This window comes from Gordonia hankookensis (assembly GCF_014673215.1).
Taxonomy (GTDB): Bacteria; Actinomycetota; Actinomycetes; order Mycobacteriales; family Mycobacteriaceae; genus Gordonia; species Gordonia hankookensis.
On the sequence record NZ_JACWMS010000004.1, the window covers coordinates 343,868 to 399,048 of the forward strand.

General features: G+C 67.4%; 62 protein-coding genes, 4 tRNA genes and 1 pseudogene (2 of these 67 running past the window's edge). 41 read left to right on the forward strand and 26 right to left on the reverse strand.

Annotated elements, in window-relative coordinates; translation table 11 throughout:
* A protein-coding gene (locus IDF66_RS19740) for an RNA polymerase sigma factor (protein ID WP_317628781.1) crosses the window boundary here: on the reverse strand, window positions 1-23 show its start. Its footprint begins 1,423 nt before the window's first position; only the first 23 of its 1,446 coding nucleotides appear in the window; the start codon lies at window positions 21-23; the stop codon falls past the left edge of the window.
* 182 nt (window positions 24-205) lie between these two features.
* Window positions 206-994: a polyphosphate--glucose phosphotransferase gene (ppgK, locus tag IDF66_RS19745; protein ID WP_164308358.1), complete on the reverse strand. Its 789-nt coding sequence runs from the start codon at window positions 992-994 to the stop codon at window positions 206-208.
* 191 nt (window positions 995-1,185) lie between these two features.
* Between ppgK and IDF66_RS19750 the strand changes: the two genes are divergently transcribed.
* Window positions 1,186-2,088, forward strand: coding sequence for an inositol monophosphatase family protein (locus tag IDF66_RS19750; RefSeq protein ID WP_190268277.1), 903 nt, complete (start codon window positions 1,186-1,188; stop codon window positions 2,086-2,088).
* Window positions 2,089-2,154: 66 nt separating this feature from the next.
* Here the strand turns inward: IDF66_RS19750 and cei are convergent, their stop codons facing one another.
* Window positions 2,155-2,889 carry an envelope integrity protein Cei gene (gene cei, locus IDF66_RS19755; protein WP_190268278.1) on the reverse strand — a complete coding sequence of 245 codons (735 nt, stop codon included), beginning with the start codon at window positions 2,887-2,889 and terminating at the stop codon, window positions 2,155-2,157.
* Window positions 2,890-3,331: 442 nt separating this feature from the next.
* Between cei and IDF66_RS19760 the strand changes: the two genes are divergently transcribed.
* Window positions 3,332-3,631: a DUF4193 domain-containing protein gene (locus IDF66_RS19760; protein WP_161059266.1), complete on the forward strand. Its 300-nt coding sequence runs from the start codon at window positions 3,332-3,334 to the stop codon at window positions 3,629-3,631.
* A 48-nt stretch (window positions 3,632-3,679) separates the two neighbouring features.
* On the opposite strand, the gene IDF66_RS19765 is transcribed toward IDF66_RS19760, so the two are convergent.
* Window positions 3,680-4,264, reverse strand: coding sequence for a DUF3093 domain-containing protein (locus IDF66_RS19765; protein WP_317628782.1), 585 nt, complete (start codon window positions 4,262-4,264; stop codon window positions 3,680-3,682).
* Window positions 4,265-4,286: 22 nt separating this feature from the next.
* Between IDF66_RS19765 and dut the strand changes: the two genes are divergently transcribed.
* Window positions 4,287-4,817: a dUTP diphosphatase gene (gene dut, locus IDF66_RS19770; protein ID WP_190268280.1), complete on the forward strand. Its 531-nt coding sequence runs from the start codon at window positions 4,287-4,289 to the stop codon at window positions 4,815-4,817.
* A 52-nt stretch (window positions 4,818-4,869) separates the two neighbouring features.
* Entirely contained in the window at window positions 4,870-5,694 is an 825-nt protein-coding gene (locus tag IDF66_RS19775; RefSeq protein ID WP_190268281.1) for a DUF3710 domain-containing protein, read from the forward strand.
* Between the two features lie 18 nt (window positions 5,695-5,712).
* Here the strand turns inward: IDF66_RS19775 and IDF66_RS19780 are convergent, their stop codons facing one another.
* Window positions 5,713-6,423: an alpha/beta hydrolase gene (locus tag IDF66_RS19780; protein WP_190268282.1), complete on the reverse strand. Its 711-nt coding sequence runs from the start codon at window positions 6,421-6,423 to the stop codon at window positions 5,713-5,715.
* Between the two features lie 116 nt (window positions 6,424-6,539).
* On the opposite strand from IDF66_RS19780, the gene IDF66_RS19785 reads away from it, so the two are divergent.
* On the forward strand, window positions 6,540-6,917 hold the full coding sequence (locus IDF66_RS19785; RefSeq protein ID WP_164308364.1) for an OB-fold nucleic acid binding domain-containing protein: 378 nt from the start codon (window positions 6,540-6,542) through the stop codon (window positions 6,915-6,917).
* A complete protein-coding gene (locus tag IDF66_RS19790; RefSeq protein WP_190268283.1) occupies window positions 6,898-7,668 on the forward strand; it encodes a DUF3159 domain-containing protein in 771 nt (256 codons plus the stop codon). Before IDF66_RS19785 ends, IDF66_RS19790 begins: the two co-directional genes overlap by 20 nt.
* A gap of 77 nt (window positions 7,669-7,745) precedes the next feature.
* Here the strand turns inward: IDF66_RS19790 and IDF66_RS19795 are convergent, their stop codons facing one another.
* Window positions 7,746-8,405: a potassium channel family protein gene (locus IDF66_RS19795; RefSeq protein ID WP_164308366.1), complete on the reverse strand. Its 660-nt coding sequence runs from the start codon at window positions 8,403-8,405 to the stop codon at window positions 7,746-7,748.
* Window positions 8,406-8,424: 19 nt separating this feature from the next.
* Window positions 8,425-9,090, reverse strand: coding sequence for a potassium channel family protein (locus IDF66_RS19800; protein WP_190268395.1), 666 nt, complete (start codon window positions 9,088-9,090; stop codon window positions 8,425-8,427).
* Between the two features lie 148 nt (window positions 9,091-9,238).
* On the opposite strand from IDF66_RS19800, the gene IDF66_RS19805 reads away from it, so the two are divergent.
* The 3 genes from IDF66_RS19805 to dxs all read left to right on the forward strand — a co-directional run bounded on the left by IDF66_RS19805 (window position 9,239) and on the right by dxs (window position 14,762).
* Window positions 9,239-11,251 (forward strand): APC family permease, encoded by a 2,013-nt coding sequence (locus IDF66_RS19805; protein WP_190268284.1) that lies wholly within the window; start codon window positions 9,239-9,241, stop codon window positions 11,249-11,251.
* Window positions 11,248-12,585 (forward strand): class I SAM-dependent RNA methyltransferase, encoded by a 1,338-nt coding sequence (locus IDF66_RS19810; protein WP_317628783.1) that lies wholly within the window; start codon window positions 11,248-11,250, stop codon window positions 12,583-12,585. The genes IDF66_RS19805 and IDF66_RS19810 overlap by 4 nt, the downstream gene beginning before the upstream one ends.
* Window positions 12,586-12,776: 191 nt before the next feature.
* Entirely contained in the window at window positions 12,777-14,762 is a 1,986-nt protein-coding gene (gene dxs / locus IDF66_RS19815; protein WP_190268285.1) for a 1-deoxy-D-xylulose-5-phosphate synthase, read from the forward strand.
* 15 nt (window positions 14,763-14,777) lie between these two features.
* On the opposite strand, the gene IDF66_RS19820 is transcribed toward dxs, so the two are convergent.
* Both IDF66_RS19820 and IDF66_RS19825 read right to left on the reverse strand, forming a co-directional pair.
* Complete coding sequence (locus IDF66_RS19820; protein ID WP_190268286.1) at window positions 14,778-16,076, reverse strand: HRDC domain-containing protein; 1,299 nt, start codon at window positions 16,074-16,076, stop codon at window positions 14,778-14,780.
* An 18-nt stretch (window positions 16,077-16,094) separates the two neighbouring features.
* Window positions 16,095-16,727 (reverse strand): DUF3000 domain-containing protein, encoded by a 633-nt coding sequence (locus IDF66_RS19825; RefSeq protein ID WP_164308369.1) that lies wholly within the window; start codon window positions 16,725-16,727, stop codon window positions 16,095-16,097.
* Between the two features lie 69 nt (window positions 16,728-16,796).
* Here IDF66_RS19825 and hemE point away from each other — a divergent pair, with 69 nt between their 5' ends.
* From hemE to hemQ, 3 genes are all read left to right on the forward strand, one after another.
* A complete protein-coding gene (hemE, locus tag IDF66_RS19830) occupies window positions 16,797-17,864 on the forward strand; it encodes a uroporphyrinogen decarboxylase (RefSeq protein WP_190268287.1) in 1,068 nt (355 codons plus the stop codon).
* The gene (locus IDF66_RS19835; RefSeq protein ID WP_190268288.1) at window positions 17,864-19,252 is read left to right on the forward strand and encodes an FAD-dependent oxidoreductase; all 1,389 of its coding nucleotides are present in this window, start codon (window positions 17,864-17,866) and stop codon (window positions 19,250-19,252) included. The genes hemE and IDF66_RS19835 overlap by 1 nt, the downstream gene beginning before the upstream one ends.
* A gap of 66 nt (window positions 19,253-19,318) precedes the next feature.
* Entirely contained in the window at window positions 19,319-20,014 is a 696-nt protein-coding gene (gene hemQ / locus IDF66_RS19840; protein WP_164308372.1) for a hydrogen peroxide-dependent heme synthase, read from the forward strand.
* A gap of 108 nt (window positions 20,015-20,122) precedes the next feature.
* On the opposite strand, the gene msrB is transcribed toward hemQ, so the two are convergent.
* From msrB to IDF66_RS19860, 4 genes are all read right to left on the reverse strand, one after another.
* Window positions 20,123-20,551: a peptide-methionine (R)-S-oxide reductase MsrB gene (gene msrB / locus IDF66_RS19845; protein WP_190268289.1), complete on the reverse strand. Its 429-nt coding sequence runs from the start codon at window positions 20,549-20,551 to the stop codon at window positions 20,123-20,125.
* The gene (locus IDF66_RS19850) at window positions 20,548-21,828 is read right to left on the reverse strand and encodes a glycosyltransferase family 87 protein (RefSeq protein ID WP_190268290.1); all 1,281 of its coding nucleotides are present in this window, start codon (window positions 21,826-21,828) and stop codon (window positions 20,548-20,550) included. The genes msrB and IDF66_RS19850 overlap by 4 nt, the downstream gene beginning before the upstream one ends.
* A gap of 74 nt (window positions 21,829-21,902) precedes the next feature.
* Window positions 21,903-23,441, reverse strand: coding sequence for an alpha/beta hydrolase (locus IDF66_RS19855; protein ID WP_190268397.1), 1,539 nt, complete (start codon window positions 23,439-23,441; stop codon window positions 21,903-21,905).
* Between the two features lie 108 nt (window positions 23,442-23,549).
* Entirely contained in the window at window positions 23,550-24,341 is a 792-nt protein-coding gene (locus IDF66_RS19860) for a dihydrofolate reductase family protein (RefSeq protein WP_164308002.1), read from the reverse strand.
* Window positions 24,342-24,376: 35 nt separating this feature from the next.
* Between IDF66_RS19860 and zapE the strand changes: the two genes are divergently transcribed.
* Complete coding sequence (gene zapE, locus IDF66_RS19865; RefSeq protein WP_190268291.1) at window positions 24,377-25,390, forward strand: cell division protein ZapE; 1,014 nt, start codon at window positions 24,377-24,379, stop codon at window positions 25,388-25,390.
* Between the two features lie 13 nt (window positions 25,391-25,403).
* Here zapE and IDF66_RS19870 read toward each other — a convergent pair whose 3' ends face one another.
* The 4 genes from IDF66_RS19870 to IDF66_RS19885 are packed head-to-tail and all read right to left on the reverse strand — an operon-like array spanning window position 25,404 to window position 27,713.
* Window positions 25,404-25,964: a GNAT family N-acetyltransferase gene (locus IDF66_RS19870; RefSeq protein ID WP_164308000.1), complete on the reverse strand. Its 561-nt coding sequence runs from the start codon at window positions 25,962-25,964 to the stop codon at window positions 25,404-25,406.
* Between the two features lie 31 nt (window positions 25,965-25,995).
* On the reverse strand, window positions 25,996-26,445 hold the full coding sequence (locus IDF66_RS19875; protein WP_164307999.1) for a DUF1622 domain-containing protein: 450 nt from the start codon (window positions 26,443-26,445) through the stop codon (window positions 25,996-25,998).
* 37 nt (window positions 26,446-26,482) lie between these two features.
* A complete protein-coding gene (locus IDF66_RS19880) occupies window positions 26,483-27,121 on the reverse strand; it encodes a carboxymuconolactone decarboxylase family protein (RefSeq protein ID WP_164307998.1) in 639 nt (212 codons plus the stop codon).
* Window positions 27,122-27,146: 25 nt separating this feature from the next.
* A complete protein-coding gene (locus IDF66_RS19885) occupies window positions 27,147-27,713 on the reverse strand; it encodes a VOC family protein (RefSeq protein WP_190268292.1) in 567 nt (188 codons plus the stop codon).
* 59 nt (window positions 27,714-27,772) lie between these two features.
* Between IDF66_RS19885 and IDF66_RS19890 the strand changes: the two genes are divergently transcribed.
* Genes IDF66_RS19890 through IDF66_RS19905 form a run of 4 tightly spaced genes read left to right on the forward strand, consistent with a single transcriptional unit; the run spans window position 27,773 to window position 31,446 of the window.
* Entirely contained in the window at window positions 27,773-28,405 is a 633-nt protein-coding gene (locus IDF66_RS19890) for a TetR/AcrR family transcriptional regulator (RefSeq protein ID WP_164307996.1), read from the forward strand.
* Window positions 28,406-28,446: 41 nt separating this feature from the next.
* Entirely contained in the window at window positions 28,447-28,848 is a 402-nt protein-coding gene (locus tag IDF66_RS19895; RefSeq protein WP_190268293.1) for a nuclear transport factor 2 family protein, read from the forward strand.
* Window positions 28,849-28,873: 25 nt separating this feature from the next.
* Window positions 28,874-30,067, forward strand: a complete 1,194-nt coding sequence (locus tag IDF66_RS19900) for an acyl-CoA dehydrogenase family protein (RefSeq protein WP_190268294.1) — start codon at window positions 28,874-28,876, stop codon at window positions 30,065-30,067.
* A gap of 5 nt (window positions 30,068-30,072) precedes the next feature.
* Entirely contained in the window at window positions 30,073-31,446 is a 1,374-nt protein-coding gene (locus tag IDF66_RS19905; protein ID WP_190268295.1) for a phosphotransferase family protein, read from the forward strand.
* 13 nt (window positions 31,447-31,459) lie between these two features.
* On the opposite strand, the gene IDF66_RS19910 is transcribed toward IDF66_RS19905, so the two are convergent.
* The 4 genes from IDF66_RS19910 to IDF66_RS19925 form a co-directional block, all read right to left on the reverse strand.
* Window positions 31,460-31,726: a hypothetical protein gene (locus tag IDF66_RS19910; protein ID WP_190268296.1), complete on the reverse strand. Its 267-nt coding sequence runs from the start codon at window positions 31,724-31,726 to the stop codon at window positions 31,460-31,462.
* Between the two features lie 144 nt (window positions 31,727-31,870).
* Window positions 31,871-31,945 (reverse strand) — tRNA-Val (locus IDF66_RS19915).
* A 22-nt stretch (window positions 31,946-31,967) separates the two neighbouring features.
* A tRNA-Cys gene (locus IDF66_RS19920) sits at window positions 31,968-32,041 on the reverse strand.
* A 24-nt stretch (window positions 32,042-32,065) separates the two neighbouring features.
* A tRNA-Gly gene (locus IDF66_RS19925) sits at window positions 32,066-32,138 on the reverse strand.
* 212 nt (window positions 32,139-32,350) lie between these two features.
* Here IDF66_RS19925 and IDF66_RS19930 point away from each other — a divergent pair.
* The 3 genes from IDF66_RS19930 (at window position 32,351) to IDF66_RS19940 (ending at window position 33,549) form a co-directional block, all read left to right on the forward strand.
* Window positions 32,351-32,422, forward strand: a tRNA-Val gene (locus IDF66_RS19930).
* 125 nt (window positions 32,423-32,547) lie between these two features.
* On the forward strand, window positions 32,548-33,099 hold the full coding sequence (locus IDF66_RS19935; protein ID WP_190268297.1) for a hypothetical protein: 552 nt from the start codon (window positions 32,548-32,550) through the stop codon (window positions 33,097-33,099).
* A 126-nt stretch (window positions 33,100-33,225) separates the two neighbouring features.
* The gene (locus tag IDF66_RS19940; protein ID WP_190268298.1) at window positions 33,226-33,549 is read left to right on the forward strand and encodes a hypothetical protein; all 324 of its coding nucleotides are present in this window, start codon (window positions 33,226-33,228) and stop codon (window positions 33,547-33,549) included.
* Here the strand turns inward: IDF66_RS19940 and IDF66_RS19945 are convergent.
* Window positions 33,492-34,421, reverse strand: a complete 930-nt coding sequence (locus IDF66_RS19945) for a hypothetical protein (protein ID WP_190268299.1) — start codon at window positions 34,419-34,421, stop codon at window positions 33,492-33,494. The genes IDF66_RS19940 and IDF66_RS19945 overlap by 58 nt on opposite strands.
* 59 nt (window positions 34,422-34,480) lie before the next feature.
* On the opposite strand from IDF66_RS19945, the gene IDF66_RS19950 reads away from it, so the two are divergent.
* Window positions 34,481-35,461 (forward strand): DUF1129 domain-containing protein, encoded by a 981-nt coding sequence (locus tag IDF66_RS19950; protein WP_190268300.1) that lies wholly within the window; start codon window positions 34,481-34,483, stop codon window positions 35,459-35,461.
* Window positions 35,462-35,474: 13 nt separating this feature from the next.
* Here the strand turns inward: IDF66_RS19950 and IDF66_RS23885 are convergent, their stop codons facing one another.
* The 3 genes and pseudogenes from IDF66_RS23885 to IDF66_RS23995 form a co-directional block, all read right to left on the reverse strand.
* Window positions 35,475-35,711 carry a hypothetical protein gene (locus IDF66_RS23885; protein ID WP_223309867.1) on the reverse strand — a complete coding sequence of 79 codons (237 nt, stop codon included), beginning with the start codon at window positions 35,709-35,711 and terminating at the stop codon, window positions 35,475-35,477.
* 139 nt (window positions 35,712-35,850) lie between these two features.
* Window positions 35,851-36,118 (reverse strand): annotated as a pseudogene (locus IDF66_RS24200) (alpha/beta fold hydrolase); the annotation flags it as partial.
* Between the two features lie 6 nt (window positions 36,119-36,124).
* A complete protein-coding gene (locus IDF66_RS23995; protein ID WP_263282345.1) occupies window positions 36,125-36,247 on the reverse strand; it encodes a hypothetical protein in 123 nt (40 codons plus the stop codon).
* 133 nt (window positions 36,248-36,380) lie between these two features.
* Here IDF66_RS23995 and IDF66_RS19965 point away from each other — a divergent pair, with 133 nt between their 5' ends.
* The 15 genes from IDF66_RS19965 (at window position 36,381) to IDF66_RS20035 (ending at window position 50,211) form a co-directional block, all read left to right on the forward strand.
* A complete protein-coding gene (locus IDF66_RS19965) occupies window positions 36,381-36,947 on the forward strand; it encodes a dihydrofolate reductase family protein (RefSeq protein ID WP_190268301.1) in 567 nt (188 codons plus the stop codon).
* A gap of 178 nt (window positions 36,948-37,125) precedes the next feature.
* Window positions 37,126-38,454 (forward strand): glycosyltransferase 87 family protein, encoded by a 1,329-nt coding sequence (locus IDF66_RS19970; protein WP_190268398.1) that lies wholly within the window; start codon window positions 37,126-37,128, stop codon window positions 38,452-38,454.
* Between the two features lie 43 nt (window positions 38,455-38,497).
* A complete protein-coding gene (locus IDF66_RS19975; RefSeq protein WP_190268302.1) occupies window positions 38,498-38,914 on the forward strand; it encodes a TIGR02611 family protein in 417 nt (138 codons plus the stop codon).
* A 144-nt stretch (window positions 38,915-39,058) separates the two neighbouring features.
* Window positions 39,059-41,134 (forward strand): threonine--tRNA ligase, encoded by a 2,076-nt coding sequence (gene thrS, locus IDF66_RS19980; RefSeq protein WP_190268303.1) that lies wholly within the window; start codon window positions 39,059-39,061, stop codon window positions 41,132-41,134.
* Entirely contained in the window at window positions 41,127-41,693 is a 567-nt protein-coding gene (locus IDF66_RS19985; protein ID WP_164307988.1) for an HIT family protein, read from the forward strand. The genes thrS and IDF66_RS19985 overlap by 8 nt, the downstream gene beginning before the upstream one ends.
* A gap of 49 nt (window positions 41,694-41,742) precedes the next feature.
* Window positions 41,743-42,429, forward strand: coding sequence for a phosphatidylinositol phosphate synthase (pgsA, locus tag IDF66_RS19990; protein WP_190268304.1), 687 nt, complete (start codon window positions 41,743-41,745; stop codon window positions 42,427-42,429).
* A gap of 28 nt (window positions 42,430-42,457) precedes the next feature.
* Window positions 42,458-43,393: a phosphatidylinositol mannoside acyltransferase gene (locus IDF66_RS19995; RefSeq protein ID WP_190268305.1), complete on the forward strand. Its 936-nt coding sequence runs from the start codon at window positions 42,458-42,460 to the stop codon at window positions 43,391-43,393.
* Window positions 43,390-44,514: a glycosyltransferase family 4 protein gene (locus tag IDF66_RS20000; RefSeq protein ID WP_190268306.1), complete on the forward strand. Its 1,125-nt coding sequence runs from the start codon at window positions 43,390-43,392 to the stop codon at window positions 44,512-44,514. Before IDF66_RS19995 ends, IDF66_RS20000 begins: the two co-directional genes overlap by 4 nt.
* A gap of 13 nt (window positions 44,515-44,527) precedes the next feature.
* Window positions 44,528-45,064, forward strand: a complete 537-nt coding sequence (locus IDF66_RS20005; RefSeq protein WP_164307984.1) for a LemA family protein — start codon at window positions 44,528-44,530, stop codon at window positions 45,062-45,064.
* Between the two features lie 146 nt (window positions 45,065-45,210).
* Complete coding sequence (gene pdxS, locus IDF66_RS20010) at window positions 45,211-46,188, forward strand: pyridoxal 5'-phosphate synthase lyase subunit PdxS (protein ID WP_164307983.1); 978 nt, start codon at window positions 45,211-45,213, stop codon at window positions 46,186-46,188.
* Between the two features lie 28 nt (window positions 46,189-46,216).
* Entirely contained in the window at window positions 46,217-47,089 is an 873-nt protein-coding gene (locus tag IDF66_RS20015; protein WP_190268307.1) for a PP2C family protein-serine/threonine phosphatase, read from the forward strand.
* A gap of 136 nt (window positions 47,090-47,225) precedes the next feature.
* On the forward strand, window positions 47,226-47,741 hold the full coding sequence (locus tag IDF66_RS20020; RefSeq protein WP_190268308.1) for a helix-turn-helix transcriptional regulator: 516 nt from the start codon (window positions 47,226-47,228) through the stop codon (window positions 47,739-47,741).
* 96 nt (window positions 47,742-47,837) lie between these two features.
* On the forward strand, window positions 47,838-48,692 hold the full coding sequence (locus IDF66_RS20025) for an acyl-CoA thioesterase (RefSeq protein ID WP_190268309.1): 855 nt from the start codon (window positions 47,838-47,840) through the stop codon (window positions 48,690-48,692).
* On the forward strand, window positions 48,689-49,318 hold the full coding sequence (gene pdxT, locus IDF66_RS20030) for a pyridoxal 5'-phosphate synthase glutaminase subunit PdxT (RefSeq protein ID WP_164307979.1): 630 nt from the start codon (window positions 48,689-48,691) through the stop codon (window positions 49,316-49,318). Before IDF66_RS20025 ends, pdxT begins: the two co-directional genes overlap by 4 nt.
* A gap of 140 nt (window positions 49,319-49,458) precedes the next feature.
* Window positions 49,459-50,211, forward strand: a complete 753-nt coding sequence (locus IDF66_RS20035; protein WP_164307978.1) for a YebC/PmpR family DNA-binding transcriptional regulator — start codon at window positions 49,459-49,461, stop codon at window positions 50,209-50,211.
* Between the two features lie 28 nt (window positions 50,212-50,239).
* On the opposite strand, the gene IDF66_RS20040 is transcribed toward IDF66_RS20035, so the two are convergent.
* The gene (locus IDF66_RS20040; protein WP_190268310.1) at window positions 50,240-50,881 is read right to left on the reverse strand and encodes a nucleoside/nucleotide kinase family protein; all 642 of its coding nucleotides are present in this window, start codon (window positions 50,879-50,881) and stop codon (window positions 50,240-50,242) included.
* A 99-nt stretch (window positions 50,882-50,980) separates the two neighbouring features.
* Between IDF66_RS20040 and ruvC the strand changes: the two genes are divergently transcribed.
* The 5 genes from ruvC to secD all read left to right on the forward strand — a co-directional run.
* Window positions 50,981-51,583 carry a crossover junction endodeoxyribonuclease RuvC gene (gene ruvC, locus IDF66_RS20045; RefSeq protein ID WP_164307977.1) on the forward strand — a complete coding sequence of 201 codons (603 nt, stop codon included), beginning with the start codon at window positions 50,981-50,983 and terminating at the stop codon, window positions 51,581-51,583.
* Window positions 51,580-52,179: a Holliday junction branch migration protein RuvA gene (gene ruvA / locus IDF66_RS20050; protein WP_190268311.1), complete on the forward strand. Its 600-nt coding sequence runs from the start codon at window positions 51,580-51,582 to the stop codon at window positions 52,177-52,179. The genes ruvC and ruvA overlap by 4 nt, the downstream gene beginning before the upstream one ends.
* A complete protein-coding gene (gene ruvB, locus IDF66_RS20055; RefSeq protein ID WP_190268312.1) occupies window positions 52,176-53,267 on the forward strand; it encodes a Holliday junction branch migration DNA helicase RuvB in 1,092 nt (363 codons plus the stop codon). Before ruvA ends, ruvB begins: the two co-directional genes overlap by 4 nt.
* 173 nt (window positions 53,268-53,440) lie before the next feature.
* A complete protein-coding gene (gene yajC / locus IDF66_RS20060; protein WP_164307974.1) occupies window positions 53,441-53,848 on the forward strand; it encodes a preprotein translocase subunit YajC in 408 nt (135 codons plus the stop codon).
* 162 nt (window positions 53,849-54,010) lie between these two features.
* Window positions 54,011-55,181, forward strand: partial view of a protein translocase subunit SecD gene (secD, locus tag IDF66_RS20065; RefSeq protein WP_164307973.1) — the 5' portion only. It continues 437 nt past the right edge of the window; the window shows 1,171 of its 1,608 coding nt (coding positions 1-1,171); the start codon lies at window positions 54,011-54,013; its stop codon lies beyond the right edge, outside the window.

Consider the following 55,181-nt stretch of genomic DNA (forward strand, 5'->3'; position numbering starts at 1 on the left):
TGGCGGGTCTGGGTGGCTGCCACGTACAACCTTTCGGAACTGGCTATCGTGAATCTCTCACGGCGGCATGCGCCGACGCGGATCAGGGCTTGATTTCTCGGTGCGTGATCACCGGTGAGGACCATTGTAACGACATCGCCCCGCCGGATGTGACAAAGACCAGGTCAGTGAGTTGTCGATACGGCGCCGACGGTGCACAACCGGACTAGGTGCGAAGGCCGGCATCGACAGCCATCGCCGCACCGACGATACCCGCGGTGTTGAGCAGAGTGGCCGGCACCACGGGCGTCTTGTTGGTCAGGTGCGGGATCCATTTGTCGGACTTGCGGCTGATCCCGCCGCCGACGATGAAGAGCTTCGGCCAGAGCAGCGCCTCGTATGCCTCGAGGACATGTGAGAGCTTGTGTGCCCACTTCTCGTAGCTCCAGCCCTTGTCCTCCTTGACCTTCGACGACGCCCGGTGCTCGGCCTCCTTGCCGTCGATGATCATGTGGCCGAGCTCGGTGTTCGGGACCAGGGTGCCGTCGATGAGGATGGCGGTGCCGATGCCGGTACCCAGGGTGAGCAGCATGACCACCCCGTCGACGCCTGCGCCGCCGCCGTGGCGGTCCTCGGCCATCCCGGCAGCGTCGGCGTCGTTCAGCACGGAGACGGTCCGGCCCGACAACGCGGAACTGAAGAGCTCGTACACGTCTGTGCCGATCCAGCCCTTGTCGATGTTGGCGGCGGTGCGCATGGTGCTGTCGGTGATCACGCCGGGCAGCGTGATCCCGACCGGTCCGGTCCACTCGAAGTGGTCGACCACCTCGGCGACACCGCCGGCGACGGCGTCGGGGGTGGACGGTTGCGGGGTCAGCACCTTGAACCGGTCGCCGACGAGCAGTCCGGTGTCGAGGTCGACGACCCCGCCCTTGATCCCGGAACCGCCGACGTCGACTCCGAATCCGAGATTGGCTCCCGGGTGGGCGGTGCTCGCTACCTCGGCGTCGGTCATGTCGGAGTCCTCTCTGATCCACCCAATGGGAACTGGCGCGGCCTCAAGGCTATCCAGCCGGTGCGCACCGTGCGCGAGGTCGATGCAAAGTCGTCACCCACTGGACGGCTGCAGTTGCGACACGCAGATCGCGATGGCTCGGGACCGAGCCCCTGTCGGCAGATCTCGCGGCGGTGTGCTCACATAGGGGCGTGACCGATCATTCCGGGCCAGAGGTCCTCGAGCGCGTCGCGATCGACGTGGCGCAGCGTGCGGCCGACCATGTGCGACGACGCCGCCCGGAGCTGTTCGGTCCGGGACCGGGCCACGATCCCCATAGGGTGCGCGCGGACGCGGACAACCCGGACGAGGATGCGGCGCCGGTCAGCACCAAGTCGACCCCGACCGATCCGGTGACCCTCGCCGACACCGAGACCGAGCAGTTGATCCGCTCGGAGCTCCGGTCCCGGCGCCCGGGGGACGAGATCCTCGGTGAGGAGGCCGGTGGCACCGTCGACGTCCCCTCCGGGGTGCGGTGGGTGGTCGATCCGATCGACGGCACGGTGAACTTCATGTACGGCATCCCGGCGTATGCCGTCTCCGTCGCGGCGCAGATCGACGGCCGGTCGGTGGCCGGTGCGGTTGTCGACGTGGCCCGCGCCGTCACGTACTCGGCCGCGCTCGGCGCGGGCGCCTGGGTGGATGCCGGCGACGGGCGGATCAGGCTGTCCTGCAACCCGATCGGTCGCCTCGATCTGGCGCTGGTGGCCACCGGGTTCTCCTACGACGCGGGGCGACGCGCCACGCAGGGGGCGATCATCGCGGAACTGCTCCCGCAGGTGCGTGACATCCGCCGGGTCGGTGCCGCCGCACTCGATCTGTGCATGGTGGCCAGCGGTGCGGTGGATGCGCATTTCGAACACGGGCTCAGCCCGTGGGACTGGGCCGCCGGTGGTCTGATCGCGGCGGAGGCAGGCGCGCAGGTGTACACGCCGCCGCCGGACTCGCGCTCGGGCGACGGCCATCCGACGATCGCGGTGGCGCCGGGAATCGCGGACGAGTTCCTGCGGCTGCTCGATGGCCTCGGGGCACGCACGATGATGCCGTCGGCCTGAGAGTCTCGGCCCGAGTGGTCGGCGTCGCCCCGGCGGTAGATCGGCCTGGTCAGCGCGACGGTGGTCTCAGCAGGACGCCGAATGGACGGCCTTGACCAATGTCGGGTCGGCGCCGGTGCGCGGGTCCTTCGGATCGGCCGATCGCAGCGCCTCGAGGGCGGCCTGTGCATCCTGTGACTGCTCGCGGCCCTCGTAGTACTTGCCCAGCGCGACGTCGACCCCGGTGCCCTGGCGCCCGTCGTCGACGAGTTGGGCGCAGGGGATGGCCAGCCAGACCGCGGCGGCGCTCGCCTTGCCTGCTGGACCGAAGCGGATCTGTGCGTAGCAGGACAGGTCCTGGTTGGTGTAGACGGTGTCGTCGCCATACGGATTGTCGGGGACCGGATTGAAACCCTGGGCAGTCAGGTCATCGGAGACCGATCGCGCCGCGCCGCGCTGCGACGACGCATTGAGCACGCGGACCTGGAACGTCGACAGGGCGGCCGGGGTCACGGCCAGCATCTCGTCGCGGTCGGCCGGGGCAACCGTCGCGGGCGCCGCCGACGGTGCGGGCAGCCCGGGATTCGGGGCGGCCGCGGCGGTGGACGGCTCGGCGGCGGAGGGTTCGGCGGATGCCGGCGTCGGCTGGTTGCAGTTGGTCGGCACCGCCACCGGACCGGAATCGGCGAGCGCGACCGCCCAGGTGATCAGACCTGCCACCGCCAGCACGACCGCGACGATGATCGCCGGGCGCATTCGGCGACGACGGAACGGCCGACCCTTCGCGTCGACCGAAGACCCCGATGTTAGCTGCGACACCACCGTGAACTGGCTCCTTCTCCGACGCCCGACCTTGGCGCCCACTGTAAACGGTGGTCGTCGGCGCGCGGCGCAGACAGGCCGCAACGACGGATAACGCCTGTACAGAGCGCTTGCCCGTGCCATCGGGAGTGCTGGTCCGGCTCGGTCTCGCCGTGGGCGACGGCGCGCAGGGAATGATCCGGCCGAGGAGATCGTTGACCGAGCCACGTCGGTGGACTAAGCTTCGGGCGCCCGCCCCTCCAAACAGTGAGGGGCACGTGGATTGAATGTGATGAAGATCACGCCGATCTGCAGGGTTCTGGGTAACGAATTGCACCGGTCACGACGTTGTAGAGACGCCGCCGGCAAGACAATCCCGGCGGGCTCGCGCACCTAGGTTTGTTCGGTCACAAGCCGACATCCGAGAGCGCCCCTCACACTCTCTCAATAGGTAAGGCACACAATGGCTACTGATTACGATGCGCCACGACGCACAGAGACCGAGGACATCAGCGAGGACTCCCTCGAGGAGTTGAAAGCGCGACGCAGCGAAGCCCAGTCCTCGGCCGTCGACGTCGATGAGAGCGACACCGCCGAATCGTTCGAGCTGCCCGGTGCGGATCTCTCGGGCGAGGAACTGTCGGTCCGGGTGATCCCCAAGCAGGCCGACGAGTTCACTTGCACAAGTTGCTTTCTCGTCTACCACCGCAGCCGGCTCGCCCGTGAGAACGGCAATTCGATGATCTGCGTGGACTGCGCCTGACGAACTGATGAGGGAGGCGGGTCGTCGATACCGACCCCGCCTCCACGCTCAGTCGGCGATACCCGCCTCGGCTGCCGCGTCGGGTAGGTCGAGAGCGGCCAGCAGCGCCGACGGATCCCGGGTGGACACGAGCCAATACGGTGTCGGGTCATCGGGATCGTCGAGCACCAGCAGCACCATCGTCTTGACCCATGCCTTGTGCATGAGGAATGCGGCCGGATCGAGCTGGCGACCCAGTGCTGCACTCTTGGCCGTCGCGGGCACGGTCGCCCCGCGTGCGATGACCGCCCGCGGCAGGCGGGCGCGACCGGCGTGGAGTTCACGATCCGAGCTCACCCGGACCGACGCGCGGCCGAGCGACCACAGCATCCATGCGCACAGCAAACCGACCGCCACGTAGCCCACCACGCTCCACGTCGCGCGGTGTGCCGACAGCTGGATCTCGTAGCCCAACACCCCCGTCACCACAGCTGCGGCCACCCACCACCACCACGGCACATGGAGGCGTTCATGGAAGCGGTCGGAACCCGAGTTGCCTTCTCCTGCCGATCGGTCTGCGCCGCCGGGGACGCCGGGATGATCGTCGCCGGACGAGGAATCGGCCGGATTCTCAGGTGATGCTGGAGGAGTCACGCGACCAGCGTAGTCTGCCCTCGTGACGCCCAAATCCTCCACTGCGGCATCTGGCCGACCCGACCCGATCGGGCCGCTGCGGGTCCGCCGACTCGACCCGGACATCCCGTTGCCCACCCGCGCACATCCCGGCGACGCGGGAGTCGACCTGTGTTCGACCATCGACCTCGAACTGCCGCCCGGTCGTCGTCAGATGGTGGGCACGGGCCTCGCCGTGGCCCTGCCCGTCGGCACCGTCGGGCTCGTCCATCCCCGCTCCGGGCTCGCCGCGCGGGCCGGACTCTCGATCGTCAATTCGCCCGGCACGATCGACGCCGGGTATCGCGGAGAGATCAAGGTGTGTGTCATCAATCTCGACCCCGACGAATCGATCTCGATCGCACGCGGGGACCGGATCGCCCAACTGCTCGTCCAGCGCGTCGAACTGCCGGAGCTGGTCGAGGTCGACGAGCTCGACGACACGAGTCGCGGTTCCGGGGGGTATGGCTCCAGTGGTGGCCATGCGGTGCTGGCAGAGGCCGTTCCGGAGATCGACGGGGATTCGGGTCCGTGACCCGACCGACGGTCCATCCCGACGAGCGAACACTTCCCTAGGAGTAGACGACATGGCACGAGATGAGCAGGGCGAGTTGAGGATCGGCTCGGCAGAGGGTCCGTACGACATCGAGGCCCTCGACACCCCCGCCGAGGAGCTCGAGAACTCGCATCTCGACCTGGGTTCGGTGCTGGTCCCGGTGGTCGAAGGTGGTCAGGTCACGGTGGAGATGTCCGCCGAGCACGAGCCCGAGGCCGTCTACCTGGTGACCCCGCACGGGCGGATCAGCGTCAGCGCTTTCGCTGCACCGAAGTCCCCGGGCCTCTGGCGAGAGGTCGTGACCGAGCTTGCCGCCTCGCTGCGTGACGAAGGCGCGCAGGTGGCGATCGAAGACGGCCACTGGGGACGCGAGATCATCGCAACCGTTCCCGGTGCCGCACATCGTTTCGTCGGCGTGGACGGCCCGCGATGGATGGTGCGCTGCATCGCCAGCGGGCCCGACGAGACCGCAGACGAGCTCGGCAGACTCGCCCGCGCCGTCCTGGCCGAGTCCGTGGTGCGTCGCGGTGACGACCCGCATCCGCCGAGGGACGCGCTGCCCATCGTGTTGCCCCCGGTCCTCGCCGAACAGGTCGCCGCTGCGCAGCAACAGATGCTCGACGACCAGACGCCGGTCGATGACGCGGGTGCACCGGCGGGGACCGCCGACGCGTCGGTGCCCGGTGGCGCGTTGGAGCAGGTCGCCTCGGCGACGGTGATCAGAGACGATGCCGTCCCGGCGCCCACGACAGACGAACCCGCGCCGATCGAAGAGCCCGAGGTGGCGGACGACGAGCCGATGCCGCGCTCGTCGGGGTCGGCGATGCAACGCTTCCGGCGTAACAGGCGCAGCTGAACCTGTCGACAGTCCAGGTCAGCGGATACCGAGCCACCCTCGCGCGCAACCGAATCCGAGAACGGCAGGGTTGTTTCCCCAGTCCTCGAGGGTTACCTCTGTCAACGCGGACCTCGGCGCCGCCGCCGCCCATTCCCGGCCGACCTCACCGGGGTGGACCGGGTCGTCGACGGCAGCCGTGATCGCCAACGGGGCGGTCAGAGTGGCGATCTGCGCGAGGTCGGGGGAGTGGTACCCGGCGGCCTCGGTGAGCTGATCGGTGAGGCCGGGATGCAGCGCCCGCCAGGAGCGACTCAATTCGGCCGCCAGCCACTCGGGACTCGATGCGGCCATCGCGACGATGGTCGGTTCGAGGCCGTCGGCGACGAGCGCGCCCGCCGTCGCGCGGGCGCTCCATGCCGCAGGTGCGGCGTCCGGGTCGCCGGTCCAGGCGGGCAGAGCCGCCCACACCCCGGCGCACGGGCTGCGCAGCGCCCAGGAGAGCGCGATGGCGGCACCGATGGACACACCGCCGACGATGAGCGGACCGGCGCTCCCCGCGATCTCGTCGAGACGCCTGAGATGCCCCTCGACCAGGTTCTCCGACGGTTCGAGCGCGATCAGTGTGAGACCGATCTCATCGGCGGCGGGCCCGAAGGCGCGGTGCACGTAGTCGGCATCGGAGCCCGTACCGGGCATGGCCACGATCGTTGTCGGCACCCTCCGATCCGACCCTGCTGTACCGGGCATGTCATGATCATGCCCGACGTTGAACAGGGAGCAAGAAGAGGATTACGCTGGCGGGTGCGAGCAGGGCTTTCAGCCCGGCCCACTTCGCCTCGCAACAAGTCACCCAGGAGGGTGTGATGGCTACCACCGGTTATCTCAAACGGTTGACGCGCCGGTTGACCGAAGATCTCGGAGATGCCGACGCCGTACAGATCGCGGAGGAGTCGCGTGCCACGGGTGCGCAACGCGCCGCGGAGTGTTGTCGTGGCGATGAGGTCACGATGCACGGTGAGCTGCGCGCGGTGGAGACCTGTTCGCGGTCCGCGAAGGTAGGGGTGAAGGCGGAGTTCTTCGATGGTTCCGACACCGTCGTACTCAAATGGCTCGGTCGGAACCGGATCCCCGGGATCGAACCCGGCCGGAAGCTGACCGTACGGGGTCGGCTGGCCGAGCACGACGGCACCAAGGTGATCTACAACCCGTACTACGAACTCTATGGCTCAGACGACGAATGATCCGTCGGCCGGTGGCCCTGCCGATGACGCAGTCGGCGCCCACCGCCGACCGGACGGTGTCGACGAATCCACCGACGATGACCCAACACCCGCGCCGACGATTCTCGAGCAGATGGGCGGGGTCTCCGGCCTGATCTACTCGACGGTGCCGATCGTGGTGTTCGTCCCCGTCAATGCGGTGTGGGGTCTCACGGCCGCGATGATCGCAGCCCTGGCCGTCGCCGTCGCGATCTTCTGCGTGCGTCTCGTGCGCCGCGAGCCCCTCAACCCGGCCATCTCGGGTCTGATCGGTGTCGCGATCTGCGTCTTCATCGCGCATCGGGTCGGAGATGCCAAGGGCTACTTCCTTTTCGGCATCTGGACGACCCTCGCGTACGCCGTGGTCTTCGTGGCGTCGATCGTGGTCCGATGGCCGTTGGTCGGCGTCGCATGGAACCTCATCAGCGGCGAGGGCATGGCGTGGCGCAAGCATCGAAAGACCCTGCTCGCCTACGACATCGCCACCGCGTTCTGGGCGCTGGTGTTCCTCGCCCGATACCTGACCCAGTCCGAACTCTATGACCACGGCAGCACCGGATGGCTCGCCGTCGCGCGCATCTCCATGGGCTGGCCGTTGACCGCGCTCGCAGTGCTGGCAACCGTTCTGCTGGTCCGGCGCGCGACGAGGGAAGAGGATCGGATGGAGATCCCCGACGATGCCGCCGGAGGCGATCGGGATGGTGCAGGGATCAGCGACAACCCACTGCGCTGACCCGCGGCGCTCCTGACGTCCTGCCCACGACGATCGCGGTTCGGCGGTTCAGTGGGTCTGCCTCAGGGGCATCTGCCTCAATGGATCTGCATCGCCTCGTGCAGTGCGGGCTCGGCTTCGGCGGGTGCGATGAACACCAGCTCGTCGCCGCCCTCGATGGCGTCGTCGCTCTGCGGCACGATCACCCGGCCGCCCCGCAGGATGGTGACGAGTGCCACATCCCGGGGGAGCTCGAGCTTCCGTACCGGCTTGCCGGCCAACGGTGTGTTCGGCGGCAGGGTGAGCTCGACGAGGTTGGCCTGCCCCTGACGGAACGTCATCAGGCGGACCAGATCGCCGACCGAGACCGCCTCTTCGACCAGGGATGCGAGGATGCGTGGCGTCGAGACCGCGACGTCGACGCCCCAGTCGTCGTCGAAGAGCCATTCGTTGCGCGGATCGTTGACCCGCGCCACCACCCGGTTGACCGCGAATTCGGTTTTCGCGAGCAGGCTCACGACGAGATTGGCCTTGTCGTCACCGGTCGCCGCGACCATCACGTCGAACGTCTGCAGTGACGCCTGCTCGAGATTGCTCAGCTCGCAGGCGTCGGCCTGCACCCACGTCGCCTCCCGCACCGACTCACGATCGATGTGGGACGGGTTGCGCTCGAAGAGGGTGACCTCGTGGGAATTGAGCAGGAGCTCACGGGCGATCGAGCGCCCGACTGCGCCGGCACCGGCGATGGCGACCTTCATCGTGTGTTCTCTCTCACCCTCAGTCAGACGTGGTGTACGGAGCGCGTGCGGTTGCACGGGCATTGACGAGATTGTCGATCAGTGTGGCGGCGTAGATGACATCTTCTTGTTGGAGAACGGTTTTCATGTCCGGGAGTATCGGGCGGCCGAGCCGGGTGAGGAACGCGATCCGGGCGCCGGTCTCCTCCTGGAACTTCCCGACGGTCACGCCGATCCATGTCTCGTCGATGTCGAGTTGGGCGATGGCCAGGGTTCCCGACGGATCTCGCCACGCAGTGGTCGTCGAGGTCTCCCCGAGAGCCGAGACGAAGCGTTCGGTCGTCCACGGCACGGTCGCCACGGTCGGGATGCCCAGTCGTTCGTAGACCTCGGCGCGCTTGGCGTCGTAGATGCGCGCCACGACCCGTTCCACGCCGAATGTCTCGCGGGCGACACGTGCCGCGATGATGTTGGAGTTGTCGCCCGAGGAGACCGCGGCAAACGCGTCGGCGGTCTCGATCCCGGCCCGTGTCAGGACATCCCGGTCGAATCCGACGCCGATCACGGTGGTGCCGCGAAAATCGGGGCCCAGCCGGACGAAGGCCGAATGGTCGCGATCGATGACCGCCACGGTGTGGCCGCGCTTCTGCATCGCCATCGCCAGCGACGACCCGACGCGCCCGCACCCCATGATGACTACCTGCACGTTCATCCTCTCCACGGCGCTTGTGCCCGAGTCGGTGCCCCGCGCGGTACGCGCTGGACGCATCGAACCTACCCGCACGGGGTGCCCTCGCGCGCCGGACCTCCGGCCCCTTGTGGCCTTTGTCTACTACACGCTCTAGTGTTGCCTGGTGTCCACCGTGTCCAAGGTGTCCGTGGCGACAAAACGTCTGCTGCTCGGCCGCCCGTTCCGTAGCGACAAACTGGGTCACACCCTGTTGCCCAAGCGCATCGCGCTTCCCGTGTTCGCCTCCGACGCGATGTCGTCGGTGGCCTACGCGCCGCAGGAGATCTTCCTCGTCCTGTCCGTCGCGGGTCTGAGCGCGCTGGCCTTCACCCCGTGGGTGGCCCTGGCCGTCGCCGTGGTGATGGTGGTCGTCGTGGCCAGCTACCGGCAGAACGTCCACGCGTATCCATCCGGCGGCGGCGACTACGAGGTGGCCACCGTCAACCTCGGCCCCAATGCGGGTCTGACGGTGGGCAGTGCGCTGCTGGTCGACTACGTCCTCACGGTTGCGGTGTCGATCTCGTCGGCAGCGGAGAACATCGGCTCGGCGATCCCGTTCGTGTCCCAGCACCGGGTGTGGTTCTGCGTCGCGGCGATCGTCCTGATGGCCGCCGTGAACCTGCGCGGTATCAAGGAGTCGGGCTCGGTGCTCGCCATCCCGACGTATGCGTTCATCGTCGGTGTTCTCGCCATGCTCATCTGGGGATTCGTCGAGCTGTACATCCTCGACGAGCCGGTCCGGTCGGAGGCCGCGGATTTCGGCATCAGGGCCGAGCAAGATCACCTTGCCGGGATCGCCTTCGTCTTCCTGATCGCGCGGGCGTTCTCGTCGGGCTGTGCCGCGCTCACCGGTGTGGAGGCCATCAGCAACGGAGTGCCTGCCTTCCGTAAGCCGAAGTCCCGCAACGCGGCGACGACGCTGTTCCTGCTCGGTGCGTTCTCCATCACCTTGCTGCTCGGTATCGTCCTGCTCGCCCAGCGCATCGGCGCGAAGTATGTGATGAACCCGGCCACCGACCTGGTCGGCGCACCCCCGGGATACCAGCAGAAGGCGATGATCGCCCAGCTCGCCCACGCGGTCTTCCATTCGTTCACGCCCGGTTTCTACTTCGTCGCGACGGCGACCGCCCTCATCCTGTTGCTGGCCGCGAACACCGCGTTCAACGGGTTCCCGGTGCTCGGCTCGGTGCTCGCCCAGGATCGCTTCCTGCCGCGGCAGCTGCACACCCGCGGAGATCGCCTCGCGTTCAGCAACGGAATCCTGTTCCTGGCCCTGGCGGCCATCATCTTCGTGGTGGCCTTCGGGGCTCAGGTCACCTCGCTGATCCAGCTCTACATCGTCGGCGTGTTCGTGTCGTTCACCCTCAGCCAGACCGGCATGGTGCGGCATTGGACGCGGCATCTACGCACCGAGACCGACCCGCGGGCCCGGCGGCGGATGATGCAGTCGCGGGTGATCAACTCGATCGGCCTGGTGATGACGGCCACCGTCCTGGTGGTGGTGCTGATCACGAAATTCCGTGCCGGCGCGTGGATCGCGATCCTGGCGATGGTGGCCCTCTTCGTGATCATGAAGCTCATCCACCGGCACTATGCGACCGTGCAACACGAACTCGAACTCGAGGAAGACGAACCGGTGCTGCCCAGCCGGACACACTCGATCGTCTTGGTGTCGACGCTGCACCTGGCCACGAAACGCGCGGTTCTCTACGCCCGCGCCACCCGGCCCGACGCCCTCGAGGCGATCACGGTGAACGTCGACGACCGCGACACCCGCAAGCTGGTGTCGCAGTGGGAGGCGAGCAACATCACCGTGCCGCTCAAGGTGATCGCCTCGCCATATCGTGAGATCACTCGTCCGGTCATCGAATACGTCCGTCGGGTCCGGCGCGAGTCACCCCGGGACGTCATCACCGTGTTCATCCCCGAGTACGTGGTGGGGCACTGGTGGGAGCAGATCCTCCACAATCAATCGGCCCTGCGTCTCAAGGGACGTCTGCTCTTCGAGCCCGGGGTGATGGTGACCTCCGTCCCGTGGCAGCTGACGTCGTCGGATCGCCTGAAGAATCGCGATCTCGCATATTCGGCTCCCGGTGATACCCGCCGTGCCCTCGGTGGCGACTCGGATCAACCGTGAACGAATCCATCGGCGGCGCAGACGGTGCGGGTGCCGAACTGATCGTGCGGCCCGACCGCCCGGCCAACGGCGGTGAGTCCGTCGGCCGCGTGGACGGGCGCGTCGTGTTCGTTCGTGGCGCCATCCCCGGCGAGGAGGTCCGCGTGCGGATCACCGACGATCGGCGGGAGAGTTTCCTGCGCGGCGAGGTGGTCGAGGTCCTGGAACCGTCGATGCACCGGATCGATCAGCTGTGCGATGCCGCCCACCACGGAGCCGGTTGTTGCGACCTCGGTTTCGTCGACCTCGCGCACGCCCGGGATCTGAAAGGACAGGTCATCCTCGACGCGCTCGACCGGATCGGCGGGTTCTCGGTGGCCGATCTCGACGGCGTCGGCGCGGGTGAGGTCGTCTCACTCGGGGACGACGGCACCCACTGGCGAGTCCGCACCCGACTCGGTGTCGACGCCGACGGGCGCGCCGGTATGCATGCGTTCCACGGTTCGTCGATCGTCACCGACCATCCTTGTGTCGCACCGGAATCCGGGATGGTCGACGGACTCGACGGGTACACCTTCACTCCGGGCGCCGATGTCGCCGTGGTCGCCGACATGGCAGGCAGGCGCCACATCACCGAGATCGCTCCACCGCGAGTGCGCGCCCGCGGGAGTCGTCGGGGTGCACGAGGGCGCACGCAATCGGCACGTCGGGGCCGCGAGGCTCCCCGTGCCCACCGGGTGGTCGACGGTGAACCGGTCGCCGCCCACCGCGTCGGAGACCGGATCTGGCAGATCCCGGTCGCTGCATTCTGGCAGGCCCACCGGGCGGCGCCGTCGGCGTATGCGCAGACCGTGATCGACCTGCTCGCCGACGCGGAACTCCCCGCCCGGCCCGAACCGCTCGTCGCGTGGGATCTCTACGGCGGTGCCGGTGTCTTCGCGGCGGCGATGCTCGACGCGCGGATCGATGTGCTCGACGCCCTCGGTGCCGTGCATGTGGTCGAGTCCGATCCGGCCGCCCTGGCGGCCGCCGAGCAGACATTCGCCGACGACGACCGCGTGGTCCTGCACCGCGGCGAGGTGGCCGGCGTCGCGGCCGGTCTGCCTGCGCCGGACGTGGTGGTCCTGGATCCGCCGCGCACCGGTGCCGGGGCAGCGGTCATCGACGTCGTCGCCGATGCCGATCCGGCCGTGATCGTTCACGTGGGCTGCGATGTGGGGCGCTTCGCCCGCGATCTGGCGCTCTTCGCCGAACACGGATATCGGCCCCGGGCGATTCGCTCGTTCGATGCTTTTCCGCTGACACATCACGTGGAGGCCATCGCCTGTCTGGTGCCTGCGCATCGCGGGGTGTGACAGCGGGGTGTGACAGCGGGGTGTGACGGAGTCGTCGTCGGGGCGCCGCCTTGCGGGGCGAGGAGCCGATGGTCGGGTCCGTAGACTGTGGAGAACATGACCGTGTGTGCCATATGGGCCCGGTATGCCGATCGCGCCGACATCCCCGGTGCGCTCACGAGCCGGACCGTGGAATTGTGATGGAGGATTCGATGGGCGTGCTGGACACGATCGGTTCGCCGGCCGACCTGCGGGCGCTGTCGTCGGAGGAGATGATCGCCCTCGCCGGGGAGGTCAGGGAGTTCCTCATCGAGAAGGTCTCGGCCACCGGCGGCCACCTCGGTCCGAATCTCGGAGTCGTGGAGCTGACGCTCGCATTGCACCGCGTCTTCGACTCGCCCACCGATCCGATCGTCTTCGACACCGGTCATCAGAGTTATGTCCACAAGATCGTCACCGGCCGCACGGAGGGTTTCGACACGCTGCGGCAGAAGGACGGCCTGACCGGCTACCAGGACCGGGGCGAGAGCGAACACGACTGGGTGGAGTCCTCGCATGCATCGGCCGCTCTGTCCTACGCAGACGGGCTCTCGAAGGCCTTCGAACTCACCGGGCAGGACACGCGCACGGTGGTCGCGGTGGTCGGCGACGGGGCGCTCACCGGCGGTATGTGCTGGGAGGCCCTGAACAACATCGCCGGTGGTGACCGGCCGCTCGTCATCGTGGTCAACGACAACGGACGCTCCTACGCGCCGACGATCGGCGGGCTGGCGCGGCACCTCTCGGGGCTTCGCCTGCAGCCGGGTTACGAGCGTTTTCTGGACGAGAGTCGCAAGGTGGTCAAGCAGCTGCCCGTCGTCGGGCCGCCTGCCTATGCCGTCCTGCACGGCATGAAGAGCGGGCTGAAGGATCTGATCGCGCCGCAGGCGATGTTCACCGACCTGGGACTGAAGTACGTCGGCCCGGTCGACGGGCACGACATCGGGGCACTCGAGTCGGCATTGGGTCACGCGAAGGCCTTCGGCGGTCCGGTGATCGTGCACACCGTCACCCGTAAGGGGATGGGCTATGCGCCCGCAGAGAACCACGAGGCCGACCAGATGCACTCGACCGGCATCATCGATCCGCGGACCGGTCGCGCCACCAGCGTCTCGCCGCACGACTGGACATCGGTGTTCTCTGCCGCCCTGGTGGAGGCTGGGGCACGCCGCGACGACGTCGTCGCCATCACGGCAGCCATGCCCGGGCCAACCGGATTGACGCCGTTCGGTGAGAAGTTCCCGGACCGCATGTTCGACGTCGGGATCGCCGAGCAACACGCGATGACCTCGGCTGCCGGGTTGGCACTCGGCGGGTTGCACCCGGTGGTCGCGATCTACTCCACGTTCCTCAACAGGGCGTTCGATCAGTTGCTGATGGATGTGGCGCTGCTGCGGCTGCCGGTCACAGTGGTGCTCGACAGGTCGGGGGTCACCGGCCCCGACGGTCCCAGCCACCACGGCATGTGGGATCTGTCGCTGATGTCGCTGGTCCCCGGGCTGCGTGTGGCTGCTCCGCGTGACGCCGTGCGTCTGCGCGAGGAGTTCGACGAGGCGCTGGCTGTCACGGACGGGCCCACCGCGGTGCGGTTCTCGAAGGGTGCTGTGCCGGAAGACATCCGGGCTGTCGAGCGTCTCGACGACGGTGTCGACGTGCTGTACCGGGCCGCCCCCGGTGTGGGTGACGCGTCCGGCGATGTGCTCATCGTCGCGGTCGGTGCGTTCTGCGGGCTCGCGGTCGACGCGGCGCAGCGTTTGGGTCGGCAGGGCATCGAGACGACAGTTGTCGACCCGCGATGGGTGCTGCCGGTGGCCGGGTCGATCCCGGCTCTCGCAGCGCGGCATCGCCTGGTCGTGACGCTGGAGGACAGCGGTGTCCGCGGTGGTGTCGGGTCGGCGGTCAGTGACGCTCTCTCGGTGGCCGACGTCGCGGTTCCGGTGCAACACCGGGGGATACCGCAGGAATTCGTCACGCACGCGTCGCGCGGGGAGTTGCTCGCCGAATTCGGTCTCACCGCACAGGACCTCGCGCGCACCATCACGGCGACGGTGGCCGGTATGCAGGCCGTGCCGGGCATCGACGACACGTCCGACCTCGGTGACCGGACGCAGAGCACGAACGTCGAACCGTCGAGCCGGGGCGTCGACCCCGACGCCTGAGCCCTCCGGCCCGAGTCAGTCCGGCGGGTCGGCTGTGACGTCGTCGAGCGCTTCGGCGATGGCCGCCGCGCACAGGTCGCGCTGCCACTGGCGGGCGCCGAGCTCGGCGAGCCGATGGTCGACGGACTCTGCGCTTGCGGGTAGATCGACACCATCCCAACACAATTGGCGAACCGTGTCGGGTGCGAGCAGGTTCTCGACCGGGAGATCGTGCGCCTCGGCGATGTCGCGGACCAGAGGTCGGACCTTCGCCGCACGGGCGGCCGCCTCCGGATTGCGCTGATCCCATCGGTTCACCGGTGGGAGACCGATCGATGGTGACTTGCGCGACGGCAGCTCGTTGTCCGGCAGTTCGCGGGCCCGCTGTAGCGCCGTAAGCCAGATGCGCGCATACCGGCGCTGCCGGGGTCCACCGAACACCGGCAGCCGGACGAGCTCGGCCTGCGTGGTCGGGTCGGCGTTGGCCGCGGTGACGATCGCCGAGTCCGGCAGGATTCGCCCGGGGGCGACATCTCGGCGCTGCGCGAGTTCTTCGCGGGCGGTCCACAATTCCCGGACCGCGGCCAGGGTCCTGGTGTTCTTGATGGTGTGGATGTTGGAGGTCTTGCGCCACCGGTCGGTCCGCGGTGGCGGCGCCGGACGCTCGAGAACGGCACGGAACTCCTCGCGGGCCCAGTCCGACTTCCCCGCCTCGACGAGCGCGGCGTCCATCGCGTGGCGCAATTCCACCAGCACCTCGACGTCGAGGGCGGCGTAGTTGAGCCAGTCGTCGGGGAGTGGGCGTCGTGACCAGTCGGCGGCGCCGTGACCCTTGACCAGGCCGAGACCGAGGAACTCGGCGACCATGGCCGCGAGATTCACCTTGGCCAGGCCGAGCAGACGCCCGGCCAGCTCGGTGTCGTAGAGATCCCGGCAGACGAAGCCGAGTTCGCGCAGACACGGCAGATCCTGATCGGCGGCGTGCAGAACCCACTCCGGCCCGTCGAGGGCGGCGATCACGGGTGCGAGCGCGTCCGGGTGTTCGATCGGGTCGAGCAGAAACGATCCGGCGCCGAGCCGTCTGATCTGCACCAGATACGCCCGCTGGGAGTAGCGGTAGCCCGATGCCCGTTCGGTGTCGACTGCGATCGGCCCGTCGGCCGCCGTGATCAGCGCGGCGGCCTCGGCGAACTCCGACGGCGTGGTGAGCACCGCGGGAACTCCGTCGGCGGGATGGAGGAGCGGAGTGGTGGGAGGTCCGGCCGGTTCGCCTGGTTGCGCGTCGTCGGGCTCACCCGGTGGTGGGCCCGCGGGCTGATCGTCACCGGTGGTCATGGCCGAATCCGTGGCGGCTCAGACCGAACCCAGCTCGGTGACGCCTGCCGGTGGCAGCCCGGCCGCCGCTGACAGGACATCGCAGAACGACTCGAGGTGAGCACCGAGGTCGAGGCCGGTCGCGGTCCACGAGGCGCGCAGTTCGAGCTGGTGAGCCCGGGGTGGCCCGGCGATGTCGCCGTAGCGTACCGACGTCGTCGAGGTGACGGTGCCGCCGAGTGCGGTCACCTCGACGTCGCGCTCCGGCGACGACGCCTCGGTGGTGGCGGTCTCGCCGGGTGGCACGCCCAGGGCATCGGACAGCCAGCTCCAGGCCACCTCCGGCAGGAGCGGGTCCATCGCGAGCGCGGCCTCCACCTCGGCCTGGATGTAGGCGACCAGGCGCATCGTCCCGTTCCAGGCGTCTTGGCCTGCCGGGTCGTAGAGGAGGATCAGGCGGCCGAAGGAACTGCCGGTCGAGTCGACCGGGATCTCGTCGGCATCGTCGGTACCGGGCCGGACCTCGGCGCCCACCGCGTAGCTGTAGGGGGCCAACCGTTGCGGTGGGCGGATCGGACCGACCTCGATTTCCGGCCGGATCCGCGCGGCGTGCAATGACTCGACCGCGGTGCGGAAGTCAGCAGGCTCCGTCGGAGCTCCAGAAGAGGTCACCGTTCGACGGTAGGGCGGGCCACCCCACCGCCGTCGGAGGCGCGCCGACACATGGCAGAGTAGGCAGTGATGTCCGAGACAACGCGATCCCAGGCCCGTCGTGCACACCATCGTCCGCTGGTCGCCGCCGCCACCGGTGGCACACCCAGCCGTCGACCCGTGTGGTTCATGCGCCAGGCCGGGCGATCCCTGCCGGAATACCGCGCCATCCGGGCCGACCACGGGATGCTCGAGTCGTGTTTCGATCCGGAACTGGTCTGCGAGATCACCATGCAGCCCGTGCGCAGGCATGACGTGGATGCCGCGATCCTGTTCTCCGACATCGTGGTGCCGTTGAAGGCGGCCGGCATCGACCTCGACATCGTGGCAGGCACCGGGCCGGTGATCGCGCAGCCGATCCGGACGGCCGCCGACGTCGCGGCCCTGCCCAGGCTGGAGCCCGAATCCGTCGGGGCGATCGCCGGTGCGATCGAGCTCCTTCTCGACGAACTGCCCGAGGCCGCGGCGCTGATCGGGTTCGCGGGCGCGCCGTTCACCCTGGCGTCGTACCTGATCGAGGGTGGCCCGAGCCGGAACTACGCGCGGACCAAGTCCCTGATGCACGGTGAACCCGACACGTGGCACGCCCTGATGGGCCGGCTCGCCGACATCACCATCGCCTTCCTGCGCGTCCAGCTCGACGCGGGTGTCGATGCCGTTCAGTTGTTCGACTCCTGGGCGGGCATGTTGTCGCTCGCCGACTACCAGACCTATGTGGCGCCGCACAGTGCGCGTGTCTTCGCCGAGGTCGCCGACTACGGCGTGCCCCGCATCCACTTCGGCGTCGGAACCGGCGAACTGCTGGCCGCGATGGCCGACGCGGGCGCCGACGTGATCGGGGTCGACTGGCGCGTCCCTCTCGACGAGGCGGTGCGCCGGGTCGGACCCGGAAAGGCCGTCCAGGGCAACCTCGACCCGACGCTGCTGTTCGCCGGATCCGACGTCGTCGAGCGTGAGGTCCGGCGGGTGATCGCCGACGGCGAGCGGGCGGTTCGCGCGGGTGCGACCGGGCACATCGTCAACCTCGGCCACGGCGTGCTGCCCGACACCGACCCCGACGTGCTCACCCGGGCGGTCGAGCTGATCCACGCGGTCTGATGACGCGGGTCGCGGTCGTCGGCGGCGGTATCTCCGGACTGACGGCCGCATACCGGCTGCGCCGAGCACTGGGCCACGACGCGCAGATCGACCTCTTCCAAGCGGGTGAACGACTGGGCGGCGACCTGCGGACCCTGGAGGTCGGTGGTCAACCCGTCGACGTGGGGGCCGAGGCGTTCATCGTGCGCCGGCCGGAGGCGCTGGCGCTGATCACGGAACTCGGACTGTCCGATCGGGTGGTCTCGCCGACCCCGCGTCGGCCCGCGGTCTGGGCCCGGGGGCGGCTGCACCCGATGCCCACACCGGCCCTGATGGGCATCCCCGTCGATGCGGAATCTGTTGCGGGACTGGTCGATTCGGACGACCTGGATCGAATCCGAGCCGAACCGGGGCGACCTCTCGACTGGCATCCGGACAGCGCGCCGACGGTGGGGGAGCTGGTGGAGGACCGCTTCGGACCGTCGGTGGTCGCGCGCAGCGTCGATCCCATGCTGGGTGGCGTCTACTCGAGCCTGGCGGGCGACATCGGTGTGCGCGAGTCGATCCCGGCCCTCGCGGCCCGGCTCGATGCCGGCGCCCCGAGCCTGTCGGCGGCGGTGGCGGATCTGACCTCCACGGCGACGGGATCCGGCCCGGTGTTCGGGACGCTGGTCGGCGGGTACTCCGTGCTCCTCGACACCCTGGCGGACGCCGCGGGGATCGAACCGCAGTTCTGCTCGTTCGTCACGGGAGTGACGCCGCGGTCGGATGGCTGGACCCTCGATCTCGGTGACCGGGTCGCCGACTACGACGGGGTGGTGCTGGCGATTCCGGCCTGGTTGGCCGGCCACATCTTGCGCCGTTCGCTGCCGGACCTCGCCGCTCCGCTGATCGCCGTTCAGCGCGCCTCATCGGTGGTGGTGTCCATCGCGCTCGCGCCGGGCACGCCACTGCCAGACCATTCCGGGGTGCTCGTGGCCACCGGAGACAGCCTGCGCGCCAAGGCCTTCACCTTCAGCTCGCAGAAGTGGCCGCATCTGTCGGGCGATGACCGCCCGGTGTCGGTGCGGGCGTCCTTCGGCAGGTTCGGCGCCCCGGTGCCCGACGACTGCATCGAAGAGGGAGTCGACACACGGATTCGCGACGAGGCTATGGAGGATCTCGATGACGTCTGTCGGGCGGCGGCAGTCCCGCCGCCGTCGGCACGAGTGACGGACGTGTTCGTGCAGCGATGGACGAACGGCTTGCCGGTCTATCGCCCGGGACACCTGGCGGCCATGGCCGACGTCTTGCGGTCACGCCCCGCCCGCCTGGCTTTCGCGGGTTCCGCGTACGCCGGGGTCGGCGTACCGGCATGCATCGGCCAGGCCGGGCGCGCGGTGACCGACCTGCTCGCGGATCTCACCTGATCGAGCCGACCTCGACTCGCTCGACCTGGCTGTCCGGATGGTTTCGTCCGGTGGCACCATGAACCCATGAGCCGCTTGGACTATGCAGAACTCAATGCCACCGTTCGTTATCTGATGTTCTCGGTGTTCGCGGTCCGCCCCGGCGAGCTCGGGACCGACCGCGATCAGGCGAAGGCCGACGCCACAGACTTCGTCAAGTCGCTGGAGGACTCCGGGGTGGTGGTCCGCGGTGTGTACGACGTCTCGGGCCTGCGCGCCGATGCCGATTTCATGATCTGGTGGCACGCCGAGGAGATCGAGCAGCTACAGGCGGCGTATGCGCGATTCCGTCGGGAGACGATCCTCGGAAAGGCGTGCGATGCAGTGTGGAGCAACGTCGCACTGCACCGTCCGGCCGAGTTCAACAAGAGTCACATCCCGGCATTCCTGGCCGGCGAGGAGCCCGGCAACTACATCTGCGTCTATCCGTTTGTCCGGTCCTACGAGTGGTACCTGCTGCCCGACGCGGAACGCCGCAAGATGCTCGCCGACCACGGCATGGCCGCACGCGCCTACAAAGATGTCCGAGCCAACACCGTGTCGTCGTTCGCGCTCGGCGACTACGAGTGGCTGCTCGCCTTCGAGGCGCCGGAGTTGCACCGGATCGTCGACCTGATGCGCGATCTGCGCGCCACCGAGGCACGCCTGCACGTACGCGAGGAGACGCCGTTCTTCACCGGCCCGCGGGTCGAACCCGCCGCGCTGATCGATGCATTGCCCTGACGCTGTGTGATGTCGACACGCCGGTCTCGCTGCGGCTCGTCGGCTACTCGATCGGCGGTTGCCGGTTGAGTAGCCGACGAATGGAGCGAGGGCGCATCGACGCCCCTCTCAGTCCTCGGCAGGCTCGAGCGTGAGGCTGATCGAGTTGATGCAGTACCGGAGATCGGTCGGGGTGTCGTAGCCCTCGCCTTCGAAGACGTGCCCCAGGTGGCTGCCGCAGTTGGCGCACAGCACCTCGACTCGGCGCATACCGAGCGAGCTGTCGAAGCGTTCGATGACGGCGTCCCCGGCCAGCGGGGAGAAGAACGACGGCCATCCGCAGTGCGACTCGAACTTCTGCTCACTGCGGAACAGTTCGGCCTCGCACGCGCGGCAGCGGTACACGCCGAGTGTCGTGGTGTCGGTGTACTCGCCGGTGAACGGTGCCTCGGTGCCTGCCTGCCGCAGGACGCGATACTCCGCTGGGGTCAGCCGTTCGCGCCACTGCTCGTCGGTGATCTCGGCGGCATCGGGGTCGGCAGGAGGGTTCGAGGTCATTTCTCCACGGTAGCCACTGCGCCGCGACCCTCGCCACCGTCACCGGACTGCTCGGCCGGCGACGGCTCACCGACGTCGGCGGCGTCGTCGAGCGACGTGACGCCGTCGCGACGCATGTCGAGGTATCGGAACAGCAGTGAGCAGAAGACCGCGATCATCAGCAGCGACCAGCCCCAGGTGACCTTGTTGAACTCCAGCTGTCGGCCGAAGGCCTCCCATCGCACCGAGTAGAACGAGTCGAAACTCATGCAGCCGTACACGCCCAGCCATGCGGGCCAGTTGCGCATCGTCGAACCGGCGAGGAAGACGGTCATCAGCAGCGGGAACAGGAGCATCGAGTAGTAGCCCTGGCCCAATGCGCCCACCAGGAAGGTGGTCACCAGCAGCACCCCGGACGACGTGGTGAGCCACAGCAGCTCGTCGGTGCGACGGTAGTAGCGATACAGGAACCAGAGGGCGAACACCGCCATCGCCAAGAACGCGACGCGCAGCAGGATGATCAGCCAGTCCGCGACCCCGAAGTAGGCGCCGTTGCCCGCGATCGAGCTGTTGTAGTAATCCCGGGCCTCGTTGAGGTACGGCAACGTCCGACTGATGAATTCCTTCGGATCGACGACGAGTGGCCAGGCCACCACGGTCAGGATCACCGGAATCCCGATTGCCGTGATCAGAACCCGCCACTGCCGATTCAGCAGCGGCAGCAGCAGCAGCGGCAACAACACGGGTTTCACCGCGATCGTGAGTGCGATCGGGACCCCGGCCCAGAGATCTCGGCGCCGCATCATCAGCAACATGAAGGCGAGCATCCCCAGCAGGACGAAGGAGTTGAAGTTCGTGAAGATGAGTGTGTGCGCGACGGTCTCGGTACTGAAAAAGAAGAACAGGACCACCGGCACCACCCACGACCGCGCGGAATGGCCGAAGAGTTTGGCGAGCAGGTACGCGCTGGCGATGAGCGCAAGAACGCTGATCGCGATGAACAGCCAGCGCGCACGCTCGGGATCGATGATCGCCATCGGGGCCATCAGCAGGGTTCCCGAGGGCGGGTACAGGTAGTGGGGATCGACGGTGTTGAGGTTCTCGCCGTAGACCGGTTGGCGATTCAGGAACTGCAGGGCCGCCTGATAGACGGGCTTGAAGTCGTCGGTGCGGTCGCCGTTGACGCCGAGGATCACCGAGCGGTGGAAGATCATCATGATGGTGATCGGCCACAACACCAGCGGGATGATTCGCTGCGCACTCATCTGCGGGTGGAGGTACCTGTCGAGAATCGCCACCCGCGAACCGTACTACGTCGGCGCGCCCACATCCGCACAGCCTGTGCCCTTCGCACTGCGCCCCTGCAGGTCGGTCAGGTCGGGCAGCCGCGTTCGGTGGGCTCCCCGAGGGGCTGATCGCCGAGGTACTGCGTCACGGTGTCGGCGGCGCATCCGCTCCGCGCCAGCACCGAGTACCCCAGCCCGTCCCACGAGACGGTGGTCGGGGTGACGCCTGCCTTGATGAACAGCGCCTTGAGGGCGTCCGCACCGCCTGCGCCGTTGACGGGATCGTTCGCCCCCGCGAGCACCAGTGGATCGATCGGTAGCGCATTGGGCGGATTGGTCGGCGTCGCCGACGCCCAGCCGTTGCACCGCAGCATCGAGAGCGCGCTGTCGGCACCGGTGAGCGGGTTCTGCTTGGTCCACGCATCGATCAGCCCCGGGATCTCGTTCTGGCCGATCGGACCACTGACGTCGTTGCAGCGGGAGACCAGCTGCCCGTCGCTGGTCCGCAGTCCCTCCGCGCGCTCGGTGAGCGCCTTCAGCGCCGCGGTGTCGCCCCGATCGGCGTCAGCGACCGCCGAGGCCAGATCGGTCACCGCCTGCGGGCGGTTGGGTGCCAGCGCCAGTGCGGTGGTGATCGCCGACAGGGCTTGGGTGTCCGAGAGGCCGCCGAGACCCCCGGTCCGGCCCTTGGCGAGGACGTCGCCGATGGTCGCCATGCCGTCGGCGCCCAGCGGGCAGGAACCGGCGGCGGCGCAACTCTGTGCGAACGACCGTAGGGCGGCCTGCACCCCGGTCGCCTGGGCCGCCGCACGGTCACGCGCGTTGGACCCGAACGCGGTCGGGGTGTCGAGGATGATGCGCCCGGCACGTCCCGAGTAATTGCTGGCGTAGGCGAGTACCACATCGGACCCCTCGCCGACACCGATCAGACCCAGATGGTCGACGCCCCACCGGATGCGCAGGGCCTCGATGTCCGCGGCGGCGAAGGCCGCGCCGAAGTCGAGCTGATGCGGGGTCAGTGTCTCGGTGCAGCCGTCCGACGCCGACGACGCTGCCCGCGCGAGCCGGCTGATGCGCTCGGACTGACCCGAGGCCCCGGCTTCGGGGAGTCCGTTGCGGCTCATCGCCGACCGCTCGATGCGCGTCATGCAGTCGAGATCGCCGCTCGTCTGGGTGCCCCGACGGTCGATCGCCACCACCGGATGCTGGGACAGCAGGCTTCGTCCCGGCCCGCTGGCGAGTAGGAGGAGTGTTCGCGACGACGGCAGGTCCGAACCGGAGGTCAGCACTAGCGGTGCCGCGTCCTTCGGCGTGGCGGCCACCCGTGCCCTGGTCAAGGCGACGGTCAGCGTGTCTCCGGTCGGATTGTCGGGGTTGGCGGGGACGTCGAGTTCGGCGCACTCGACGGTGACCCCACCAGGCGCCGGGACACCGAACCGTGCCGCAGACGGCCGGGCGCAGTCCTTCCATCCCAGGTCGGTCTTGGGCGCACCGAGCGCGGGTGGCGCGGGGGCCGCCTTCGACGACGACGGAGCGGCGTCACCACCACCGCCGCCGCCCGTCACGGCGTCAGGACCCAGGTCGGGACCGATCGCACATCCCGCCACGCCCATCACCGCAGCCATCGCCGCGGCCGCGAACAGCATCGCGGCGGACCGGGATCCGATGCCGGCGGGCCGCCGGGGTGCTCGTCGCATGTCCGCGAGCCTAGTCATCTCGGCGGGGCATGCCTCTCATGCCTCCTCGGCGGATGCGCGGGTCCAGCGGATGAACACGAAACCGTCGTCGTCGGTGATGATCGTGACCGGGCGCATCCGATGCAGGGCGGCCTGCGCGGGGTGATGCGCGATGCGTCCGGCGTCGCCTGCCACCGCATGGGGACTCGTGGTGACGCAGAGTTCGTCGAGGACGTCGTCGTCGATGAACGTACCGAGCAGTGTCGGGCCGCCCTCGCTGAGCGCGCGGACCCAGCCCCGCTCGGCGCACACCTCGAGGACCGATTGCATGTCGACGTCGTCGTCGCCGCAGTCGATCACGGTGGCACCGGCGTCGCGGAGTGCGGCGCGCCGGTCCGCGGACGCGGCACGGCAGGTCAACACCACGGTGTCGGGTCCGGTGAGGGGTGCGTAATCGGTCGGGATGGAGAGGGAGCGTGAGACCAGCGCGAGCGCGGGTGCCGGGGCCTGCTCGCGTTCGGCGCGCACCGCCGTGAACACCTCGTCGGGCGACGGCTGACGATAGCCCTCGACGACGGCGGTGCGGGCACCGACGATGATCACGTCGGCCAGCGCCCGCAGCACTCGGAAGATCGCCTTGTCGCCGGGTCCGGCGAGGTCGCCGGAGCGGCCGTTGTGGGTGACCGCACCGTCGATGGAACTGACCATGTTGACCCGGAGATAGGGGCGGGGCAGGCACGGTGGAGACGCGGGCCGATCCGGATAGGGATACTGCTCGGCGAGCCACCGCAGCGTGGTTGCCTCGTCCTGCGTCGATGTGACCTGGGTCGCTTTCTGAAGACCGAACATGACTCCATCATCTCTGAGGTGGCTACCCTCCCCATATGACGGCACGACTCTGCGATCGGAATCCGATGGTCGCCCCCGAGGCGCTCATCGACGAGATGGTGCCACCGTCGACCTTCGACACGGTCAGCTTCGACTCGTACATCCCGGATCCCGCCGAGCCGTCACAGGCACAGGCGGTGTCGAAGGCACGGGATTTCGTCGCACGCGCAAGCAAGGTCCGGGGCGGCAAGCGTGGCCTCTTCTCCCGCAAATCCACCGCTCAGGGAGTCGGTCTCTACCTCGACGGCGGATTCGGTGTCGGCAAGACCCACCTGCTGGCCTCGATCTACCACTCCATGCCGGAACCGAAGGCGTTCGCGACCTTCGTCGAGGTGACCCATGTGGTTGGTGCTCTCGGCTTCGTCAACGCGGTCGAGCGCCTCTCCGATCACACGGTGTTGTGCATCGACGAGTTCGAACTCGACGACCCGGGCGACACGATGCTGGTGTCGCGATTGCTGACCGAGCTCACCGCGAAGGGTGTCTCGATCGCCGCGACCTCCAACACGCTCCCCGGTCAGCTCGGCGAGGGTCGATTCGCCGCACAGGACTTCCTGCGCGAGATCCGCAAGCTGTCGGCGGTCTTCGAGACGATCCGGGTGGACGGTCCCGACTACCGGCACCGCGACCTCCCGCCCGCTCCGGAGCCCCGCACTGACGCAGAGCTCGCAGAAGTGGCCGCCTCGACCCCGGATGCCACGCTCGACGATTTCGACTCGCTGTGTGACCACCTGAGTACGCTGCACCCGTCGAAGTACAAGGATCTGGTCGCCGGCATCTCGCTGGTGTGCATCCGCGGTGTGCACCCGGCCAAGGACCAGTCGGTGGCGTTGCGTCTTGTCGTGCTGGCCGACCGTCTCTACGACGCCAACATCCCGGTGACCGTGTCGGGCAGCAAACTCGACGAGATCTTCACCGAGGAGATGCTCGCAGGGGGGTATCGCAAGAAGTATCTGCGCGCGACCTCCCGTCTGCTCGCGTTGTCGCGATTCGCCGAATCAACTGTCTGACAGGCGTGCCCGATCAGTTCAACGGCTGGGCCATGATGAAGTCGTGTTCGATCGACCCGTTCAGGTCGAAGGTCTTCACGCCTGCCCGGGTGAACCCCATCTTCGCGTAGAAGCGAAGTGCGCGAACGTTTTCCTGGTTGACGCCGAGCCACGCCAGTACGCTCCCTCGCTCCCGCGCCAGATCCAGTGCGGCACGCATCAACTCGTGCGACGGCGGGGTGTCGCGCCCGTGCGCGTGATGGTCGGGTGCGACGTACATCTTGGAGATCTCGGTGACCGGCCGCGCGGTGATCACCGCCGCCACATCCGGGTGGGCCGGGGCGCAGTGGTGGATCAACGCGTAGCCCACGATCGGACCTCCGACGCCGTCCCGCGCCGTGAGGACATCGCTGTCGGGACTGTGGATGTAGGCGGCAAATCGCTCGGGGCGCAGGTTCTCCCGGATGAACCCCGCGATGTCCTCCGGCGTCGAGTGTGGTGGGCACGCCAGGGGGAAGGTGGCGGCCGCCACCTCGGCGACAGCACTCGCCCGGGCCGGGTCGGTGACGGTCTCGATCAATGCTGCGACGGACACCTTCGCAATCTACGCCCGGGTCGTGAGACGGTCACTCGCCGGTCGCCGGGGTGGCATCCGCCGAAAGCCCACCGGAGCGTCGTGCGGCCTGTGCGTCCCGGGCCACCGCGTCGCCGATGAGTTGTCCTCCGCTGGTGAGCATTGCCCGCCGCCAGGGCACCACACCGTCGATCTCGATCTGGATCGACATGGACAGGACCGTCCGGATCAGCACGATGAGGCCGAGGATCAACGCGTCCTCGATGGACGGCTTGGACGTGATGGTGCGGATGAGGTCGGCGGCCACCAAGACCTCGAGCCCGAGAAGGATCGCTGCGCCCAGGGTGTTCCGGAGGATGCCGAACGCGACCCGTCCACCGTCGTCGCGGAGCAACGATCGGGCGCCGAGCACCACCGCGATGACGAATCCGACGATCATCGCGAGCGCGCCGATCACCTCGAACGCCACTGCGACGCCGGTGAACACGGACTCGAAATCCATGGGCGTCAGACTACGCACCGACGAACGTCGAGGAGGGCTACTCGCCCGCGAGATCAGCGGACAGGTCGGCCACCCGGACTCCCTCGGGCACCTGCACCTCGGTGACCCGTTCGGGGACATCGTCGAATTCGAGTTTCAGGGCCTTGCTCATCGTCGCGTGCATGTCGTACATCGCGGTGATGTAGGTCAGCTGGAGGATCTGGTCCGGCGGAAGATGTTCGGTGAGCACCTCGAACACGCCGTCCGGTACCCGGCCGCCGTCGAGCACGAGGGCGTCGGTGTAGGCGAGTACCGCTCGTTCGAGCGGCGAGAACAGGTCGCTGACCTGCCACGCCGGGATGGCAGCGATCTTCTCCTCTGGCATCCCGAGCGATCGCATCTGCTTGCAATGCTGCGAGAAGACGAACTGGCTGCCGCGTGCGTAGCCCGCCCGACCCTGGCCGAGTTCGCGCAGCAGCGGATCGACGGTCGAGTTGCGGTACAGGGCGAATCCGCGCACCGCGTGACCGAACACGGCGGGGGACTGGGCGAAGACCGTCCACCAGTCGCCCGGGGTCGCGTGGATGGTGCCGTGGTCGACGGCCGGGTCCTTGTCCTTTCCGAAGAGGTGATCGTAGAAATAGATGATCTTCTCGTCGGTGACGTCGGCGCGATGGACCTCGGGCAGGCGTGGCATCGGGTTCCTTTCTCGGTGGTGCAGGTCAGTTGGATGCGCGAACGTGGCGGTCGGCCGCGGTCTTCGGTTCGTGGGATACGTCCGCGTCAGTGAACTCTCTTGTCCAGCAGGCGAACTCCAGGAGGACACCGTCGGGGTCCTGGAAGTAGAACGACCGCACGAAGGTGCCCGGGTGAACGTGGCGCGAGACGCCTGCCGGGCTGTCGTCGTGGTTGAGCACCGGGCTGACCGCGACCCCCTCGGCCTCCAGGCGGGAGCGGTACTCGTCGAACTGCTCTGGCGGCACGGCGAAGGCCACATGGTTCATCGACCCGACTGCGCTGGCGAGTTCGCCTTCGTCGGGTCGACCCTTCGGGGCGGCGATCCCGGGTGCGGCCTCGGGGGAGTCCGCCAGCCAGAAGAACGCCACCGTGTTTCCGCCGCCACAGTCGAAGAAGAAATGCTGTCCGAGGCCTGCCGGCAGGTCGAGCGTCTTGACGAGGGGCATGCCGAGCACACCCGAGTAGAAGTCGATCGTCCGGCGCATGTCGGCACACACCAATGCCAGGTGATTGATGCCGCGGAGTTCGAACTTGGGGTTCGTGGTCGACATGGAGCGCTCCTTCCTGACATGACTTGACTGTCATGTCATCTTCTTGGATAGTCTTGAACGTGGCGAAGTCGTCTGTCAACACCCCGACAGCACCGGTTGATTCGCTGTCGCCCCGGGGTAGGGCGACGCGTGACTCGCTCCTCGACGCCGCCACTCGGGTCTTCGAGCGCGTCGGATTCCTCGACGCCCGGGTCGAGTTGATCGCGCAGGAGGCCGAGGTCTCCTATGGCACCTTCTACCGGTACTTCGAATCGAAAGAAGAGATCTTCCGAGAACTGAGTACGCGGCTGTTCGTCGATGTCCATCTCCGCGAACCGTCGGCACCGGGTCACACCCCCGCCGAGCGGTTGATCGCCTCCAATCGCGCGTATTACCAGGCGTATCGCCGCAACGCTCGCATGATGGCCATCGTCGAGCAGGTCGCGACCTTCAACGCCGAGTTCCGGGAGTTGCGGCACCAGCATCGGGCCCAGTGGATCGACCGGACGGCTGCGGCCATCAGGCGATGGCAGGACGAGGGCCGTGCGCGGGCCGCGCTCGACCCCACCATGGCTGCGCGGGCGATGGCGGCGATGGTCGATCACAGCCTGTACCTGTGGCTGGTCCAGGGCGAGGACGCCGACGAGACGAAGTTGCTCGACACCCTCGACCAGATGTGTTTGGGCGCATTGGGTCTCGACAACCGAGGATAGGGTCGGCCGGCATGGCGGCCCGAGATTGAACGGGGAGATCGATGACGATCGAGGAGCTCGCGGATCGCTTCTTCATGGCAATCGAGGCCGGTGACGGCGGTACGGTGCGCGCGATGTACGCCGACGACGCGGTGATCTGGCACAACGAGGATCGGACCACGCAGACCGTCGACGAGAATCTCCGAGTGCTCCGATGGCTCTCCCGGACGGTCGCCGCGCTGCGATACCGCGACATCCACCGCATCGTCCACGACGGCGGATTCGTCCAGCAGCACGTGCTGACCGGTGTCCTCACCGACGGCACCGAGCTCTCGATCCCGGCAGCTCTGTTCGTCACCGTCACCGATGGCATGATCTGCCGCATCGACGAATACGCCGATTCGGCGCACCTCGGCCCTCTGTATGCCATCGCGGCCCGAGGCCGCGCGGCCAGGATGCAATGACCGACTGCTATCAGAAAGAGCACACATGACCGATCCGGCGACCTCCGTATCCGGCGACGACCTGACCCGACTCTGTGCTCGCATGCGCACATTCATCGACGACGAGGTGATCCCCCGCGAGCGCGAACTGACTGGTGAAGACGACGCCTCCACCAAGGTTCTCGACGAATTGCGCTCGTGCGCCAAGGAACTCGGCCTGTGGGCCCTCGGTCACCCGTCGGAGGTTGGCGGCGGTGGTGTGCCGTTCATGGACTTCGTCTACCTGAACGAGATCATCGGACGATCAGAGTTCGGTCAGCTCGCGGTCGGATCGGTGACCATGCAGGACACCATCATGCTGCACAAGCACGGCACGGAGGAACAGCAGCGCAGGTGGATCCCCGGCATGGTCGCCGGCGACCTGCTGCCGTCGGTGGGCCTCACCGAGCCCGAGGTCGCAGGCTCCGATCCGACGCTGATCGCGACCCGCGCGGAGCTCGACGGCGAGACCTGGGTGATCAACGGCCACAAGTGGTTCACCACCGGCGTGAACCGCGCGGCGTATTGTTCTGTGTTCGCGCGGACCGAGGACGACTCGGTGCCCCGGCATTCGCGGATCAGTTCGATCATCGTGCCGACCGACACCCCGGGGTTCGAGATCGTCCGCGCGATCCCCACGATGGGTCATGACCCGAGTGACCACTTCGAAGTCCGTCTGACCGATGTCCGGGTTCCCCGGGAGAATCTTCTCGGCGAACGGGGTAAGGGCTTCGTGATCGCGCAGGACCGGCTCGGTCCGGGCCGGATCTTCCACTGCATGCGATGGCTCGGCCAAGCCCAGCGTGCATACGAATTGATGTGTGAGCGAGCCAATTCCCGCTTCGTCCACGGTTCATTGCTGGCCGAGAAGGGCGAGGTCCACCGATACATATCCGAGTCGGCGGCGGAGATCCAGGCGGCCCGCCTGATGACCCTCGACGCCGCCAGGGTGATGGACACCGGCGACGATGCGCGCGTTCAGATCGGCCTGATCAAGTTCTGGGGTGCACGGATGCTCCACAACGTGATCGACCGCTCGATCCAGGTGCACGGTGCTCTCGGGCTGACCGCCGACACCCCACTGGAGCGGATGTACCGACAGGCCCGCTATGCGCGTGTCTACGACGGTCCGGATGAGGTGCATCGAATGTCGACCGCACGCCGGTTGCTCCGCGATCCCGACGCCGCGCCGTGGCGGTGACCACGATGAGCGACAGCAGCGAGGCGCTTGCCGCCGGGATCGGGGCCGTGCTGGGGGAGGCCACCGGTGCGGAGGTCGTCGTCGACGACGTTCGCCGGCTCACCGGTGGCGCCAGTCGTGAGACCTGGGCGGCGCGCACCCACTCCGATGACGGGGAGCGCACGGTGGTGCTCCGGCGTGACCCGCCCGGTCATGGCGAACCGGCCCGGATGCGAGCCGAGGCCGCCTGTCTGAGAGCAGCGGCCGACGCGGGCGTACCCGTGCCCAGATTGATCGCGGCGGGCGACGACGCGCCGGGGATCGACGCCCCCTATCTCGTGACCGACATGGTCGAGGGCGAGGCCATCGCCCGCAAGATCCAGCGGGACGAGGCGTTCGCCGGCGTTCGTGTCCACCTCGCCCGGGACATGGGCCGGGTGCTGGGGTTGATCCATCGCACTCCGACCGGCACGCTCGAGATGCTCGATGACCGCGATCCGGTCGACCTCATCGAGGCGATCTACCACGACGTCGACTATCCGCGTCCCGCCGTCGAGACCGGCCTGCGATGGCTTCGTGACCACCGGCCCGACCGTAGGCCGAATACCTTGGTGCACGGCGACTTCCGCATGGGCAACCTCCTGATCGACAACTCGGGTATCCGTGGGGTCCTGGATTGGGAGCTCGCGCATCTCGGCGATCCCATCGAGGATCTGGGGTGGCTGTGCGTGCGCGCCTGGCGCTTCGGCCAATCGGCGCCGGTGGCCGGGATCGGCTCACGCGAGGACCTGCTGGACGGCTATCGCGACATCACCGGGGATCGCCCCGACCCCGACGAGCTGCACTGGTGGGAGGTGTTCGGAACACTTCGGTGGTTGGTGCTCAGTCGATTTCAGGCCTTCCGGCACCTCGGGGGCGGCGAACACTCGCTGGAACTGGCGGCCGTCGGTCGTCGGGTGTGTGAATCGGAGTACGACCTGTTGCTCGCGTTGGATCTGCTCGATGACATCAGTCACGACCCGGAGGTGAGGGCCGAGGACAGCCGGGTGCACGATCGGCCCGCGCTGACCGAGGTCCTCGACCTGGTTTCCGAGACGCTCCGCACCGATGTGCTGGGAGCGCTGCCATCAGAGCGCGGGCGGGAGAAGTACCTGCTCAAGATCTGTCTGAATCTGCTCGGCATGGTCGATCGCGAGATCGGCAGCGGCGCAGATCAAGTCGCCGTCACGGACGGCCTGACCGCATTGGGTTTCGCCGACGAGGTGTCGCTCGCACAGGCGATCCGCGCCGGAGACGTCGATCCGGCGACCGCTGATGTCCGGCACGCGATGTCAGCCGCGGTGCTCGCTCGCCTTCGGGTCGCGAATCCCCGTCATGTGGTTGCTTCGAGGAATCGATGAGGTCCACCAGGGCCTAGGCCGATCCGGCCCAGCGTGCGATCAGATCGCGAATGCGTTGCTCGGTGAAGAGGTCGGCCCCGGTGTCCGGGTCGATGTACGGCGAGGCATCTGCCGCGACGATCACCCGGTACCGATCGGGATTGTCGAGGTGGTGTACGACTCCGCCGATTTCCACCCGTGCGGTCCGGCCGGGCGTCGTGACATGGAAACCGTGCGGCCGCGTGAGCGCGTTCAGTTCCTCGATCTTGGAATGTGATGGACCCGGGACCTGAAAGCTCACAATGCGACCTCCTCGGCGTCGACGATCGTTCCCACTGTCTCAGGGTAGGGCGGCGACGGGAGAAGGCGGACGACCCGCATGGCGCGGGTCATCCACAACAACAAGAAAGGCACCCTCGGAAGGGTGCCTGACCTGCGATGACAGTGGTGCGCGATACTGGGATTGAACCAGTGACCTCTTCCGTGTCAGGGAAGCGCTCTCCCACTGAGCTAATCGCGCGAGACTATGAAGTTGGAGATCTTGGAGGCGGCGACGGGAATCGAACCCGTGTGCACGGCTTTGCAGGCCGTTGCCTCACCACTCGGCCACACCGCCAATTGCGAGAGGACTCGCTCGCCGAGCGGATGACGGGATTCGAACCCGCGACCCTCACCTTGGCAAGGTGATGCGCTACCAGCTGCGCTACATCCGCATGGTCGGGAGCTGATCTTGTGGATCTTTTGTTGCTCTCGACGCGAAGCAGAACACTATCGGACCACTCCGCACCTAGCCAAATCGCCTGGTCAGCGCGTCGCGTCACGACGGTGAAACATGACGACACGACAACCGGGTGGGGATTTGGGTTCCACGCGCCAATCCGTGTAATCTTCCTCCTCGTGCACCGGCGCCGAGCGCGCCGAGCGCGGTCCCGTGGCTCAGTGGAAGAGCGTCCCGTTCACACCGGGAAGGTCGCTGGTTCGATCCCAGCCGGGACCACAAGGTCAGAGCGTTTTTCGAGGTCACCGGGCCACTAGCGGGCCACCAACCCGGCGAAGGTGCTTCGGAGATCACCACGGTCGGGGAGTCGCGGAGCCTGAATCGGCATGTGACACGATTCAGCGGTGGAAGTTGTCGCAGTAGTCATTTCAGCTCTTTCACTACTGGTCGCCGGCCTCGGCACCTACCAGGCGAACAAGCGCGCCAACGACGCCCTTGCTGCCTCACATAAGGCGGCGGCGGACGCTCGGTGGTCTGCTGTCCAGGAGGCCGTGCAACGACTCATCGGATTTGACCCCGCCGCTGAGCCAGTCGGGGAGCGACTGCAAAACCTGCGGATCGCGATGATCAGCCTCGTTGATCAGCTGGAAGGCTGGGACGGCATCGACGCGTGGCTCGACGCCGAACGAACCCTGGGCGCGACGCTGGCCGATCAAGTGCTGGCTGCCTCCAGGTCAGACGACACAGTGGAGCAGCGAGTGAGGAACCTCGACCCGCTGATGAGTTGGGCGCACGTCCTGAGTCAGAACCTCCGCCGATTCCGATCGACCGGTCACAACGCCGCCGCTCCCGCTGCCCTCCGGGCAAACGCGGAAGAGTTTGTCAGAGCTGTCTGCGAACAGAATGGCTGGGGTCCACCGCCCTCGACCAACCCTCGGATTCAGCCCCTGAGCTAGCCAACACGCAACCTTAGGGGCTCTACGTCCCTGGGCTTGGTGGAGTTCTAGCGGGGCGAAATGCAGGCGCGCGAACATTGGAACCTGGCTGCTGCCGGTTCGGAGAATAGTTAGGAGAGGCACGCGATGGATGACGAATTGCAGGTAGCGGAGGGAGCAGGCTGGATCCCGATGCCGGACTTCGGTCAGATCAACCCGCGACGCGACAACGTATCGGGCGGGCGCCATTACTTCACCGCGAAGACCGACAACGGCGAGTACGCAAGGGCGGTGGGCGACTCGATCAGCGGCGGCCCGGAGACCTGGCACTACGAACTCGACATGCCGTTCTTGCTGGCGGACAGCGCCCTACGATGCGTCGAGGTGACAATCTCGCTACTGGTCGGCGGTCGCTATGCCGTGAAGTATCGCCCGGCGGACTGGCCCGGCGGGGAGACCGGGGGCTGGTAGTCCCGTCTAGTCAAGTCATCCGCCGGATGGTCGCCTGCGTCGGCCTCGATGACCCGCTCGATCTCGTCGGACCCGATCAGCCCCGCCTCGTTGAGTACCTGGTGGACGGTTCGCCACTGAGTTGGGTCAAGCTCTTGTGAAGGGTCGGCGGGCATCGGCGGTGGGCCGTCCTCGCCCTCGGCGGGAGCCATGTAGACCTCGACCTTGCGGTCCACACTGGTCTTGGTAACCACCACCCTCTCGCTGAACACCTCCGAATCGATGGTGAGCAGTCCCTTGTCGATCAGGCTCACGAGCATGATGTGGGTGGTGATCACGAGGTTGCAGATCCGCGCGATGCCGGGGGCGGCGGCATGGTAGCGGTCATCGATGCTGAGATCCTTGATCACCAGGGATCGCGGCGTGGTGGCGTGGACCAGGTCGCCGTAGATCCAGGCGTACGTCAGCTTGCGGTCAGTGATCTGACCGCTGGCGGTTCCGACGATGTACGCCTGCGCCTCGCCGTTGCCGTCGATGATGTTCTTCCACTCCTCGCGCCACCAGTCCAGGTCGATCTCCTCGTTGAGCGCGTCGGTGTCCACCACCTGCTCAAGGGCATCAAGCACCTTGAGGCAGTAGATTGGTTCCTTGGCCAGGATCAGCGGACGCACCCGGCTGGCAAGCGATTCCATCGCCTCCTCGGGCGGGTACTCGATCTTTATCCGGTGGGATTCCTCGCCGGTCTTTACGTTGCGGGTCACAGAGATCTTCACGGTGCCGCCGTGAAGGCTCGACATCATCGCGGCCTGCTCACGGATCAGCGAGTGAGCCATGATGCGGCGGGATCGCAGCAAGAATCCCTCGATGATCGCCGACGCTGTGGGTTGTGCCATGCCTGGACTCTAGGTCCCGCATCCGACACCGTGTCGGTACCGGCGGCTAATGTTCGCGCATGCCGCAAATAGGTCCGCCATCACCTTCAAGCGCAAGCGACGGCCGGCACGATCATCAGCAAGCCGAGCAACTCTTACAGAACATCATTCAACTCGCCGCCACGCTCGGTCCGATTGCTAAGAATCAGCGCCAAGCGCGGAATCAGACCCAACCCAAGGATCGAAAGCAAAGGGACAGCGCGGGAACTTTCTGGCTGCTCGGCCTGATCCCGATCACGCTTGCGTGCCTGCATTTGGTCATTGTGAGCCGCGGTGACGCTGAGACGCTGCGGTCGCTAACAGAGAACCTGAACGTGACTGCCCTCGTGCTCTCCACAGTCTTGCCGCTGCTGACGAGTGCGATCACATGGGTGTATTTGTTCGTGCTGTTGGCCTCCCTGGGGCGTCGCTCGAATCCGAAACGCACAAAGCCATCCACGCTGCTGATCTGGGGCGCAATTGTCGCACTCATCGACGCGTTCGCCATGCCGTTGAAGTACATCGCGATCAACGCTGTGTTTCTTGGCGTTCTAGTTGGCATCTTCGGAATCGGCCTCGTGATCGCACTTGTCCGTCCTCAGACATTGGGGAAACGCGTGACGAACTGGGTAGGCAGACTGGGGAAGTGGTTTTCCGTCGCACTACTCACCGGTCCGGTGATTGTGTGGATGGCGTTATTAGGCGTATGGATGCCGCAGGAGCGGCTGACCATCGGGGCCACTCAGCTGTCGCCTGTATATGTTTTGTCGTCTGATGTTCGATGGACGAAGTACATGGACGCTGATCACAAAGTTCATCTGGTTCCCACGCAAGAGATTGCACGGCGGCAAATGGTCGGCAAGTCGCAATCCGTTTGGCATAAGACTCCAGTGGCGATATGGCATGGACAGCGTGTTGGTCATGTCCCTGACCCAGCTGTCCCTCGAGTACCGGCTACTACAGCCACCCAGGTCAATCCTCAGCCGTCACCTGCCACACCCAGCTCTGATAGGCCTGGGTGACATCACCGGTTGTTCAGCCTCGCGACCCAGCCGGGGTGATGGTGAACGATTCCGGCGCACTGCCCGAGCGAATCGCTGCCAGGGCGGCGGCGCGTCCGTCGTCGTCGGGAATCTGGAGGGCGGCGTCTACGTCGGCCTGGGTCGCCGATCCGCCCGTGTAGAGCCGGTTGGCCAACAGGCTGATTGATGCCCAGCAGTTCACCACCAGGCGGGGAACCTGGGCGGGCCGAGGATCTCCCGCTGCGGTCATCGCGGCGAGATCTTCGGTGCCGTCGAGGGTGCATCGGATAGCTGCCGAGGTGGGCGGGCCGCCGGCGAGGAAGAACTGTTCGGCATACGGACCGGCGTAGCTGATCGCGGCGCGGTCCTGGTCATCGAACCGGGTGACGTAAAACCGCCTCGATCTCGCGAACCCGGTCGTCGAGCGTGCGCACCTTGGGGAGCGGGTCGGACAGCCCCACGCCGGCCTTGTCGAAAAGCAGTACGCGGCAGTAGGTCCCGATCTGATCGAAGAATGCCTTGAACTCGGGCACCGTCGGAGAGCAACTCGAGGTGGGTGACCATCGGTCCGACGAAGACGAGGTCGATCGGCCCGTCGCCGACCACCTGATACGCCAGACTGAGTTCGCCACATGGCGCGTAGGACGTGTCCGGCACGGCGCATCAGTCCTTGGGGAACTGGGGCGCGTCGTCGAGTGCCATCAGCTCGCCGACACGCGCGAACAGCGGGTTCTGCAGGATCCGGTCACCGCTGATCAACGCTGCGAGAACAGCGATCAGGAACAATGCACAGACGCGGGCGAGCGGATGCGCATGACCTACTTCTGGTCCATCCCCGCTATGACATGTTTCATATTCTGGTGAACTGGTGGGGCGACGGTTGCAGGTGACGGTCCGATCGGCAACAGGGAGGGTGTCAGTGGGCGAGATCGTGGTCTCGGAGTTCGTCTCCGTCGACGGTGTGATGGAGGCGCCGGGCGGCGAGGAGGGCTACCCACACACGGGCTGGACCTTCGACTTCCACACGCCGGAGCTGCGGCGGGCCAAGTTGGGCGAGATCCTCGAGGCACGAGTGCATCTGCTCGGGCGCCGGACCTACGAGTCGTTCGCCGGCGCTTGGCCGCACTATGAGGACGACGACGGATTCGCCGCCAAGATGAACACGATGCCCAAGCGAGTCGTGACGAGTACGTTGCGCGAGCTGTCCTGGGCCAACTCGCAGGTGCTCGAGGGTCCGGTCACCGAGGCGGTCACGCGGTTGCGCGACGAGACCGATGGGGTCGTCCTCGTCGCCGGCAGCCGCACCCTCGTCCATCATCTGCTGGCTGAAGGTCTCGTCGACGAGCTGCGCCTGGCCGTGTTCCCGGTGATCCTCGGTTCCGGATTCCGGGTGTTCCCCGACACCGAGCACGCCACCGGCCTGACGTTGCAGAGCCACGGTGCCCTCGGGAGCGGTGTGCAGCTGGTGACCTACCGACGGGCCTGACGGCGGCGCGTCGTCGGTGGCGGACAACGACCTTCCCGACGACACGGCGATTCGCCTCGCCCCGGGCGTCACCTGCGAGTACGTTCGGCTCGTGCGCGCCGGTACCGCCGAGGATCTCAGGGCAGGGGACAGGCGTTCAGCGCCCGAGATCGCCTGGTGGCTCATCGGTGTCGCGGCGATGGCAGCACTCGGCGCAGTCGTGTGGCACGCGACGGCGGTCTCGCCGGGCAATCCGTTCTACGGCTTGTTCAACAACTTCACCGACCTCCGGGTCTATCGGGCAGGCGCCCAGACGGTCCTCGACGACCGGCCCCTGTACACGGCGCCGGTCCTCTGGCGACTGGACTTCACGTATCCACCGTTCTCCGCGGTCGTGCTCATCCCGTTCGCCCTGATGACCCAGATGATTGCGGCGGTGGTCTGGTGGACCGCATCGTTCGTCGCACTTCTCGGGGTGATCGTGCTGGGCTTCCGCAGTCTCGGCTACCGCATCGACGGGCGGCTCTGGATCTTCGCTGCCCTCCTCACGGTCTGCTCCACGGTGCTGGAACCGGTGCGCACGACGATCTGGCTCGGACAGATCAACATCTTCCTGATGGCGCTGATCCTGGCCGATCTCGTTCTCCTGGATCTGGTGCGCCCGGGCTCCCGACTCAAGGGTGTCGGTGTGGGGTTGGCCGCGGGCGTGAAACTGACGCCCGCGTTCTTCCTCGTCTACTTCGCGGTCAACCGCCAGTGGCGTGCCCTCACGACGGGCATCGCGTCGTTCGCGGCGACGATTGCCATCGGGTTCCTGGTGATCCCGCGGGACGCGTGGGCGTACTGGACCGACTACGTCGGCGGTGCGACGCGGATCGGTCGGGTCGACTCGCCGGCCAACCAGTCGGTGAACGGATTCATCTCACAGTTGTTGGACTACTTCGACATCCGACGGTTCGCACATCCTCTGAAGGGCATCCCGGTCTACGAGGCGCCGGCGTGGCTCTGGGTGCCGGTCGCGGTTGTCGCGGCGATCCTCGGCCTGTGGGCGGCCCGGGTCGCCCACCGTAGAGGCCAGGAGCTGCTGGCGGTGACCATCGTGGGCATGACGGCCTCGACGGTGTCCCCGTTCTCGTGGGGGCATCATTGGGTCTGGTTCGTGCCGCTGCTCGTCGTCGCGTTCGATTTCGCTTACCGAGGCTCTGTCGAGCATGGGGCCGGGGCGTGGTGGCGCTGGCTCGCGCCTGCCACCGTGATCGCTCTGTCGTTCACGTGGTGGCATCACTGGTACCAGAGCGGCCCGCGGTTGGGTTCCGATCACGCGATCGCCCTGGGACTCTTCATGATGCCGCGCTGGCCCGACCCGCAGTGGTTCGATCGAGTCGAGGTGATCCTCTACGCCGGCTGCTACCCGCTGGTCCTGTTGCTGACGATCGTCGTCACGCTGGTCGGGGATGCGCGACTCCGCCGGCGGCAGCGCGAGGAGAACGTCGTCGCGCGTCCGGAGCCGGCGGCGTCCGTCGCGTAGGCTGGGCGGGCGAATTCGGTCAGAGCGGTCACGGAGCGGGGATATGTCGGCCTGGAAGCGGTTGCGGCTGTGGGGCCGCCAGCGGCGGTATCTCATCCGCCGGAACCCGAAGCTGCACCTCGCGTATCGCATCGTGGTCGGTGTGGTCGGGACGGTCGTCCTGGCGTGCGGCATCGTCGCCATCCCGTATCCCGGTCCGGGCTGGCTGATCGTGTTCCTGGGACTCGGCATCCTGGCCTCGGAGTTCTCCTGGGCGCACCGGGTGCTGACCTATGCCCGGGGCAAGTACGACGCCTTCATGGACTGGATGCAGCGCCAGCACTGGTCGGTGCAGGCAGGCGCGTGGCTGGGGACCGCCGCGATCGTCGTGGTGACCTTGTGGCTGCTCGGCGCGATAGGGATGGTCGCAGGGTGGGTGAACATCGACGCCGACTGGCTCGCGAGCCCCATCCTGTCCTGACTACGCCGCTGCCCTGTCCTGACGACGCCGCCGCGCCGAACCGGTCGGCGGATGCGGGTCGTCGAACAGGCGCAGATACGATCAGAGACGCAACCAACCCGCCGCGACACGTCCATCGTGTTCTGACTGCTGAGGAGCGTCCTCGTGCCCGACGATCTCCAGGTGACCACCCCCGCCACCATCCGTGTGCCGGCCGGGAGCACCGCGGGTACGGCGCTTCGCGACCACGACCTGCCCAACAAGGGGCCGGACGCGGTCGTCGTGGTCCGCGATGCGGCCGGGCAACTGCGTGACCTCTCGTGGGTCCCGGATCTCGACACCGACGTCGAGCCCGTCGCCGCGAACACCGAGGCCGGGCGCAGCGTGATCCGGCATTCCTGCGCGCATGTCCTGGCGCAGGCCGTACAAGAACTGTTCCCGAACGCGAAGCTGGGAATCGGGCCACCGATCAAAGACGGCTTCTATTACGACTTCGACGTCGCCGAGCCGTTCACCCCCGAGGACATCACCGCCCTCGAGAAGAAGATGAAGCAGATCATCAAGGCGGGTCAGCGCTTCTCCCGGCGTGTCTACTCGTCGAAGGACCAGGCGCGGATGGAACTGTCCGCCGAGCCGTACAAGCTCGAACTGATCGACGACAAGGGAGCCGCGGCCGACAGCGAGATCATGGAGGTCGGTGGGGCGGAACTGACCGCCTACGACAACCTGAATCCGCGTACCGGTGAACTCATCTGGTGCGACCTGTGTCGCGGTCCGCACGTCCCGACGACGAAGTACATCTCGGCCTTCAAGCTGACCCGTAGCTCCGCGGCCTACTGGCGGGGCGACCAGGACAACGCCGATCTACAGCGGATCTACGGCACGGCCTGGGAGTCGGCGGAGGCCCAGGACGCGTATCTCGAACTGCTCGCCGAAGCCGAACGTCGCGACCACCGTAGGCTCGGCGCGGAGCTCGACCTGTTCAGCTTCCCGGACGAACTGGGTTCCGGTCTGCCCGTCTTCCATCCCAAGGGCGGGATCATCCGCACCGAGATGGAGGACTATTCGCGTCGGCGGCACATCGATGCCGGCTACGAGTTCGTCAACACCCCGCACATCACCAAGGGGCATCTCTACGAGGTCTCCGGGCACCTGGACTGGTACGCCGACGGCATGTTCCCGCCGATGCAGCTCGACGCCGAGTTCAACGACGACGGAACCGTGCGCAAGCCGGCGCAGGACTACTACCTCAAGCCGATGAACTGCCCGATGCACAACCTGATCTTCCGGTCGCGGGGCCGGTCGTATCGGGAGTTGCCGCTGCGGCTGTTCGAATTCGGGTCGGTCTATCGATACGAGAAGTCCGGCGTCATCCACGGTCTCACCCGGGTGCGCGGCATGACCCAGGACGACGCGCACATCTACTGCACGCGCGACCAGATGCGCGACGAACTGCGATCGCTGCTGACGTTCGTCCTCGATCTGCTCAAGGACTACGGCCTCGACGACTACTACCTCGAGCTGTCCACCAAGGACCCGAAGAAGTTCGTCGGCGACGACGAGTCGTGGGAGATCGCCACCGAGACGCTGGCCGAGGTGGCCCGCGAATCGGGTCTCGACCTGGTACCCGATCCCGGCGGCGCGGCGTTCTACGGCCCGAAGATCTCGGTTCAGGTCAAGGATGCGCTCGGACGCAACTGGCAGATGTCGACCATCCAGCTCGACTTCAACCAGCCCGAACGGTTCGAACTCGAGTACACCGGATCCGACGGCGCCAAGCACCGGCCGGTGATGATCCACCGCGCCCTGTTCGGCTCCATCGAGCGCTTCTTCGGGGTCCTCACCGAGCACTATGCCGGAGCCTTCCCGGCGTGGCTGGCGCCCGTGCAGGTGGTCGGCATCCCGGTTGCCGAGGCCTTCGCCGATCACCTGCAGTCGGTCGTCGACGAGCTCAGGAAGCGGGGCATCCGCGCCGAGGTCGACCACTCCGACGATCGGATGCAGAAGAAGATCCGCAACCACACCACAGGCAAGGTGCCGTTCATGCTCCTGGCGGGCGAACGCGACGTGAACGCCGCCGCGGTGAGCTTCCGGTTCCGCGACGGCTCCCAGGTCAACGGAGTGCCGGTGGCCCGCGCCGTCGACCTCATCACCGGCTGGGTGACCGACCGCCGCAACGACTCACCGACGGCGGACACCCTCGACCATGGGGTCGATGGATCGGATGCCGCCGATGGCTGAGCAGGGCGACGCCGCCGGCGACCGCGAGATCCGTGATTGCGGAACCGGGGATCCGGATCGGCTGCAGCGTCTCTGGAGCCCCCACCGGATGACCTACATCACCTCCGATCCGCCGCCGTCGGCGAAATCGACCGGGCATCCGTTCCTCGACATCCCCCTCATGTCCGACGAGGACGGGCTGGTGGTGGCACGGGGAGCCGCCGTCTACGCGGTGCTCAATCTGTACCCGTACAACCCGGGCCACACCATGATCGTCCCGTATCGCCAAGTGGCCGATCTCGAGGACCTGACGGCCCAGGAGTCCGACGAACTGATGTCGTTCACCCAGCGGATGATCCGCACCATCAAGTCGGTGTCGAATCCCAACGCGTTCAACGTGGGCCTGAACCTCGGTTACGCGGCGGGTGGCTCACTCGCCGAGCACCTCCATCAGCACATCGTGCCGCGCTGGATCGGCGACGCGAACTTCATCACGGTTGTCGGGGAGACGAAAGTCATGCCACAGTTGCTGCGCGACACCCGTTCGCTGCTCGCCGACGCGTGGCTGGGCCAGCCGTGACACCGACAGCGCCGATTCCGGCCGGGCGGGGGAGGAAAGGAGCGGTCAGATGCTGAGCATCCGGGGCCGGTCCTCGGTATCCAAGGTGACATTGCCCCTCGGGCGCGCATTGCTCCGGACCGGCCTCAGTCCGGACATCATGACCTTGATCGGCACCGCGGCCACCATCGCGGCGGCGCTCACACTGTTCCCGATGGGGTACCTGTTCGTCGGCACCCTGGTGATCTGGCTCTTCGTGATGTTCGACATGCTCGACGGCGCGATGGCACGCGCCCGTGGCGGCGGTACCAAATTCGGTGCGGTGCTGGACAGCACCTGCGACCGCGTCGCCGACGGAGCGATCTTCGCCGGACTGGCGTGGTGGTGCGCGGTGACCGAGCCGCATCGATTGCTGCTGATCGCCACCCTGATCTGTCTGGTCACCTCCCAGGTCATCTCGTACGCGAAAGCGCGGGCGGAGGCGAGCGGGCTCAACGGCGACGGCGGGTGGATCGAGCGTCCCGACCGGCTCATCATCGTTCTCGTCGGTACCGGCCTGACCGGGTTAGGGTTGGATTGGGCTGTGCACGTGGCGGTCTGGGCGCTCGCCGGGTTGTCGGTCATCACCGTCGGCCAGCGGATGTGGTCGATCTACTCCTCGCCGGGCGCACGTGACCTGATCCCGCTCGCCGCCGCGAGGACAGGCGACGACGGACCGCCGACGACGGGCACGCAGCCGCAGGCCGGGGCACACTGACACACATGGTGACGGGGGAGAGGGCTCGATGAGCTCGGTCGCGGGCACGATGGCCGACCTGGGGTACGCGGCCGGGTGGGCGGCGGTACGCCACGCACCGGAATCGGTGGCGCGCGGGCTCTTCGACCGGTTCGGCGATCTCGCGGGACGTCGCAGGGGCGGGCCGGCGCAGTTGCGCCGGAATCTCGCCCGGGTCGTGGGCACCACGCCGGAGGAGGTGCCAGACGACCTCGTTGCCGCCGCGGTGCGTTCTTATGCCCGGTACTGGTGTGAGGCATTCCGATTGCCGGTCCAGGATCTCGCTGCGATAGCGGCGACGGTGACGGTCCCCGGGCCAGACCAGGTGGTCCTCGATACCGCCATCTCCGCCGGGAAGGGTGTGATCCTCGCTCTCCCGCACACCGGGAACTGGGACATGGCCGGGGTCTGGCTCGTGCAGAACCGCGGACACTTCGCGACGGTCGCCGAGCGCCTCGAACCGGAGTCGCTGTTCAGACGGTTCGTCGAATACCGGGAATCCCTGGGTTTCGAGATCTTCCCGCTCAGCGGGGGCGAAGAGCCACCGTTCGCCCGGCTCGCCGAGAGGCTGCGGGCGGGAGGTGTGATCTGCCTGCTGGGTGAACGTGATCTCGCGCGGCACGGGGTGCCGGTGACCTTCTTCGGTGAGAGGACGCGGATGCCTGCGGGGTCGGCGAAGCTGGCCATCGAGACGGGCGCGGCCCTGCTGCCGGTGCACCACTGGTTCACCGATGCACCGAACTCGATGATCTCTGTCGGGGCGCCGATCGACGTGTCGGGTGGCGTGGGTCCGGCGACGCAGGCCTTGGCGGATGTGTTCGAGAAGAACATCGCCGCGCACCCGGAGGACTGGCACATGCTCCAGCCGCTGTGGGAGGCCGACTGGTCGTCGGAACGACGTGCGCGGATCGAGTCCGACGCACCGGCCGAGGAGTCGGACCGGTGAGAATAGGGATGGTATGCCCGTACTCTTTCGACGTCCCCGGCGGAGTGCAGGCGCATGTCGTCGAGCTCGCGCAGGTGTTCATCGGGCGCGGACACGAGGTGAGCGTGCTGGCGCCGTCGGCGGACGAGACGCCGCTGCCCGACTACGTGGTCTCGGCGGGGCCCGCGCTCGCGATCCCGTACAACGGGTCCGTCTCCCGGGTGAGCTTCAGCCCGACAGGCTATCTGCGCCTGCGTAATTGGGTCGACGAGAGCGGCTTCGACGTTTTGCACGTGCACGAACCGAACGCACCAAGCATCTCGATGCTGTCGTTGATGGTCGCATCCGGTCCGATCGTGACGACGTTCCACACATCGACGACGCGCTCGATGTGGCTGACCCTGTTCCAGGGCATCCTGCGGCCGTACCACGAGCGGATCTCGGGAAAGATCGCGGTGTCCGAACTCGCGCGCCGTTGGCAGATGGAGTCGCTGGGGTCCGACGCGGTGGAGATCCCGAACGGGATCGACGTCGGTGGATTCGCCGACGCCGACCCGTTGGACGGTTATCCGTGGCCCGGGCACACGATCCTGTTCCTCGGACGCTACGACGAGCCGCGCAAGGGGATCGACATCCTGATGCGCGCGCTGCCGTCGATCGTGGCCGAGTTCCCCGACGTGCGCGTGCTCGTCGTCGGGGGCGGCAGCGAGCGCGCGCTGCGGCGACGAGCCGGATCACTGGCGTCACATCTGGTATTCCTCGGCCAGGTCGACGATGCGACCAAGGCGCGTGCGCTCCGCTCGGCGGACGTCTACTGCGCGCCCAACCTCGGCGGGGAGAGTTTCGGCATCGTGCTCGTCGAAGCGATGGCCGCGGGCGCCGCGGTGGTGGCCAGCGACCTGAACGCGTTCCGCCGCGTCCTCGACGACGGCCGGGCCGGACGTCTGGTGCCGACCGGATCCCCGGATGCGCTCGGCGCCGCCGTCATCGAATTGCTCGGCGACGGCGAGGCCAGGGCAGAGCTGGTGAGGGCGGGGAGGCGACGCGCCGACCGGTACGACTGGTCGCGGGTGGCCGACCAGATCCTGCGTGTCTACGACACAGTGACGGTCGGCGCCGGGCCGGTCGTCGTGTCCGATTGAAGGAGGTGGGCAGATGACGATATCGGGCCTCACGATTCTCGTGATCGGGGTGATCATCCTGCTTGCCGTTCTGGCCGGCGGGTGGGCGTTCCAGACCGCGAATCGTCTCGACCGGCTCAACGTCCGGGTCGATCTCGCACGCCAGGCGCTCGATGCGGCGCTGGCGAGGCGGGCGGTGGTGGCGCGGGCGATCGCATCGGGAATGGTCGTCAGCTACGACGAGGAGGCACGGGCGGCAGGGCAGGCGCTGGCCGCGGCGGCCGACCATGCCGAGCATGCGCCCGCACACGCACGAGAGCAATCGGAGAACCGGGTGTCGGCGCTGCTCGCGCAGACCGACACACAGACCAGGCCCCAGGGACTGGTGGTGGAGCTGGCCGATTCCGAGACCCGGGTGATGATGGCTCGACGGTTCTACAACGATGCCGTGCGTGACACCCGCAACCTGGCCGAACGTCGACTGGTCCGGTGGTTGCGCCTCGGTGGTACCGCCGAGCTACCGCAGTACTTCGAGATCATCGAACGCGTCAGCCCCAGCGGCAACGGCTGAGGCGACGCAGGGCCTCTGCGCCCGCACCAGGACCGGTGGGTGACCGACGATGACCGGTGTCGTGTGGCTCGCCTAGACTTGTGGGGCAACCGCGTCGAGCGGACCCGGCACCGAGTGCCGGAATGACGACATCAGGAGACATCACAGTGAGTCAATTCCAGTCAGGGAACACTCCCGGGCCGGACGCCCCGAACACCCTCAACGGCGCCGCCGGGAACGGACATCGTGATCCGGCACCGACCGTTGGGCAGGGTACGGCCCGGGTGAAGCGTGGCATGGCGGAGATGCTCAAGGGTGGCGTCATCATGGACGTCGTCACCCCGGAGCAGGCCAAGATCGCCGAGGACGCCGGAGCAGTGGCGGTCATGGCCCTCGAACGTGTGCCCGCCGACATCCGTGCGCAGGGCGGCGTGTCACGGATGAGTGACCCGGACATGATCGACGGGATCATCTCGAAGGTCTCCATCCCGGTGATGGCCAAGGCCCGCATCGGTCATTTCGTGGAGGCGCAGATCCTGCAGAGCCTCGGCGTGGACTACGTCGACGAGTCCGAGGTCCTGACTCCCGCCGACTACGCGAACCACATCGACAAGTGGCAGTTCACGGTGCCTTTCGTGTGTGGTGCCACCAATCTCGGTGAGGCGCTGCGACGGATCACCGAGGGCGCGGCGATGATCCGAAGCAAGGGCGAGGCCGGAACCGGTGACGTGTCGAACGCGACCACGCACATGCGCAAGATCCGCGACGAGATCCGGCGGCTGACGTCGTTGCCGAAGGACGAATTGTTCGTCGCGGCAAAGGAATTGCAAGCGCCGTACGACCTCGTCGTCGAGGTCGCAGAGGCGGGCAAGCTGCCGGTCACGCTGTTCACCGCCGGCGGTATCGCGACGCCGGCGGATGCGGCGATGATGATGCAGCTCGGTGCCGAGGGTGTGTTCGTCGGTTCGGGCATCTTCAAGTCGGGCAATCCCGAGCAACGGGCGGCCGCGATCGTGCAGGCGACCACGTTCCACGACGATCCGGATGTGCTGGCCAAGGTCTCTCGCGGCCTGGGTGAGGCGATGGTCGGGATCAACGTCGACGACATCCCACAGCCACACCGACTCGCCGAGCGGGGCTGGTAGGTCAGATCTGCCGTAGGATCTGCTGATCATGGACGCGGCGACGATCGTTCGGGACGCATCCCGTTGCGGCACCGACACACTGGCGGGCCTGCAGCTCGAATGGGCGGCGGTGTGCAACGTCGGGCGGGTGCGCGAGGCCAATGAGGATGCCGCGCTCGTGGAACCGGGCCGGTACCTCCTCGCCGACGGTATGGGCGGTCACGACAGCGGTGAACTCGCCAGCGAGGCCGCGCTCGAGACGCTGGCCGCCGTCGAGGCGCTGGGTGACCAGACCGAAACCCAGCTGGCACTCATCGAGTTGCTGTCGGACGCCCAGATCCGGATAGGGGAGATCGACACCGAGTCCGAGCGCCGCGCGGGTACCACTGCGACCGGCGCCGTGCTGGTGACCCACGACGGTGAGCCGCACTGGCTGGTCCTCAACATCGGGGACTCACGAACGTATCGCCTCCAGGGCGGGGAGTTCGAGCAGCTCACGGTGGATCATTCGCAGGTCCAGGAGTTCGTGGACGCCGGCTTCCTCACTCCCGAACAGGCCCGGGTGGACCCGCGGCGCAATGTGATCACTCGTGCGCTCGGGGCCGGCATGGCCGAGCCGGAGGCGGACTTCTTCTCCCTGCGCGCGTTGCCCGGCGACACGCTCCTGATCTGTTCGGACGGCCTCACCGGCGAATTGCCCGACGAGGAGATCGCCGATCTCCTCCGAGGTGCGGCAACCGCGCAGGATGCTGCCGAGGCGATGGTGGAGGCGACCCTCGCGCTCGGCGCACACGACAATGTCACGGTCATCGTCATCGTTGTCCACGAGGCGGCCGCCGACGCCGGCGGCACCGATGGGGCCGGTCGGGATGACATCGATGGTGTCGAGGCCGCCGATACCGAGGCGGGCACGACCGACTGACCGACTGTCGGCACCCCCACATCGACGCGTCGATCATTGCTTGTCAGATCTGCGGAACCTTGTGGTGACTCGTCGCGTCTAACTCACGACAGCAGGGCAGACACACCGGATGCCCCTCGAATGAGTGAGGACAACCATGACGGTCATCGCACATCACGATTCGCAGCATCACTCTTCTGTCGCCGCTCCCGGTCGGCCCGTACGCGATGCGCGCCGACACACCGAGGCGACACGTCGTCGGCAGGAGGCGCTCGCCCGCCTCGCCCAACGGCGGATGCCGCTCCCCGGCAGGCCGCTCGACACAATCGGGGCCGGCGCGCCTCGCACCGGGACCGGCCGTGCACACATGACCCTGGTGGCGTCGGGGACAGGCGCAGAACCCGATCGTCCGCGTTGCTCGTGCGGCACCGACTCCGTCGATTCCGACCATCCCTCGCTCACCACCCGGGAGATCGAGGTGTTGCGCACCTGGTTGATGCTCGACTCCAAAACGGCGGTGGCAGAAGCACTCTTCATCTCCCTCGGCACGGTCAACACCCACTTGACCAGAATCCGTGCGAAGTACTCGGAGGCGGGCCGGACCGCGTCCACCAAGGCCGCGCTGGTGGCCCGCGCCGTCCAGGACGGGCTGATCTCGCTCGACGAGCTCTGAACCGCAGGCGCCACGGGACGTGAGGTCGGCAACACACCCGGTCAGACCACACCGGGCGGCACGCTCGCGGGCCACCCGGTGCGCGATACTGGGGCCGTGGCAACCATCGAAGAGATCCTCCAGGTCGAGCCCATCGAGACCGACATCTACCGGGGGCTGGCGTTTCCCACGCTCATGCAGCGGACCTTCGGTGGTCAGGTGGCCGGTCAGGCCCTGATGTCGGCCACCCGCACGGTGGACGCCGAGTACGCGGTGCATTCCCTGCACGGCTATTTCGTGCGGCCAGGCAAACCGGAGAAGCCGACGCTGTTCCTCGTCGATCGGATCCGCGACGGTCGCTCGTTCGTCACGCGGCGCGTGACCGGCATCCAGAACGGCGTCGCGATCTTCACCATGTCGGCGTCGTTCCACGTGCGCACCGATCACGGCATCGAACATCAGGACCGGATGCCACCCGCGCCGGCTCCCGAGGAGTTGCCCGATGAGGCGAACGAACTCCCGGAGGATGCCAAGGCCATCTTCCGGGAGTGGAAGAACTTCGACATCCGGTTGGTGCCGCCGAGCCGCCTTGCGACCTCCGACTACTTCGCGGCGCAGCAGCGCGTGTGGTTCCGATACCGTCACCGGCTCCCGGACGATCAGGTGTTCCACGTGGGCACCCTCGCGTACATGAGCGACATGACCTTGCTCGGCTCCTCGAAGGTGCCGCATCCCGACGCGGATCTGCAGGCGGCCTCGCTGGATCATGCGATGTGGTTCATGCGTCCCTTCCGTGCGGATGAGTGGCTCCTCTACGACCAGACCTCACCGTCGGCATTCGGCGGACGAGCGCTCACCCAGGGCCGGATCTTCGACCATGCCGGGCGGATGGTCGCCGCGGTCACCCAGGAGGGACTGACCCGCATCGACCGGGAAGCAGCCGCTGATCGCCGCGATGGGCAGGCACAGTGAGCGGCGTCGAGGGTCCGCGGATCGGGGTCCTGGCGTTGCAGGGCGACGTCCGGGAGCATCTCGCCGCCTTGTCCGAGGCCGGTGCACTGGCCGAGGCCGTTCGCAGGCCTGCCGAACTCGCGGCCGTCGACGCGGTGGTCATCCCGGGAGGGGAGTCGACCACGATGAGTCACCTGCTGAACGTGTTCGATCTGTTCGACCCCCTGCGTGAACGGCTGGCCGCCGGCATGCCTGCGTACGGTTCCTGCGCGGGCATGATCATGCTGGCGAGCACGATCCTGGACACCCGCGCCGATGCCCGCCACCTCGACGCGCTCGACATCACGGTGCGGCGCAACGCCTTCGGTCGGCAGGTGGAGAGCTTCGAGACCGACCTCGAGTTCACCGGTATCACCGATCGGCCGGGGGACGCACTCATGCGGGCGGTGTTCATCCGGGCGCCGTGGGTGGAGTCCATCGCGCCGGAGGTCGAGGTGTTGGCGCAGGTGCCGGAGGGTCCCGCGCAGGGACGGATCGTCGCGGTGCGGCAAGGCAACGTCCTCGCGACGTCGTTCCATCCGGAGGTGACCGGCGACCGGCGGGTGCACCAGTACTTCGTCGATATGGTGCGGGCGCCGGGAGCGTAGCGAGCGGGCCCGGTCGAGATGGCGCCGGGAGCGTAGCGGCAGGTGGGTCGGCGCGCACCGGTAAGATCTTGACGTTGGGCCGATCGTCATCAGATGGTCGCGCCACGTGGTACTGACGTCGAGAAGGATGTGGGAGTCTCATGAGCGGCCATTCCAAATGGGCCACCACCAAGCACAAGAAGGCGGTCGTCGACGCCAAGCGCGGCAAGATGTTCGCCAAGCTGATCAAGAACATCGAGGTGGCGGCGCGGACCGGCGGTGGTGATCCGGCCGGCAATCCCACGCTCTACGACGCCATCCAGAAGGCCAAGAAGTCCTCGGTGCCCAACGACAACATCGAGCGTGCCCGCAAGCGCGGTGGCGGTGAAGAGGCCGGCGGCGCCGACTGGCAGACCATCATGTACGAGGGATACGGCCCGAACGGCGTCGCGATCCTCATCGAATGCCTCACCGACAACCGTAATCGCGCAGCCGGTGAGGTGCGGACCGCGATGACCCGCAACGGTGGCAACATGGCCGATCCGGGTTCGGTCGCATATCTGTTCACCCGTCGGGGTGTGGTGACACTCGAGAAGAACGGCCAGTCCGAAGATGACCTCCTGATGGCGGTGCTCGATGCCGGCGCCGAGGAGGTGAACGACCTCGGCGAGTCATTCGAGGTGGTGAGCGAACCGACGGATCTGGTCGCGGTCCGGACGGCGTTGCAGGAGGCCGGTATCGACTACGACTCCGCCGAGGCCGACTTTCGCGCTTCGGTCGAGGTGCCGGTGGACGCCGACGGCGCGCGTAAGGTGTTCAAACTCATCGACGCGCTCGAGGACTCCGACGACGTGCAGAACGTGTACAGCAACGTCGACGTGAGTGACGAGGTACTCGCCGAACTCGACGCGTAGGGCTCGTCGCGATCCGCTCGGCGGGTGTTCAGCACGTGCGATCCGGGTGGTGCGATCGCGGATCGTTGACGGCGACGGCAGGCCGGTCCGGGTGGTCGTAACGGACCTCGATGTCGGCGTCGCCCGAGGCTTCCGAGTACCGCAGTATCGGTTCGATCGTCCATGCCGTATCCGGCGGCGAGATCCGGCGCAGGGTGGCCTCGCTCATCCGCAGTCGGATCGTCAGGTCCACGTCGAGGTGGCGGCCGACGAGCATCGGTCCCGCGAGGATCAGCACCTGGTCCGGAGCCGCGTCCAGTCGTCGGTCACGGAAGGATCGATCCTGTTCGGCATCCCACAGACGGGGTAACCATCGGCCGGCCACCCGGAGCGCCGACACGACCTCCCGATCGACCGCGCGGTAGTCGAACCACCCGGATCGGTAGCTCTCCTGATCGGTGTGCCCGTACTCGAATCGCAGCGACGCCGCCCGCAGATAGTCGGACATCCTGACGACACCCGCGGCACGTCCGACGGCCCGGAGCCGATCGGCGAGCCGGTCGGCGAGGTCGTCGGGCCGGGCGGCGTCGGCACCATCGATCACCGCCACGACACGACCGCCGCGGGCGGTGACGTGGGAGAGGCAGAGTTCGACGATCCCGTCGGGGGTGGTCGGCGTGTATGTGGGCATGGCGCCTTCGATTGTCGCGTGTTGTTGTCCGGCCCCGTCGGCGCCTGCCGATAGAATCTCGAACAACTGTTCGGAAATGCTTGCACGGTGGAGGTGTACGTGCGTGTGATGGGAGTCGATCCCGGCCTGACGCGCTGTGGGATCGCCCTGGTCGAGTCCGGTCGGGGACGAAACGTGACGGCGCTCGACGTCGACGTGGTCAGGACGCCCACCGACATGGAGCTCGCGGACCGGTTGCTGGCCATCTACACGGCGGCGAGTCACTGGCTCGACGTGCACCAGCCGGACGTGGTCGCGATCGAGCGGGTGTTCGCGCAGAATCAGGTGTCCACGGCGATGGGCACCGCCCAGGCGGGCGGGGTCGTCGCGCTGGCTGCCGGGCAACGCAATGTGCCCGTACGTTTCCATACGCCTTCCGAGGTCAAGGCAGCGGTCACGGGGAGTGGTCGGGCAGACAAGGCGCAGGTCACGATGATGGTCACCCGCATCCTCGGGATGCAGACGAAGCCGAAACCGGCAGACGCCGCCGACGCGCTGGCGCTGGCGATCTGTCACTGCTGGCGAGGAGCCACCACGGAGAAGATGATCGCAGCTCAACGCAAGGCCGAGGAACTGGCACGTCGTCATCGTGAGCGGGTTGCGCAGGCGTCCGTCGATCGTGCGACGTCGTCGAAGCGGTCGCGGGCCGGGGGAGCGGCATGATCGCCTCGGTGCGCGGTCCCGTCGTCGACGTCGCCCTCGACCATGTGGTCATCGATTGCGCAGGCGTCGGTTACCGCGTCCTCGTGACGCCGGGAACCGTCGGATCGCTGCGGCGCGGCGAGGAGGCGACCTTGCTCACGTCGATGATCGTGCGCGAGGACTCGATGACGCTCTACGGCTTCACCGATGCCGACGCACGGTCGCTGTTCACCGTCCTGCAGACGGTGACCGGGGTCGGCCCGCGCCTGGCGATGGCGACCCTGGCGGTCCTGGAGCCGGACGCGCTGCGCCGGGCGCTCGCGGAGTCCGATGTGAAGGCGCTGACCACGGTTCCGGGAATCGGAAAACGAGTGGCCGAACGGCTCGTCGTCGAGCTGCGGGACAAGGTCGAGGCGCCGGCGACACGAGACGGCACGGCGTCGACCACCGCCATCGGCGGCACGGTCCGCGACCAGGTGTCCGAGGCGTTGCTCGGTCTCGGCTTCACCGCCGCGCCCGCGGACCGGGCCCTGGCCGCGGTTCTGGCCGACGCGCCCGATGTGGACGCATCCACCCTCCTTCGGAAGTCGTTGGCGCTCTTGGGGAAGACCGCATGAGCGACGATCAGGTGTCCGGACCCGACGAGCGCGACATGAGTGCCGCGGAGTTGCACTCGGACGGCGACTTCGATGCCGGGCTGCGTCCACGGTCATTGGCCGACTTCATCGGCCAGCCCAGGGTCCGTGAGCAGCTCGAACTCGTGCTGCGCGGTGCGAAGGGCCGTGGCGGCACCCCGGATCACATCCTGCTGTCGGGACCGCCTGGACTCGGTAAGACGTCACTGGCGATGATCATCGCCAGTGAGATGGGGGCGGCGATCCGCGTGACGTCCGGTCCGGCACTCGAACGTGCAGGCGATCTCGCGGCCATGCTCTCCAACCTGGTCGACGGCGACGTCCTCTTCATCGACGAGATCCACCGGATCGCCCGTCCGGCGGAGGAGATGCTGTATCTCGCGATGGAGGATTTCCGGGTCGACGTGGTGGTGGGGAAAGGGCCAGGTGCCACGTCCATCCCGCTCGACGTGGCACCGTTCACCCTCGTGGGCGCCACCACCCGGTCCGGGTCGCTGACGGGTCCCCTGCGTGACCGGTTCGGGTTCACCGCGCACATGGAGTTCTACGAGACCGACGAGCTGGTGCATGTGCTGCGCAGGTCGGCGGGGATTCTGGGGATCCGCCTGCTCGAGGACGCCGCGGTCGAGATCGCCGGCCGGTCGCGCGGCACCCCCCGGATCGCCAACCGGCTGCTGCGCCGGGTCCGCGACTACGCCGAGGTGCGCAGCGACGGTGTCATCACCCTGGACATCGCACGGGCAGCTCTCACCGTCTACGACGTCGACCAGCTGGGTTTCGACCGCCTCGACCGAGCCGTTCTCAACGCACTGGTCCGAGGGTTCGGGGGCGGGCCCGTCGGGGTGTCGACACTGGCGGTCGCGGTGGGTGAGGAGCCCACCACCGTCGAGGAGGTGTGTGAACCGTTCCTGGTGCGTGCGGGGATGATGGCGCGGACCCCGCGTGGCCGCGTCGCGACGGCGGCGGCCTGGCATCATCTCGGTCTCACACCGCCGGCAGGCGCGATGAACGCCAGCTTCGGTGTCCGCACCCGCGACACCCTGACCGAGAGTCTGTTCGACGATCTCTAGACCGGCCGGAAACCCGAGAATCGCGACGACGTTCCCGGGCATGGCACACTGGGGAGGGCCCGCCGGAGGACTTGGTGCGATCACGCGCGCCTGCGAGCGGCATTCGGCTGACCGGCCGAACCCGACATAACGCCCACAATACGACCGAACCGACAAGGATTGTTGCTGTCATCATGGAGTCCCTCTTCTTCCCCCTTCTGCTGGCCCTGCTGGCCGGTTTCATGTTCCTGAGCATCCGCAAGCAGAAGAAGCGCGTGTCCGAGATGCAGGACATGCAGAACTCCGTGGCCACCGGTGCGCGCGTGCAGCTGACCTCGGGAATGTTCGCCACCGTCGTCGAGGCCGGGTCCGGCGATTTCGTCGACCTCGAGATCGCGACCGGAGTCGTGACCCGCTTCAATCGCGCCGCTGTGGTGCGGGTGGTGCCGACCGAAGACGCCGCCGAGACCTATCCGGGCGCGCTGACCGAGCGTCCCGAGGAGATCGTCGACGATCCGTCGCCCACCCTGGGTGCCGATCCCATCACCGACGACAGCGTGTCCACCGAACGTCCGGGTGACACCCCCTCCGACGAGAAGTGATCAACCTGCGGGCGCCTACACGCGCCCGCAGGTGACCGAGCGCGGTGGCACCGGAGAACGGTTGCTACCGCGCAGTCAGTAGAGTGGGCGACCGACCGCCACGACCGCGCGGCGGGGACGCATGGCGCCCCGGTGCGCATTTCCTAGGAGACCAGAACAGCAGTGACCACACCTCGCCGGGCGTCGGCGAAGCGGTCGGGACCTCCACGTGAGATTCCGCCGTGGAGACCCCTGACCGCTTTCTTCGTGCTGTTGGCCGTCGTCTGGGGGCTGGTTTTCTTCACCGGAGGCGGATCGCCGACACCCAAGCTGGGTATCGACCTGCAGGGCGGGACCCGGGTGACGCTGACCGCCCGCACACCCGACGGCAAACCGCCGTCACGTGACCAGCTCAATCAGGCGAAGCAGATCATCGAGCAGCGCGTGAACGGGCTCGGTGTCTCCGGCTCGGAGGTCGTGGTCAACGGCAACAACCTGGTCATCACGGTGCCGGGTGACGACGGCAAGCAGGCACGCTCGCTGGGCCAGACCGCCCGACTGTTCGTGCGTCCGGTCGAGAAGGTGCAACCCGCGACCCCGCAGCCGAAGACCGATCAGCAGAAGCAGCAGGAAGACAAGCAGTCCGACGAGACCTCGGCAGCCGCGATCGAGGAACAGCGCAAACTGCGACAGGCACCTGCCGGGGCCAATCTCGACGGCCTGACGGCGCAGATGGCCAAGATGGACTGCTCACCGGGCGCCAACGATCCGTTGCTGGGCAACGATTTGCCCGACCAGAACCTCGTGGCGTGCTCCCAGGACGGCAAGGAGGTCTACCTCCTCGGGCCGGAGATCATCGACGGCCGGGACATCAAGAATGCGACGGCAGGCACCACGCAGCAGGCCGGATCGTGGATCGTCCAGGTCGAGTTCAAGGGTGACGCACAGAAGTTCTGGCCGACCTACACCGCCCAGAACACCGGCAAGCAGACCGCGTTCACGCTCGACACCAAGGTGGTCTCCGCGCCGCAGATCCAGGGTGCGATCACCACTCCGTCCACCGAGATCAGCGGCAATTTCAGCCAGCAGGAGTCGAAGGATCTCGCCAACGTCCTCAAGTACGGTTCGTTGCCGCTGTCCTTCGAGGCCTCCGACGCCGAGACGGTGTCGGCGACACTGGGTCTCGCGTCGCTGCAGGCCGGCCTGATCGCGGGCCTGGTCGGACTGATCGCGGTTCTTCTCTACGCGCTGTTCTACTACCGCATGCTCGGCATCCTGACGATGTTGTCGCTGGTGCTGTCGGGGCTGATGGTGTACGGCATCATCATCCTGCTGGGCCGGTGGATCGGCTTCA

Excerpts from the sequence above, each read along its gene's own strand:
- ppgK (WP_164308358.1), bottom strand. The coding sequence starts at position 994 with ATGACCGACGCCGAGGTAGCGAGCACCGCCCACCCGGGAGCCAATCTC.
- IDF66_RS19760 (WP_161059266.1), top strand. The coding sequence starts at position 3,332 with ATGGCTACTGATTACGATGCGCCACGACGCACAGAGACCGAGGACATC.
- IDF66_RS19775 (WP_190268281.1), top strand. The coding sequence starts at position 4,870 with ATGGCACGAGATGAGCAGGGCGAGTTGAGGATCGGCTCGGCAGAGGGT.
- IDF66_RS19780 (WP_190268282.1), bottom strand. The coding sequence starts at position 6,423 with ATGCCCGGTACAGCAGGGTCGGATCGGAGGGTGCCGACAACGATCGTG.
- IDF66_RS19785 (WP_164308364.1), top strand. The coding sequence starts at position 6,540 with ATGGCTACCACCGGTTATCTCAAACGGTTGACGCGCCGGTTGACCGAA.
- IDF66_RS19790 (WP_190268283.1), top strand. The coding sequence starts at position 6,898 with ATGGCTCAGACGACGAATGATCCGTCGGCCGGTGGCCCTGCCGATGAC.
- IDF66_RS19795 (WP_164308366.1), bottom strand. The coding sequence starts at position 8,405 with ATGAAGGTCGCCATCGCCGGTGCCGGCGCAGTCGGGCGCTCGATCGCC.
- dxs (WP_190268285.1), top strand. The coding sequence starts at position 12,777 with ATGGGCGTGCTGGACACGATCGGTTCGCCGGCCGACCTGCGGGCGCTG.
- IDF66_RS19820 (WP_190268286.1), bottom strand. The coding sequence starts at position 16,076 with ATGACCACCGGTGACGATCAGCCCGCGGGCCCACCACCGGGTGAGCCC.
- hemE (WP_190268287.1), top strand. The coding sequence starts at position 16,797 with ATGTCCGAGACAACGCGATCCCAGGCCCGTCGTGCACACCATCGTCCG.
- IDF66_RS19835 (WP_190268288.1), top strand. The coding sequence starts at position 17,864 with ATGACGCGGGTCGCGGTCGTCGGCGGCGGTATCTCCGGACTGACGGCC.
- hemQ (WP_164308372.1), top strand. The coding sequence starts at position 19,319 with ATGAGCCGCTTGGACTATGCAGAACTCAATGCCACCGTTCGTTATCTG.
- msrB (WP_190268289.1), bottom strand. The coding sequence starts at position 20,551 with ATGACCTCGAACCCTCCTGCCGACCCCGATGCCGCCGAGATCACCGAC.
- IDF66_RS19855 (WP_190268397.1), bottom strand. The coding sequence starts at position 23,441 with ATGGCTGCGGTGATGGGCGTGGCGGGATGTGCGATCGGTCCCGACCTG.
- IDF66_RS19860 (WP_164308002.1), bottom strand. The coding sequence starts at position 24,341 with ATGTTCGGTCTTCAGAAAGCGACCCAGGTCACATCGACGCAGGACGAG.
- zapE (WP_190268291.1), top strand. The coding sequence starts at position 24,377 with ATGACGGCACGACTCTGCGATCGGAATCCGATGGTCGCCCCCGAGGCG.
- IDF66_RS19875 (WP_164307999.1), bottom strand. The coding sequence starts at position 26,445 with ATGGATTTCGAGTCCGTGTTCACCGGCGTCGCAGTGGCGTTCGAGGTG.
- IDF66_RS19880 (WP_164307998.1), bottom strand. The coding sequence starts at position 27,121 with ATGCCACGCCTGCCCGAGGTCCATCGCGCCGACGTCACCGACGAGAAG.
- IDF66_RS19885 (WP_190268292.1), bottom strand. The coding sequence starts at position 27,713 with ATGTCGACCACGAACCCCAAGTTCGAACTCCGCGGCATCAATCACCTG.
- IDF66_RS19895 (WP_190268293.1), top strand. The coding sequence starts at position 28,447 with ATGACGATCGAGGAGCTCGCGGATCGCTTCTTCATGGCAATCGAGGCC.
- IDF66_RS19900 (WP_190268294.1), top strand. The coding sequence starts at position 28,874 with ATGACCGATCCGGCGACCTCCGTATCCGGCGACGACCTGACCCGACTC.
- IDF66_RS19905 (WP_190268295.1), top strand. The coding sequence starts at position 30,073 with ATGAGCGACAGCAGCGAGGCGCTTGCCGCCGGGATCGGGGCCGTGCTG.
- IDF66_RS19940 (WP_190268298.1), top strand. The coding sequence starts at position 33,226 with ATGGATGACGAATTGCAGGTAGCGGAGGGAGCAGGCTGGATCCCGATG.
- IDF66_RS19945 (WP_190268299.1), bottom strand. The coding sequence starts at position 34,421 with ATGGCACAACCCACAGCGTCGGCGATCATCGAGGGATTCTTGCTGCGA.
- IDF66_RS19950 (WP_190268300.1), top strand. The coding sequence starts at position 34,481 with ATGCCGCAAATAGGTCCGCCATCACCTTCAAGCGCAAGCGACGGCCGG.
- IDF66_RS23885 (WP_223309867.1), bottom strand. The coding sequence starts at position 35,711 with ATGACCGCAGCGGGAGATCCTCGGCCCGCCCAGGTTCCCCGCCTGGTG.
- IDF66_RS19970 (WP_190268398.1), top strand. The coding sequence starts at position 37,126 with ATGGCAGCACTCGGCGCAGTCGTGTGGCACGCGACGGCGGTCTCGCCG.
- IDF66_RS19975 (WP_190268302.1), top strand. The coding sequence starts at position 38,498 with ATGTCGGCCTGGAAGCGGTTGCGGCTGTGGGGCCGCCAGCGGCGGTAT.
- IDF66_RS19985 (WP_164307988.1), top strand. The coding sequence starts at position 41,127 with ATGGCTGAGCAGGGCGACGCCGCCGGCGACCGCGAGATCCGTGATTGC.
- pgsA (WP_190268304.1), top strand. The coding sequence starts at position 41,743 with ATGCTGAGCATCCGGGGCCGGTCCTCGGTATCCAAGGTGACATTGCCC.
- IDF66_RS19995 (WP_190268305.1), top strand. The coding sequence starts at position 42,458 with ATGAGCTCGGTCGCGGGCACGATGGCCGACCTGGGGTACGCGGCCGGG.
- IDF66_RS20005 (WP_164307984.1), top strand. The coding sequence starts at position 44,528 with ATGACGATATCGGGCCTCACGATTCTCGTGATCGGGGTGATCATCCTG.
- IDF66_RS20015 (WP_190268307.1), top strand. The coding sequence starts at position 46,217 with ATGGACGCGGCGACGATCGTTCGGGACGCATCCCGTTGCGGCACCGAC.
- IDF66_RS20020 (WP_190268308.1), top strand. The coding sequence starts at position 47,226 with ATGACGGTCATCGCACATCACGATTCGCAGCATCACTCTTCTGTCGCC.
- IDF66_RS20035 (WP_164307978.1), top strand. The coding sequence starts at position 49,459 with ATGAGCGGCCATTCCAAATGGGCCACCACCAAGCACAAGAAGGCGGTC.
- IDF66_RS20040 (WP_190268310.1), bottom strand. The coding sequence starts at position 50,881 with ATGCCCACATACACGCCGACCACCCCCGACGGGATCGTCGAACTCTGC.
- ruvA (WP_190268311.1), top strand. The coding sequence starts at position 51,580 with ATGATCGCCTCGGTGCGCGGTCCCGTCGTCGACGTCGCCCTCGACCAT.
- ruvB (WP_190268312.1), top strand. The coding sequence starts at position 52,176 with ATGAGCGACGATCAGGTGTCCGGACCCGACGAGCGCGACATGAGTGCC.
- yajC (WP_164307974.1), top strand. The coding sequence starts at position 53,441 with ATGGAGTCCCTCTTCTTCCCCCTTCTGCTGGCCCTGCTGGCCGGTTTC.